This window comes from Methylobacterium sp. WL119 (assembly GCF_008039875.1).
Classification (GTDB): Bacteria; Pseudomonadota; Alphaproteobacteria; order Rhizobiales; family Beijerinckiaceae; genus Methylobacterium.
The window spans coordinates 55950-110396 of the sequence record NZ_VRUU01000003.1; the positions used below are offsets into that span (position 1 = coordinate 55950).

The 54447-nt window shown below is 70.5% G+C and carries 54 protein-coding genes, 2 tRNA genes, 1 other RNA gene and 1 pseudogene (2 of these 58 running past the window's edge); 33 read left to right on the top strand and 25 right to left on the bottom strand.

What is annotated here, in order from left to right:
• Positions 1-192, bottom strand: partial view of a leucyl aminopeptidase family protein gene (locus FV227_RS02445; RefSeq protein ID WP_147858216.1) — the 5' portion only. Its footprint begins 1206 nt before the window's first position; 192 of the gene's 1398 nt are visible here — the first part of the coding sequence; its start codon is at positions 190-192; its stop codon lies off the left edge, out of view.
• Positions 193-299: 107 nt separating this feature from the next.
• Between FV227_RS02445 and FV227_RS02450 the strand changes: the two genes are divergently transcribed.
• The gene (locus FV227_RS02450; RefSeq protein WP_147858217.1) at positions 300-1097 is read left to right on the top strand and encodes a tetratricopeptide repeat protein; all 798 of its coding nucleotides are present in this window, start codon (positions 300-302) and stop codon (positions 1095-1097) included.
• Positions 1098-1196: 99 nt separating this feature from the next.
• Here the strand turns inward: FV227_RS02450 and FV227_RS02455 are convergent, their stop codons facing one another.
• Positions 1197-1940: an RNA methyltransferase gene (locus tag FV227_RS02455; RefSeq protein WP_147725868.1), complete on the bottom strand. Its 744-nt coding sequence runs from the start codon at positions 1938-1940 to the stop codon at positions 1197-1199.
• Positions 1941-2014: 74 nt separating this feature from the next.
• Positions 2015-2563 carry a formaldehyde-activating enzyme gene (locus FV227_RS02460; protein ID WP_147725869.1) on the bottom strand — a complete coding sequence of 183 codons (549 nt, stop codon included), beginning with the start codon at positions 2561-2563 and terminating at the stop codon, positions 2015-2017.
• A 213-nt stretch (positions 2564-2776) separates the two neighbouring features.
• On the opposite strand from FV227_RS02460, the gene FV227_RS02465 reads away from it, so the two are divergent.
• On the top strand, positions 2777-3991 hold the full coding sequence (locus FV227_RS02465) for an NADP-dependent isocitrate dehydrogenase (protein ID WP_147725870.1): 1215 nt from the start codon (positions 2777-2779) through the stop codon (positions 3989-3991).
• A 146-nt stretch (positions 3992-4137) separates the two neighbouring features.
• Positions 4138-4493, top strand: a pseudogene (gene fusA, locus FV227_RS02470) (elongation factor G); the annotation flags it as partial.
• A gap of 335 nt (positions 4494-4828) precedes the next feature.
• Here fusA and FV227_RS02475 read toward each other — a convergent pair.
• Positions 4829-5503 carry an alpha/beta fold hydrolase gene (locus FV227_RS02475; protein WP_147725871.1) on the bottom strand — a complete coding sequence of 225 codons (675 nt, stop codon included), beginning with the start codon at positions 5501-5503 and terminating at the stop codon, positions 4829-4831.
• Between the two features lie 162 nt (positions 5504-5665).
• On the opposite strand from FV227_RS02475, the gene FV227_RS02480 reads away from it, so the two are divergent.
• The 8 genes from FV227_RS02480 (at position 5666) to FV227_RS02515 (ending at position 11538) form a co-directional block, all read left to right on the top strand.
• Positions 5666-6460, top strand: coding sequence for an inositol monophosphatase family protein (locus tag FV227_RS02480; RefSeq protein ID WP_147725872.1), 795 nt, complete (start codon positions 5666-5668; stop codon positions 6458-6460).
• Positions 6461-6530: 70 nt separating this feature from the next.
• Positions 6531-7073, top strand: a complete 543-nt coding sequence (locus tag FV227_RS02485) for an adenine phosphoribosyltransferase (protein ID WP_147725873.1) — start codon at positions 6531-6533, stop codon at positions 7071-7073.
• Between the two features lie 192 nt (positions 7074-7265).
• Entirely contained in the window at positions 7266-7400 is a 135-nt protein-coding gene (rpmH, locus tag FV227_RS02490) for a 50S ribosomal protein L34 (RefSeq protein ID WP_082643292.1), read from the top strand.
• Between the two features lie 73 nt (positions 7401-7473).
• The gene (gene rnpA, locus FV227_RS02495; protein WP_147725886.1) at positions 7474-8052 is read left to right on the top strand and encodes a ribonuclease P protein component; all 579 of its coding nucleotides are present in this window, start codon (positions 7474-7476) and stop codon (positions 8050-8052) included.
• Complete coding sequence (gene yidC / locus FV227_RS02500) at positions 8042-9886, top strand: membrane protein insertase YidC (protein WP_147725874.1); 1845 nt, start codon at positions 8042-8044, stop codon at positions 9884-9886. The genes rnpA and yidC overlap by 11 nt, the downstream gene beginning before the upstream one ends.
• Before the next feature lies 1 nt (position 9887).
• Positions 9888-10541, top strand: a complete 654-nt coding sequence (gene yihA / locus FV227_RS02505) for a ribosome biogenesis GTP-binding protein YihA/YsxC (protein ID WP_147725875.1) — start codon at positions 9888-9890, stop codon at positions 10539-10541.
• Positions 10541-10915: a DUF423 domain-containing protein gene (locus tag FV227_RS02510; protein ID WP_147725876.1), complete on the top strand. Its 375-nt coding sequence runs from the start codon at positions 10541-10543 to the stop codon at positions 10913-10915. Before yihA ends, FV227_RS02510 begins: the two co-directional genes overlap by 1 nt.
• 65 nt (positions 10916-10980) lie before the next feature.
• Positions 10981-11538, top strand: a complete 558-nt coding sequence (locus FV227_RS02515) for a sugar O-acetyltransferase (protein ID WP_147858218.1) — start codon at positions 10981-10983, stop codon at positions 11536-11538.
• A gap of 55 nt (positions 11539-11593) precedes the next feature.
• Here the strand turns inward: FV227_RS02515 and FV227_RS02520 are convergent, their stop codons facing one another.
• Positions 11594-12256, bottom strand: a complete 663-nt coding sequence (locus FV227_RS02520) for a metallophosphoesterase family protein (protein WP_147725878.1) — start codon at positions 12254-12256, stop codon at positions 11594-11596.
• A 225-nt stretch (positions 12257-12481) separates the two neighbouring features.
• On the opposite strand from FV227_RS02520, the gene FV227_RS02525 reads away from it, so the two are divergent.
• Positions 12482-12889 (top strand): hypothetical protein, encoded by a 408-nt coding sequence (locus FV227_RS02525; protein ID WP_147858219.1) that lies wholly within the window; start codon positions 12482-12484, stop codon positions 12887-12889.
• A 58-nt stretch (positions 12890-12947) separates the two neighbouring features.
• Here FV227_RS02525 and clpB read toward each other — a convergent pair whose 3' ends face one another.
• Complete coding sequence (gene clpB, locus FV227_RS02530; protein WP_147725880.1) at positions 12948-15578, bottom strand: ATP-dependent chaperone ClpB; 2631 nt, start codon at positions 15576-15578, stop codon at positions 12948-12950.
• Between the two features lie 203 nt (positions 15579-15781).
• Between clpB and FV227_RS02535 the strand changes: the two genes are divergently transcribed.
• Positions 15782-16552, top strand: coding sequence for an MOSC N-terminal beta barrel domain-containing protein (locus FV227_RS02535; RefSeq protein WP_147725881.1), 771 nt, complete (start codon positions 15782-15784; stop codon positions 16550-16552).
• Positions 16553-16559: 7 nt separating this feature from the next.
• Here FV227_RS02535 and FV227_RS02540 read toward each other — a convergent pair whose 3' ends face one another.
• From FV227_RS02540 to FV227_RS02570, 7 genes are all read right to left on the bottom strand, one after another.
• On the bottom strand, positions 16560-16805 hold the full coding sequence (locus FV227_RS02540) for a hypothetical protein (RefSeq protein WP_147725882.1): 246 nt from the start codon (positions 16803-16805) through the stop codon (positions 16560-16562).
• 173 nt (positions 16806-16978) lie between these two features.
• The gene (locus tag FV227_RS02545; protein ID WP_147725883.1) at positions 16979-17188 is read right to left on the bottom strand and encodes a hypothetical protein; all 210 of its coding nucleotides are present in this window, start codon (positions 17186-17188) and stop codon (positions 16979-16981) included.
• 276 nt (positions 17189-17464) lie between these two features.
• Positions 17465-18832 carry an aminotransferase class I/II-fold pyridoxal phosphate-dependent enzyme gene (locus FV227_RS02550; RefSeq protein ID WP_147725884.1) on the bottom strand — a complete coding sequence of 456 codons (1368 nt, stop codon included), beginning with the start codon at positions 18830-18832 and terminating at the stop codon, positions 17465-17467.
• Positions 18829-26250: a type I polyketide synthase gene (locus FV227_RS02555; RefSeq protein ID WP_187274657.1), complete on the bottom strand. Its 7422-nt coding sequence runs from the start codon at positions 26248-26250 to the stop codon at positions 18829-18831. Before FV227_RS02555 ends, FV227_RS02550 begins: the two co-directional genes overlap by 4 nt.
• A gap of 320 nt (positions 26251-26570) precedes the next feature.
• On the bottom strand, positions 26571-27899 hold the full coding sequence (locus FV227_RS02560; RefSeq protein WP_147726145.1) for a UDP-glucose/GDP-mannose dehydrogenase family protein: 1329 nt from the start codon (positions 27897-27899) through the stop codon (positions 26571-26573).
• Between the two features lie 165 nt (positions 27900-28064).
• Positions 28065-30173, bottom strand: a complete 2109-nt coding sequence (locus tag FV227_RS02565; RefSeq protein ID WP_147858221.1) for a glycosyltransferase family 2 protein — start codon at positions 30171-30173, stop codon at positions 28065-28067.
• 55 nt (positions 30174-30228) lie between these two features.
• Positions 30229-31275: a hypothetical protein gene (locus tag FV227_RS02570; protein ID WP_147726143.1), complete on the bottom strand. Its 1047-nt coding sequence runs from the start codon at positions 31273-31275 to the stop codon at positions 30229-30231.
• Positions 31276-31510: 235 nt separating this feature from the next.
• Here FV227_RS02570 and FV227_RS02575 point away from each other — a divergent pair.
• A tRNA-Val gene (locus FV227_RS02575) sits at positions 31511-31585 on the top strand.
• A gap of 203 nt (positions 31586-31788) precedes the next feature.
• Here FV227_RS02575 and FV227_RS02580 read toward each other — a convergent pair.
• Positions 31789-32184: a TIGR02300 family protein gene (locus FV227_RS02580; protein WP_147726142.1), complete on the bottom strand. Its 396-nt coding sequence runs from the start codon at positions 32182-32184 to the stop codon at positions 31789-31791.
• 178 nt (positions 32185-32362) lie between these two features.
• Between FV227_RS02580 and FV227_RS02585 the strand changes: the two genes are divergently transcribed.
• Complete coding sequence (locus FV227_RS02585; protein ID WP_147726141.1) at positions 32363-32551, top strand: hypothetical protein; 189 nt, start codon at positions 32363-32365, stop codon at positions 32549-32551.
• A 130-nt stretch (positions 32552-32681) separates the two neighbouring features.
• Here FV227_RS02585 and ssrA read toward each other — a convergent pair.
• Positions 32682-33053: a transfer-messenger RNA gene (ssrA, locus tag FV227_RS02590) on the bottom strand.
• A 93-nt stretch (positions 33054-33146) separates the two neighbouring features.
• Between ssrA and FV227_RS02595 the strand changes: the two genes are divergently transcribed.
• Positions 33147-33419, top strand: coding sequence for a DUF2312 domain-containing protein (locus tag FV227_RS02595; protein ID WP_147726140.1), 273 nt, complete (start codon positions 33147-33149; stop codon positions 33417-33419).
• Positions 33420-33472: 53 nt separating this feature from the next.
• On the opposite strand, the gene FV227_RS02600 is transcribed toward FV227_RS02595, so the two are convergent.
• Together FV227_RS02600 and FV227_RS02605 are read right to left on the bottom strand one after the other, a co-directional pair.
• A complete protein-coding gene (locus FV227_RS02600; protein WP_147858222.1) occupies positions 33473-35020 on the bottom strand; it encodes a GMC family oxidoreductase in 1548 nt (515 codons plus the stop codon).
• Positions 35017-36438, bottom strand: a complete 1422-nt coding sequence (locus FV227_RS02605) for an alpha/beta hydrolase (protein ID WP_147858223.1) — start codon at positions 36436-36438, stop codon at positions 35017-35019. The genes FV227_RS02600 and FV227_RS02605 overlap by 4 nt, the downstream gene beginning before the upstream one ends.
• 246 nt (positions 36439-36684) lie before the next feature.
• Between FV227_RS02605 and FV227_RS02610 the strand changes: the two genes are divergently transcribed.
• The 3 genes from FV227_RS02610 (at position 36685) to rpsI (ending at position 38440) form a co-directional block, all read left to right on the top strand.
• Positions 36685-37263 carry a CoA-binding protein gene (locus tag FV227_RS02610; protein ID WP_147727759.1) on the top strand — a complete coding sequence of 193 codons (579 nt, stop codon included), beginning with the start codon at positions 36685-36687 and terminating at the stop codon, positions 37261-37263.
• Between the two features lie 228 nt (positions 37264-37491).
• On the top strand, positions 37492-37953 hold the full coding sequence (gene rplM, locus FV227_RS02615) for a 50S ribosomal protein L13 (RefSeq protein ID WP_147727760.1): 462 nt from the start codon (positions 37492-37494) through the stop codon (positions 37951-37953).
• Between the two features lies 1 nt (position 37954).
• Positions 37955-38440, top strand: coding sequence for a 30S ribosomal protein S9 (gene rpsI / locus FV227_RS02620; RefSeq protein ID WP_147727761.1), 486 nt, complete (start codon positions 37955-37957; stop codon positions 38438-38440).
• Positions 38441-38576: 136 nt separating this feature from the next.
• Here rpsI and FV227_RS02625 read toward each other — a convergent pair whose 3' ends face one another.
• Complete coding sequence (locus tag FV227_RS02625) at positions 38577-39080, bottom strand: hypothetical protein (RefSeq protein ID WP_147858224.1); 504 nt, start codon at positions 39078-39080, stop codon at positions 38577-38579.
• A gap of 177 nt (positions 39081-39257) precedes the next feature.
• On the opposite strand from FV227_RS02625, the gene argC reads away from it, so the two are divergent.
• The 5 genes from argC (at position 39258) to FV227_RS02650 (ending at position 42950) form a co-directional block, all read left to right on the top strand.
• Positions 39258-40205: an N-acetyl-gamma-glutamyl-phosphate reductase gene (gene argC, locus FV227_RS02630; RefSeq protein WP_147727763.1), complete on the top strand. Its 948-nt coding sequence runs from the start codon at positions 39258-39260 to the stop codon at positions 40203-40205.
• Between the two features lie 75 nt (positions 40206-40280).
• Positions 40281-40751: a nuclear transport factor 2 family protein gene (locus tag FV227_RS02635; RefSeq protein ID WP_147858225.1), complete on the top strand. Its 471-nt coding sequence runs from the start codon at positions 40281-40283 to the stop codon at positions 40749-40751.
• Between the two features lie 64 nt (positions 40752-40815).
• Positions 40816-41715 (top strand): acetylglutamate kinase, encoded by a 900-nt coding sequence (argB, locus tag FV227_RS02640; RefSeq protein ID WP_187274658.1) that lies wholly within the window; start codon positions 40816-40818, stop codon positions 41713-41715.
• Between the two features lie 120 nt (positions 41716-41835).
• Positions 41836-42549, top strand: a complete 714-nt coding sequence (locus tag FV227_RS02645) for a pyrimidine 5'-nucleotidase (RefSeq protein WP_246686410.1) — start codon at positions 41836-41838, stop codon at positions 42547-42549.
• A complete protein-coding gene (locus FV227_RS02650) occupies positions 42546-42950 on the top strand; it encodes a metallopeptidase family protein (protein ID WP_147727767.1) in 405 nt (134 codons plus the stop codon). Before FV227_RS02645 ends, FV227_RS02650 begins: the two co-directional genes overlap by 4 nt.
• A gap of 4 nt (positions 42951-42954) precedes the next feature.
• Here FV227_RS02650 and FV227_RS02655 read toward each other — a convergent pair whose 3' ends face one another.
• The 4 genes from FV227_RS02655 to FV227_RS02670 all read right to left on the bottom strand — a co-directional run bounded on the left by FV227_RS02655 (position 42955) and on the right by FV227_RS02670 (position 46657).
• Positions 42955-44199, bottom strand: coding sequence for a peptide ABC transporter permease (locus FV227_RS02655; RefSeq protein WP_147842045.1), 1245 nt, complete (start codon positions 44197-44199; stop codon positions 42955-42957).
• 136 nt (positions 44200-44335) lie between these two features.
• On the bottom strand, positions 44336-44860 hold the full coding sequence (locus FV227_RS02660; protein ID WP_147858226.1) for a DUF2937 family protein: 525 nt from the start codon (positions 44858-44860) through the stop codon (positions 44336-44338).
• A gap of 71 nt (positions 44861-44931) precedes the next feature.
• Positions 44932-45933 carry a WD40 repeat domain-containing protein gene (locus tag FV227_RS02665; protein ID WP_147728007.1) on the bottom strand — a complete coding sequence of 334 codons (1002 nt, stop codon included), beginning with the start codon at positions 45931-45933 and terminating at the stop codon, positions 44932-44934.
• 49 nt (positions 45934-45982) lie between these two features.
• A complete protein-coding gene (locus FV227_RS02670) occupies positions 45983-46657 on the bottom strand; it encodes a YoaK family protein (RefSeq protein WP_147858227.1) in 675 nt (224 codons plus the stop codon).
• Between the two features lie 207 nt (positions 46658-46864).
• On the opposite strand from FV227_RS02670, the gene FV227_RS02675 reads away from it, so the two are divergent.
• Entirely contained in the window at positions 46865-47290 is a 426-nt protein-coding gene (locus FV227_RS02675) for a response regulator (RefSeq protein WP_147728008.1), read from the top strand.
• Positions 47291-47329: 39 nt separating this feature from the next.
• On the top strand, positions 47330-47695 hold the full coding sequence (locus FV227_RS02680; protein ID WP_147728009.1) for a photosystem reaction center subunit H: 366 nt from the start codon (positions 47330-47332) through the stop codon (positions 47693-47695).
• Between the two features lie 53 nt (positions 47696-47748).
• On the opposite strand, the gene FV227_RS02685 is transcribed toward FV227_RS02680, so the two are convergent.
• Positions 47749-48105, bottom strand: a complete 357-nt coding sequence (locus FV227_RS02685) for a hypothetical protein (RefSeq protein ID WP_147728010.1) — start codon at positions 48103-48105, stop codon at positions 47749-47751.
• A 4-nt stretch (positions 48106-48109) separates the two neighbouring features.
• Entirely contained in the window at positions 48110-48337 is a 228-nt protein-coding gene (locus FV227_RS02690; protein WP_147844422.1) for a hypothetical protein, read from the bottom strand.
• A 56-nt stretch (positions 48338-48393) separates the two neighbouring features.
• Here FV227_RS02690 and FV227_RS28795 point away from each other — a divergent pair, with 56 nt between their 5' ends.
• Positions 48394-48537, top strand: coding sequence for a hypothetical protein (locus tag FV227_RS28795; protein WP_187274659.1), 144 nt, complete (start codon positions 48394-48396; stop codon positions 48535-48537).
• A gap of 4 nt (positions 48538-48541) precedes the next feature.
• On the opposite strand, the gene FV227_RS02695 is transcribed toward FV227_RS28795, so the two are convergent.
• Positions 48542-49984 (bottom strand): protein adenylyltransferase SelO, encoded by a 1443-nt coding sequence (locus FV227_RS02695; protein WP_246686411.1) that lies wholly within the window; start codon positions 49982-49984, stop codon positions 48542-48544.
• A 215-nt stretch (positions 49985-50199) separates the two neighbouring features.
• Here FV227_RS02695 and FV227_RS02700 point away from each other — a divergent pair.
• The 6 genes from FV227_RS02700 to FV227_RS29630 all read left to right on the top strand — a co-directional run.
• A tRNA-Met gene (locus tag FV227_RS02700) sits at positions 50200-50276 on the top strand.
• Positions 50277-50431: 155 nt separating this feature from the next.
• The gene (locus tag FV227_RS02705) at positions 50432-51187 is read left to right on the top strand and encodes a CDP-diacylglycerol diphosphatase (protein ID WP_147858228.1); all 756 of its coding nucleotides are present in this window, start codon (positions 50432-50434) and stop codon (positions 51185-51187) included.
• Positions 51188-51406: 219 nt separating this feature from the next.
• A complete protein-coding gene (locus FV227_RS02710; protein ID WP_147726758.1) occupies positions 51407-51643 on the top strand; it encodes a hypothetical protein in 237 nt (78 codons plus the stop codon).
• A gap of 97 nt (positions 51644-51740) precedes the next feature.
• The gene (locus tag FV227_RS02715) at positions 51741-51986 is read left to right on the top strand and encodes a hypothetical protein (protein ID WP_187274660.1); all 246 of its coding nucleotides are present in this window, start codon (positions 51741-51743) and stop codon (positions 51984-51986) included.
• 949 nt (positions 51987-52935) lie between these two features.
• On the top strand, positions 52936-54183 hold the full coding sequence (locus FV227_RS02720; protein WP_147858229.1) for a nucleotide disphospho-sugar-binding domain-containing protein: 1248 nt from the start codon (positions 52936-52938) through the stop codon (positions 54181-54183).
• A 231-nt stretch (positions 54184-54414) separates the two neighbouring features.
• Positions 54415-54447 carry the start of a hypothetical protein gene (locus tag FV227_RS29630; protein WP_243949321.1) on the top strand. 387 nt of this gene lie beyond the right edge of the window, so 33 of the gene's 420 nt are visible here — the first part of the coding sequence; the start codon lies at positions 54415-54417; its stop codon lies beyond the right edge, outside the window.

A 54447-nucleotide genomic window follows, 5' to 3' on the forward strand; every position in this document is an offset into this window, starting at 1 on the left:
CCCGTCGGCGGCGGGCAGCAACGCCACCTGCCCGGGCTTGGCCGCGAAGCCGATCGCCCCCGCATAGGTCCGCTGCGCGGCGTCGAGGCCGGCTTCGATCCTCGGCCACCCGTCCTTCGCGACCAGGGAGATCGGGATGCCGGAGGTTCCGGCCGGCAACAGGGGCGGAAGGGACGGTGCGGTGTCTGTCATGCGGTCCTGGCCGGGCCGGGCGCTTAACCCCGGGTTAGGGTTAACGCTCTATCACCGTCCCGTCCGGCACGGGAAGAACCTCCTGCCGGACCTCGACGGAGCATTCCATGATCGCGGCCCTCCGGCCGAATACGGCCCCGTTCGCCCGGGGTTCGGCCCCCCGCCTGGTCGCCGCCTGCCTGGTTACCCTCGTGGCCGCCGGGTGCCAGTCGCGCTCGCCCGAGACCACCGGCTCGATCGACGCCCCGCGCATCGCGGCCGGGCAGGTCGAGTCGCTCGCCGAATCCTACGCCGCCAACCCGAACGATCTCGGCATCGCGATGCGCTACGCGCAGGCGCTTCGGGCCACCGACCAGCGTGCCCAGGCGAGCGCGGTGCTGCAGCAGGCCGCCCTGCGGAACCCGCGCAACACGGCGGTGCTCGGCGCCTACGGCAAGTCCCTGGTCGAGGTCGGGCGGCTGCAGGAGGCGCAGGACGTGCTGCAGAACGCCCATTCCCCGGCGCAGCCCGACTGGCGCATCCTGTCGGCGCAGGGCTCCGTCTCCGACCAGCTCGGCGATCACGCCCGCGCGCAGAGCTTCTACGAAGCGGCCCTCAAGATCCGCCCCGACGAGCCCTCCGTCCTGTCCAATCTCGGTTTGTCCTACGCGCTGGCGCGCCAGCTCGACCGCGCCGAGGAGACGATGCGCGTGGCGGTCTCGCGGCCCGGCGCCGACGCGCGGGTGCGCGGCAACCTCGCCCTGGTGCTCGGCCTGAAGGGCCGGTTCGACGAGGCCGAGGCGATCCTGCGGCGCGACCTGCCGCCCGCGGAGGTCGCCGCCAACCTCGCCTCGCTGCGCAGCCTCGCCGCCCAGTCGAGCCGCGCCGCGGCCGCCTCGGCCCGCAAGCCGGCCGATCGCGGCTAGAGCATCTTCAAGCGAGGTGGATCCCAGCTCGCGTGAAGACAATGCGATCTCTCGACAAGATAGAGCGTTTTTCGTGATCCGGGGATCACCAAAAATCCTCTAGGACGCGTCGTCCGGTCGGCGGTGCGCCCCGCGTTCGAGCGCCTTGAGCGCACCGCGGAAGGTGCGCACGTCCTGGTCGGTCAGGCTCATGCGGTGGAGCCGGTCGCGCATGTTGCGGGCGATGATCTCGCGCTTCTGCGGCGGGTAGAATCCGGCGCGCGCGAGCGTCGCCTCGAGGATGTCGAACAAGGAGAGCAGCGCCTCGCGGGTCGCCTGCGGCGCCCGGATCTCGCCGGTGAAGCGCGGCCGGGCGAGGCCCGCCGCGCGCCGCCACTCGTAGCCGACCAGCAGCACGGCCTGGGCGAGGTTGAGCGACGGGAATGCCTCGGCGACGGGAAAGGTGACGATGGCATCGGCCAGCGAGACCTCGTCGTTCAGGAGCCCGACGCGCTCGCGGCCGAACATCACCCCGACCTTCTCGGCGTTCGCGCCGCGCTCGGCCGCCTCCGTCATCGCGGCGTCGGGCAGCAGCACGCGCTTCATCTGCCCGCGCTCCCGCGCGGTGGTCGCGAGCAGCATGGTGAGGTCGGCGACGGCGTCTGGAAGCGTCGCGAAGACCTTGGCGGCGTCGAGCACGTGCGTCGCGCCGGAGGCGGCCTCGCGCGCGCCCTTCTTCGGCCAGCCGTTGCGCGGTGCAACGAGCCGCAGCTCCGACAGCCCGAAATTCGCCATGGCGCGGGCGGTCATGCCGATGTTCTCGGCCAGCTGCGGTTCGACGAGGATGACGACGGGGGCGCTCATGCGCGGCGCTCTCGCATGGACGTCCGCCGTGCGGAAGGGCCGCCGGCCGGACCGGAGGGTCTCGGCCGCAAGGATCAGATCTTCCCGTCGAGGCCCATCTGATAATACTTGTGCACGATCTTGTCCTGGTTCTCCAGCAGCCAGTCGATCGAGGGCTCGTTGGTCATCGCCTTGCGGATCGCCTCCGTCATGCCGCGGCGCTGGATGTCGAACAACGCCTTGTGGTCGACGGTCTCGGCCTGGATCACGCCGGGGCTGAGCCAGACCGAGCAGATGATGCCGAGGTCGTTGGCCTTCTCCTTGGGGATGTAGCCGGCGCGGACCGCGTCGAGCACGCCGTTGGCGATGGCGAATTGCACCGTGCCCATCAGGATCGAGGTGTACTTCGATTCCGTGACGCTGACCTTGGAGACGCACAGCGTCACCGGCCGCACCATGATGTCGGTGTTCAGCAGCGCGAAGACGCGGGAATGGCCGACGACCTGGTCGCCGGTCAGCGTGGCCAGCGCGGTGCCGACCGGCCCGTCGAGCTCGCCGATGATCACCTCCGGCTCGGATGCGGTGTTCGGCGGCCCGCCGGCGACCAGCGCCTCGCCGGCCCGCAGGATGATGCGCTCGCTCATGGTTGCTCCTCACGCGTGATGGATGCGCGCTGATCCCAGCCGGACGGCCGGATGTCCACCCCTAAGCGCCGCACGGCCGAGCTTGCATGACAGCCCCGGCGGCCTGTCCGCGCCCCCGGCTTTCGCCCGGGAAACGCCCGCGCTATGACCCGCCCCGCGGCCGCACGGCATTTGCATGGGGCCCGCCCGGATTACCACGGAAGGCAGCGGCTCATGGACAAGATCAAGGTGGCGAAGCCCGTCGTCGAGCTCGACGGCGACGAGATGACCCGGATCATCTGGTCCGAGATCAAGAACAAGCTGATCCACCCCTATCTCGACCTGGACCTCGACTATTACGACCTCGGCGTCGAACATCGCGATGCCACGAACGACAAGGTGACGGTCGACGCGGCCGAGGCGATCAAGCGCCACGGCGTCGGCGTGAAGTGCGCCACCATCACCCCCGACGAGCAGCGCGTCGAGGAGTTCAAGCTCAAGGAGATGTGGCGCTCGCCCAACGGCACGATCCGCAACATTCTCGGCGGCGTCATCTTCCGCGAGCCGATCATCTGCAAGAACGTGCCCCGCCTCGTGCCGGGCTGGACCCAGCCCTTCGTCATCGGCCGCCACGCCTACGGCGACCAGTACCGCGCCACCGACTTCAAGGTGCCGGGCAAGGGCCGCCTGACGATCAAGTTCGAGGGCGACGACGGCACCGTGATCGAGAAGGAGGTGTTCAAGTTCCCGGCCGCCGGCGTCGCGATGTCGATGTACAACCTCGACGACTCGATCCGCGACTTCGCCCGCGCCTCGCTGAACTACGGCCTCGCGCGCAAGTACCCGGTCTACCTGTCGACCAAGAACACCATCCTCAAGGCCTATGACGGCCGCTTCAAGGACCTGTTCCAGGAGGTGTTCGACGCCGAGTTCAAGGGCAAGTTCCAGGCGCTCGGCATCACCTACGAGCACCGGCTGATCGACGACATGGTCGCCTCGTGCCTGAAGTGGTCCGGCGGCTACGTCTGGGCCTGCAAGAACTACGACGGCGACGTGCAGTCCGACACGGCGGCGCAGGGCTTCGGCTCGCTCGGCCTGATGACCTCGGTGCTGATGACGCCGGACGGCCAGACCGTCGAGGCCGAGGCCGCGCACGGCACGGTGACGCGCCACTACCGCGAGCACCAGAAGGGCAAGGAGACCTCGACCAACTCTATCGCCTCGATCTTCGCCTGGACCCGCGGCCTCGCCCACCGGGCCAAGCTCGACGGCAACGCCGAGCTCGCCAAGTTCGCGACGACGATCGAGACCGTCTGCGTCGACACCGTCGAGGCGGGCTACATGACCAAGGATCTCGCCCTTCTGGTCGGGCCCGAGCAGAAGTGGCTCTCCACCACCGGCTTCCTCGACAAGGTCGACGAGAACCTCAAGGCGGCGATGGCGGCCTGAGGCCCTATCGTGCCGGGCGGACGGCTCCGCCCGGCATGTCGCGCAACCGATCCGGGAAGCGGCCATCGCGCAGGAAGGCGAGGGCCGCTTCCGCCACGTCGGGATGGTTCATCAGTATTCCTTACCAAGCGACGCAGCGATGGTCGCACTCGGTCCTCGGCGCCGGCATCCTCGCCGGCTTCCCGGTGGTCGACATCAAGGTCGAGCTGATCGACGGCGCCTACAACGACGTCGACTCCTCGGCGCTGGCCTTCGAGATCGCGTCCCGGGCGGCGCTGCGCGAGGCCCTGCAGAAGAGCGGCTCCGTGCTGCTCGAGCCGGTGATGAAGGTCGAGGTCGTCTCGCCGGAGGAGTATACCGGCTCGGCGATCTCAACTCCCGCCGCGGCCAGATCCAGGGCCAGGACATGCGCGGCAACGCGAACGTCATCAACGCCATGGTGCCGCTCTCTGGCATGATCGGATATGATCGACGGCTGCACTCGCTGGCTGGCGGTCGCGCTACGGTGGCCATGAGCTTCAGTCACTATGCTCCGGCATCATCGCCTGGTTGGGCTATCCCCTCCGGCGGCGCCAGCGATGGCGTTGCGAGCATAAGGCTCAATTCGAGCGGCGCACGGCGATTGCGCCCTCGTCATGACGATAATGGTCGGTGCTGATGCCGCCCGACAGCCAGACCGTCGGTCGGGGCCGACGCCGAACACGGCACCGTGACGCTTCTCCACTGCGAGCACCGGAAGGGCGAGAAGGCCTCGGCCAACGCGATCACCTCGGATCTTCGCTTGGACGGGAACCGTCGCGTACCGGGACAAGCTGGACGGCGAAGCGGCGATGGCGCTTACCGTGCCGGGCCAATGACGTCGTCCGGCAGATCATGCAGATGGTCCGGGAAGCGGCCGTCCCTCAGGAAGGCGCCCGTCGCCTCGAACACGTCCGGATGGTTCATCAGCAGCGTATGCGCGGCATCCACGACAATCCAGTCGTGCGGTCCGGCGATGCGCGTGCGGGCGAGACCGACCAAGCCGTCGTGCGGGCCAGCAATGACACGTCCCGTGAACGGCAACCAAGCCCGCGTGCCGGCGATGATCCCGATTGAACAGGGTGGGATCGGCAGCTTGTCGGGCACGCCTGATCTCAGGTCGGCGAGTGCCGGACCAAGCATCGCCCGCGCGAGACGATACTGGAACAGGTGATCGGCCACTTCGCTGCCTCTGTTCGGCGGCGCCAACATCACGATAGCCCGAGAGTCATTCGGATCCGTCGCGAGGCAGCGCGCCACGAGTCCGCCCATCGAGTGGGTGACGAACGCGATGGCTCGACCGGTACGCTGCCGGAAAGCCTCGACCACAGGCTCGAGGCCCGTCGCACACGCATGAACCCCGCGGCTCTGCGAGGGATAGCCCGGGATGAGCGTTTGATGGCCCAGCGCTTCGAGGCGCCGCGCCAGCCGGGCCATGCTCCTCGGCGTCCGCCCAAGCCCGTGAAGCAGCACGATGGGGGTCAGTGACGACATCGCATCGCCTCGATCACCGCTCCTCGATTGCCAACCCGAATTGAATGCGGCGCCGGACCGGCTCGTGCGCGGATGACAGGCATACCCCGCCCGGCCCTCGATTCTGCGCCCGAGAGCGTTTAACGCGGCGTCAAACGACGCGCGAACGCTCGAGGCTCCCCGATGATCTCCTCCCCCCTGATGACCGTGATGGTCGATGCCGTGCGCAAGGCCTCGCGGGGGCTGCGGCGCGACTACGGCGAGATCGAGAACCTTCAGGTCTCGCGAAAAGGCCCCGGCGACTTCGTCTCGGCGGCCGACCGCAAGGCCGAGGAGGTGCTGCGCGACGCGCTGACGAAGGCGCGGCCGGGCTACGGCATGGTTCTGGAGGAATCCGGCATCGTCGAGGGCACCGACAAGAGCCACGTCTGGCACGTCGATCCGCTCGACGGCACCTCGAACTTCCTGCACGGCATCCCGCACTTCGCGATCTCGGTCGGGCTCGAGCGCGAGGGCCAGGTGGTCGCCGGCGTGATCTACGATCCGGTCAAGGACGAGCTGTTCGTGGCCGAGCGCGGCAAGGGCGCCTACCTCAACAACCGGCGCCTGCGCGTCTCGGGCCGGGTCGACATGGCCGACGCGCTGAGCGCCTACGGCACGCCCTATCTCGGCCGCGGCAACCATCCCCGCCTGCTGCGCGAGGTCGCCGCGGTGATGGCGGTCTCCGGCGGCACCCGCCGGATGGGCTCGGCGGCCCTCGACCTCGCCTACGTCGCCTGCGGCCGCCTCGACCTGTACTGGGAGCGCGACCTGCAGACTTGGGACATCGCCGCCGGCATCATCCTGGTGCGCGAGGCCGGCGGCTTCGTCACCTCGGCCGACGGCGCCTCGGAGCCCCTCGCCGCGAAGTCGGTGGCCTGCGGCAACGAGGGCCTGCACCGGGAGCTCGTCGCGATCCTGCGCAAGGTCAACGGCTGAGCGCCGAACTGGCCAGGGTGCGCGCCATCTGCTCTAAGCCGTCGATCACCACGAGGAAGGCCCGCCCGGCATGGAACGCCGCCACATCGCCCTGAAGGAATCGATCCGCTCGATCCCCGACTATCCGAAGCCCGGCATCGTGTTCCGGGACATCACCACGCTGCTCAGCGACCCGCGCGCCTTCCGCCGGGCGGTGGACGCGCTGGTGCATCCGTTCGCGGGCGGGCGGATCGATCAGGTCGCCGGCATCGAGGCGCGCGGCTTCATCCTCGGCGGGGCGGTCGCGCACCAGCTCTCGGCGGGCTTCGTGCCGGTGCGCAAGAAGGGCAAGCTGCCCCACAAGACGGTGTCGATCGCCTACACCCTCGAATACGGCACCGACGAGCTGGAGATCCACGTCGACGCGATCAAGCCGGGCGACCGGGTGCTGCTCGTGGACGACCTGATCGCCACCGGCGGGACCGCGACCGCGGCGGTGAACCTGCTCCGCCAGATCGGGGCCGAGGTGGTGGCCGCCTGCTTCGTGATCGACCTGCCCGAGATCGGCGGTGCGCAGAAGCTGCGCGACCTCGACGTGCCCGTGCGGACCCTGATGGAATTCGAGGGCCACTGACGCGCGCGGCGGCATCGGATGCCCGCCAAAACGTTGACTCGGTAAATCCCATCCGCCATAAGCCGCGCAGTCGCGATGGCGCTCCGTTCGGGCGCCGTCCGCACGTGCATTCACAATTCAAAGACGCGTGAAGGTCGGGTGCGGCGTCAGCCGCCCGCGAGCGCGCCTCGACCTTTGGAGGCTTGAAGAGCCATGAAAAGAACCTACCAGCCGAGCCGCCTCGTCCGGAAGCGCCGTCACGGTTTCCGCGCCCGCATGGCGACCGCCGGCGGCCGCAAGGTCATCGCCCGTCGTCGCGCGCACGGCCGCAAGAAGCTCTCGGCCTGAGCGTGACCGTCGCGCCGCCCATCGCGGCGCGGAGGGTGCCCGAGGCGTGAGCGAGGCCGAGCTTCCCATGCCTATGACCGACTTGCCTGCGACCGACTTGCCGACGACGGATCGCGCGGCGATCGCGCGGCTGAGGCGGCGGCCGGACTTCCTGGCGGCGGCCGACGGGCGCCGCTTCCACACCGAGCGCCTGACGGCGCAGGGCCGCGTGCGCGAGGCGTGCGAGACCCGGGACGGCGAATCGATCGCCGGGCTCCATCTCGGCTTCACGATCACCAAGCGGGTCGGCCATGCCACCGAGCGCAACCGCATCCGCCGGCGCCTTCGCGCCGCGGTCGCCGAACTCGGGCCCGAGTTCGGCGCGGTCGCGGCCGACGTCGTGCTGATCGCCCGTCGCCCGGCGATCGACGCCGCGTTCGACACCCTCAAGGACGACCTGCGCCGGGCGATCCCCGCGGTGGCCAAGCCCCGCGGGCCGAGCGAGTGCGCCCGTCCGTTGCGCTCCGGCAAGCCGGGATCCGCGAAGGGCCGCGGCAAGGGGCCGGCGCCATCCCGGGAAGCGACGCCCCAAAGATCCGATCGCGCAGCGGCACCAGCCCGTGCGCCCTCAGCAACCTCGAACGCGTGCGACGGTGGCCCCGATGGGCAATGACAAGACGAATATGTTCGTGGCCATCGCCCTGTCGCTGGTCGTGCTGCTCGGGTGGAACTACTTCGTCGCCGCGCCGCGGGTCGAGCAGCAGCGCCAAGCCAACATCCAGAACCAGGCGGCCCAGCAGAGCCCCGGCGTGACGCCGGACGGCGTGCCCTCGCCGAGCCCGAAGGAGGGCGGCCCGGCCGCCCCCGTCGCCGGCACGCTGCCCAACGCCGCCACCGGCCCGATCGGCCGCACCGAGGCGCTCGCCCGCTCGCCGCGCATCAAGATCGAGACCCCGGCGCTGGCCGGGTCGATCGCGCTCAAGGGCGGCCGCATCGACGACATCGCGCTGAAGAACTACCACGAGACCGTGGACGACAAGAGCCCGGAGATCGTGCTGCTGTCGCCGGCCGGGACGGAAGCGCCGTACTACGCCGAGTTCGGCTGGGTCGGCGCCGCCGCGGGCCCGCTTCCGACCAACGACACCGTCTGGACCGCCGACGGCCAGACGCTCGGCGTGAACATGCCGGTGACGCTGTCGTGGGACAACGGCGCGGGGCTGGTGTTCAAGCGCATCCTCGCCGTCGACGACAAGTACATGTTCACGGTCCGCGACGAGGTCGAGAACAAGGGCGCGAACGCCGTCACGCTCTATCCCTACAGCCTCGTCTCGCGCTGGGGTAAGCCGCACACCCAGGGCTACTACGTGCTGCACGAGGGTATGATCGGCGTGCTCGGCGGCGACGGCCTGCAGGAATACACCTACGACCACCTCGCCAAGGAGCCGGCCTACGGCGGGGCCGCCACCAAGGGCAAGGCCTGGGCGAACGTCACCGGCGGCTTCGTCGGCATCACCGACAAGTACTGGGCCGCGGCCGCGATCCCCGACCAGACGATGTCCTATACCGGCGCGTTCACCGAGCGCACCGACGGCGCGACCAAGATCTACCAGGCGAGCGTGCGCGGCGACGGCCGCAGCATCGAGCCGGGCGCCACCGCCTCGACCACCCAGCGCCTGTTCGCCGGCGCCAAGGAGGTCAACACGATCAACGGCTACGAGAAGAACCTCGGCATCAAGCAGTTCGACCTGATGATCGACTGGGGCTGGTTCCACTTCATCACCAAGCCGATGTTCCGGGCGCTGGACTTCTTCTTCCACCTCTTCGGCAATTTCGGCGTCGCGATCCTGGTCGTGACCTTCTGCCTCAAGCTGCTGTTCCTGCCGATCGCCAACCGCTCCTACGTCTCCATGGCCAAGATGAAGGCCGTGCAGCCCGAGATGACCTCCATCCGGGAGCGGTACAAAGACGATAAGATGAAGCAGCAACAGGCGATGATGGAGCTGTACAAGAAGGAGAAGATCAACCCCGTCGCCGGCTGCTGGCCGGTGCTGGTGCAGATCCCGGTCTTCTTTGCGCTGTACAAAGTCCTGTTCATCACCATCGAGATGCGTCACGCGCCGTTCTTCGGCTGGATCCAGGACCTCGCCGCGCCCGATCCGACCAGCATCGTCAACCTGTTCGGCCTGCTGCCGTTCGCGGCGCCGGACTTCGTCCATCTCGGCATCTGGCCGATCATCATGGGCGTGACGATGTTCGTGCAGATGAAGATGAACCCCGCCCCGCCGGACCCGGTGCAGGCGCAGATCTTCACCTTCATGCCGATCGTGTTCACCTTCATGCTCGGCTCGTTCCCGGCCGGCCTGGTGATCTACTGGGCCTGGAACAACACTCTCTCGGTAACGCAGCAATACGTCATCATGCGCCGCAACGGCGTGAAGGTGGAGTTGTGGGACAACCTGCGGAACACGTTCAAGCGCGGCGGCAAGACCGCGCCTGCGAAGAGCTGACGTGACACAGCAGGAGCAGGAAGATGCGGCGCTCGCCGAGAGCGGCCGCCTGCTGTTCGCGGGTGCGGCCGACTTCGTCGCGGCGGCGCCCTCGCTCGGGACGCTGCCGGCGATGGACGGCGTCGAGATCGCCTTCGCCGGCCGCTCGAACGTCGGCAAGTCGAGCCTCGTCAACGCGCTGACCGGGCGCAACACGCTGGCCCGCACCTCGCACACGCCGGGGCGGACCCAGCAGCTCAACTTCTTCCGGATCGGCGAGCGCCTGACGCTGGTCGACATGCCGGGCTACGGCTACGCCGCGGTCGGCAAGGAGAAGGTCGAGGCCTGGACCGACCTGATCCACGCCTACCTCAAGGGCCGCGCCAACCTCGCGCGGGTCTTCATGCTGATCGATTCCCGCCATGGGCTGAAGAGCATCGACACCGACGTGCTCGACGGGCTCGACAAGGCCGCCGTGAGCTACCAGATCGTGCTGACCAAGGGCGACGCCCTGAAGAAGCCCGAGATCGACGCGCGCATCGCCGGCATCCAGGCCGCGCTCGCCCGGCGTCCGGCGGCCTATCCGCAGATCCTGCTGACCTCAAGCCGCGACGACCGCGGCGTGCCCGAGCTGCGCGCCGCCGTGGCCCGGCTGATGGCCGAGCGCGGCGCCTGATGCTTGCCGTCAGGGATCGTGCCCTCGTCGCCCTGGCGTGCCTCGCCGGCGGGCTCGGCGTCGCGGCCAGCGCCGCGGCCGCCCACATCCCGGGGGCGGACAGCCTCAAGACCGCGGCGCAGTTCCTGCTGTTCCATGCCCCCGCGATCCTGGCCCTCGCCGGACTCGCCGCCGCCGGCCTGACCCATGCGATCGCCACCCGGATCGCCGCCTGGGCGCTTGTGCTGGGCCTCGCGCTGTTCTCCGGTGACCTCGCGCTTCGCGCGCTTGCTGGGCAGCCGCTGTTTCCGATGGCCGCGCCGTCGGGCGGCATCCTGTTGATGGCGGGCTGGACCCTGGGGGCGATCGCGGCGTTCATCCCGGCCAGGCGTTGAGCCCCTGCCGGGACAGGCGCGGCTTCGACGACCGCTCTCTACGCCAACGGTGACGACGAGGCCCGATGTCGGGATCCGAGAAACAGAAGATGCTCGCGGGCGAGCTCTACCGCGCGGGCGATCCCGAGCTTCGACGGGATGCCGCCGCCAACATGGTATGGCTCGCGCACTACAACACCACGCTGGCGCTGCCGTCGGCCGAGCGGCACGCGCTGCTGGCCGCCCATCTCGGCGGCGTCGGCCCGAAGGCGGTGATCCGGCCGCCATTCCATTGCGACTACGGCTACAACATCACGCTCGGCCCGGAGGCGTTCCTCAACTTCGGCTGCGTGATCCTCGACGTGGTCGCGGTGACGATCGGTGCGTGCACGCAGATCGGGCCGGGCGTCCAGATCCTCACCGCGGACCACCCGCGCGATCCCGAGGCGCGCCGGTCCGGCCTCGAGTTCGGTCGCCCGATCGCGATCGGCGCCAACGTCTGGATCGGCGGGGCCGCCCTGATCCTGCCGGGCGTGACGGTGGGCGACGACGCGATCATCGGTGCCGGCGCCGTCGTGACGCGGGACGTGCCGGCCGGCGCGACGGCGGTCGGCAACCCGGCGCGGGTCGTGACTCTCCGATGATCGGGGGTTTGGGACGACTCGGCCGATCGCTTCGCATGGCGCAGGTCGGAGCCGGTCAGTCCGCCCGGACCTGCAAAAACCTCAGCGCCGGCCCCTGCGCATCCGAGAACACGCCCGCGGTCAACGCTCCGCCATAGACGGCGCCCGTGTCGAGGTTGGTCCGGAACGGGCGAACCTCCGGGTTGCCGCCGGTCTGCGGCGTGTGGCCGTGGACGACGTGGCGGCCGAAATCGTGATCCTCGGCGAGGAACGGCTCGCGGATCCAGAGGCGGTCCTGCACCTCGGCGGTCTCCGGGTCGGACCCCGGCCTGAAGCCGGCATGGACGAACCAGCGGCGGGCATCCGCGTGGACGGTCTGCAGCCCTTCGATCCAGTCGAGCACGTCGCCGGGGATCGCGGCCGCCTCGTCCACGCCGAACGAGGCCAGCGTCTCCGCGCCGCCGTTGCGCAGCCACAGCGCGTCGGCCCCCGGGGTCGTCAGTGCGGAGAGCAGCATCGCCTCGTGGTTGCCCATCAGGCAGGCGACGCGCCCGGGATCGCTCCAGTGCAGGCGGCTGACCGTCTGCAGCACCCGCGCGCTGTCCGGGCCACGGTCGATGTAGTCGCCCAGGAAGACGAGGCGATAGGGCTCGCCCGCCGCATGGGCCTCGATGCGGGCGAGCAGGGCGTCGAGCAGGTCGGCGCAGCCGTGGATGTCGCCGATGGCGTAGGTCAGCATGTCAGCCGGATCGTTCCGTCGGTAGAAGGCCAGAAGCGCCGCGGACGGCGCGCGCGTCGCCGACGGCCAGAATGCACGGTTTGCCGCCCCGCACCACTCCGCCTGCCGGCGTCGCATTTCTCTCTACGCTGAGATCGCGGATGCCACGAAGCTCCCGATGTCATGGGCTTTCCAATAATCATGATGTCGTGCGAAGTGATTGCGGTTTCGATTCGGAGACTCAAGATGAAACGCGTAATTGCATTTCTTCTGGCGACTTTTTACCTTGGCGTGTCTTCACATATCGCCTACGCACAATTCCTGACTGACCAGGAGCGCGTCGTCACGTCCGGCCAGAGCCAGAAGATCGCTTGGCGCATTTACCTCGATCCGGCCTGCCACTCGATGGGCGCCGGGTCGCTCGGCCTCATCGATCCGCCGCGGCTCGGCAGCGTCACGGTCCGTCAGGGCCGGGAATATCCGAGCTTCGGCTTCTACAATCCGCGATCGCTGTGCAACACGCGGAAGGTGCCGGCGACGCAGCTGATCTACAGCACCGCCCCGGGAACGGTCGGTGAGGACAGCTTCACGGTCGAGTACATCGGGCCGCTCGGCAATCCGTTGCGGCAGCGATACCACGTCGTCGTGCGCTGAGCGCAGCGTTTCACGAGAACTGCGGCGCACCGGTTCGAAACCGATGCGCCGCGCGAGGTCAGTTCAGCGTCACGTTGGCCGGCCGCCGCCGCGGCGCTGTCGCGGTGCCGGCGATGACGAGGCCGTCCGGCCCCACCGCCACCGGCACGCTCTCGCCGTCGTGGATCTTGCCCGACAGCAGCAGCTCCGCCAGCGGGTCCTGCACCGTCTTCTGGATCACCCGCTTCAACGGCCGCGCCCCGTAGGCCGGGTCGTAGCCGCGGTCGGCGAGCCAGGCGCGCGCCTCGGCGTCGACGTCGAGGACGATCTTGCGCTCCTCCAGCAGCTTCTGGAGGCGGACGAGCTGGATGTCGACGATGGCGCCCATCTCCGCCCGCTTGAGCCGGTGGAACAGGATGATCTCGTCGATCCGGTTCAGGAACTCCGGCCGGAAGTGGCTTCGCACCACGCCCATCACGTCGTCCCGCACCGCGTCGGTGTCCTCGCCCTCGCTCTGCGCCACCAGATACTCGGCCCCGAGGTTCGAGGTCATGATCAGCAGCGTGTTGCGGAAGTCGACCGTCCGCCCCTGCCCGTCGGTCAGGCGCCCGTCGTCGAGAACCTGCAGCAGGACGTTGAACACGTCCGGATGCGCCTTCTCGATCTCGTCGAACAGCACGACCTGATACGGCCGGCGCCGCACCGCCTCGGTCAGCGCGCCGCCCTCCTCGTAGCCGACATAGCCGGGGGGCGCGCCGATCAGCCGGGCCACGGAGTGCTTCTCCATGTATTCCGACATGTCGATGCGCACCAACGCGGTGTCGTCATCGAACAGGAAGCTGGCGAGCGCCTTTGTCAGCTCGGTCTTGCCGACGCCGGTCGGCCCGAGGAACATGAACGAGCCGATCGGCCGGTTCGGGTCCTGCAGGCCGGCGCGCGCGCGGCGCACCGCGGTCGAGACCGCTTCCACCGCTTCGCGCTGGCCGACGACGCGCCTGCCGATCGCGTCCTCCATCGCGAGCAGCTTGTCGCGCTCGCCCTCCAGCATCTTGTCCACCGGCACGCCGGTCCAGCGCGAGACCACGCCCGCGATGTGGGCCGGCGTCACCGCCTCCTCGACCATGCCGTCGCGCGCGACCGCGCTCTCGGCCGCGGCCTCGATCTCGGCGAGCCGCTTCTCCAGCCCCGGGATCACGCCGTAGGCAAGCTCGCCCGCGCGCTGGTACTGACCCTGGCGCTGGGCGGAGGCCAGCTCGTTGCGCGCCTCGTCGAGCTTCTTCTTGAGCTCGGCGGCGGCGCCGAGCTTGTCCTTCTCCGCCTTCCAGCGCGAGGTAATGGTGGCGGACTGCTCCTCGAGGTCGGCAAGCTCCTTCTCGAGCCGGGCCAGACGGTCGCGGGAGGCCGAATCGGTTTCCTTCTTCAGCGCCTCGCCCTCGATCTTCAGGCGCACGATCTCGCGGTCGAGGTTGTCCAGCTCCTCGGGCTTCGAATCGACCTGCATGCGCAGGCGCGAGCCGGCCTCGTCCATGAGGTCGATCGCCTTGTCGGGCAGGAAGCGGTCGGTGATGTAGCGGTTCGACAGCGTCGCGGCCGCGACCAAGGCGGAATCCTGGATGCGGACGCCGTGGTGCTGCTCGTACTTCTCCTTGATCCCGCGCAGGATCGAGACCGTATCTTCCACGGTGGGCTCCGAGACGAAGACCGGCTGGAAGCGGCGGGCCAGCGCGGCGTCCTTCTCGACATGCTTGCGGTACTCGTCGAGCGTGGTCGCCCCGACGCAGTGCAGCTCGCCGCGGGCCAGCGCCGGCTTCAGCAGGTTCGAGGCGTCCATCGCCCCGTCGGCCTTTCCGGCGCCGACCAGGGTATGCATCTCGTCGATGAACAGGATGATGCCGCCCGCGGCCGCGGTGACCTCGGAAAGCACGGCCTTCAGCCGCTCCTCGAACTCGCCGCGGAACTTCGCCCCGGCGATGAGCGCGCCGAGGTCGAGGGCGAGAAGGCTCTTCTCCTTCAGGCTCTCGGGCACGTCGCCGTTGACGATGCGCAGGGCCAGCCCCTCGACGATCGCCGTCTTGCCGACGCCGGGCTCGCCGATGAGGACCGGATTGTTCTTGGTGCGCCGGGACAGGACCTGGATCGTGCGGCGGATCTCCTCGTCGCGGCCGATCACCGGGTCGAGCTTGCCCTCGCGCGCGGCTTCGGTGAGGTCGCGGGCGTACTTCTTCAGGGCGTCGTAGGCGTTCTCGGCCGAAGCGTTGTCGGCCGTCCGGCCCTTGCGCAGGGCGTTGATCGCGCCGTTGAGCGAAGCCGGCGTCACGCCGGCGGAGACGAGCGCCTTGCCGGCCTCGGTGTCCTTCTCGACGGCGAGCGCGAGCAGGAGGCGCTCCACGGTGACGTAGGAATCGCCGGCCTTCTCGGCAGCCTTCTCGGCGGTGTCGAACAGGCGCATCAGGTCGCGGGTCGCCTGCGGCTGGCTCGCGTTGCCCGAGACCTTCGGCTGCTTGGCGAGCCACGCCTCGATCTGCGCCAGGGCGACGCGCGACTGGCCGCCGGCCCGGTCGATCAGGCCTGCGCACAGGCCCTCGGGATCGTCGAGCAGCACCTTGAGCAGGTGGCCCGGCTGCAATTGGGGATGGCCCTCGCGCATCGCGAGGTTCTGCGCAGCCTGGACGAAGCCGCGGGCGCGCTCGGTGTATTTTTCGAAGTTCATGCGTTCTTGTTTCCTACCGCTTCGGCCTCCGCCGCCCTGGAAGGCGCGGTGTTGGCCCGAGACGTCGCCTCCCGACGAGGAACCGCCGCGGAAGGCCCCGGCGCCGATGGCCGCCGGTACCGAGGATGTGGTGTTGCAATTGCGCACCACAAGAGGGGGCAGACCCCTTGCATCGATGTGAAGATCCGGGTCACGGTGCCGGCATGACCGCGACGCTCTCCGCCCTCTACCGCTACCCCGTGAAGGGGTGCAGCCCCGAGCCGCTGGAACGGGCGGACCTCGAGACGTCGGGCTACTTCCCGGGCGATCGGCTCTACGCGGTCGAGAACGGCGATTCGGGCTTCGATCCGAACGCACCGCGTCATCAGCCCAAGACGAAGTACCTGATGCTGATGCGCGACGAGGCGCTGACGCGCCTGCGCACCCGCTACGACGACGCCACCGCGACGCTCACCGTCGAGGCCGAAGGCGAGACCGTCAAGGCCAAGCTCGACACCGAAGAGGGCCGGGCGACGCTTGAGGACCTGTTGCGGCGCCTGCTGCCCCACGCCCTGCGCGGCGCGCCGCGGGTGCTGGCGGCGGCGGCGCAGACCGGATACCGCTTCACCGATTCCAGGATCGGCTTCGTCTCGCTGATCAACCTCGCCAGCGTGCGCGCGATCGAGGATTACGTCGGCGCGCCCGTCGATCCGCTGCGCTTTCGCAGCAACCTCTTCGTCGAGGGGCTCGCCCCCTGGGCCGAGTTGGAGATGGTCGGCCGCGTGCTCGAGGCGCCGAGCGGGCTGCGCCTCAAGTTGACCCAGCGCACCGTGCGCTGCGCGGCGACCAACGTCGACCCGGTCAGCGGCGTGCGCGACCTCGACATCCCCTGGGCGATCGATGCGCGTCTCGGCCACCGCGATTGCGGCGTCTATGCCGAGGTGATCGCCGGCGGGACCCTCGCGGTCGGCGACACCCTGACGGCGGTCGGCTGAGCCGCGCTCAGGACGCCCGGCGCACGACGACCACCGGGTCGGCTTCGGTACGCCGGTGCTCGCACGAGACCTTGAGGTAGCGATGGTCGCCGCCGGGGAGCCCGGCCGCGGCGGCCATGGTCTGGGCGTGCATGATGCACTCCATCGGCGTGCGCGCCGGCGAGACGATCACGTCGAGCGCGGTCTCGCGGGAGCAATCCTGGGCCAGCAGCGTCCCGGCGCAGACGAGGGCAACGGACAACAATTCGGACATGACGGACCCCGTGTTCGAGCGATCGACAGGTCCGCGGGGTGCTCAGGCGTTCGAGCCACCGCGTGTTTCTTGTCCGGGCGTTCCTCGTCGTGACGTTTCTCTTGATGACGCTGTGGGGTTTGCAGATGTCGTGCCAGCTCGGCGAGGCCAGCCGCACCTGTGATCTTGCTGCATCAGCCCCGCGCGGCGAGCCAGACCGGCTCGGGCTCGGGGATCGGCATCAGCGCCGCGACCGCGTCGAGATCGACGATGTAGTTGTCGGTCAGCAGACGCCACATCTCGGCCGGAGAGGCGGCCTCACCCTTCAGGCCATCGACCGCCCGCGCGAGCAGGCCGGTATGGGTGAGGGTGGGGCGGGTCAGGAGCGGGTCGGAATGGAGCATCGTCGGCGGTCCCTGGAAGACCTCGTCAACGTTGCAGGTTGTGGTTAAAGGACCGTAAAGCCGACAATCCTCGAATGCTCGGCACAGCGGATCGGCATCGCGTTCGCCGAGGTTCGGAAGCACTCTTCGTCACCGAAAACCGATCGCCCAATCCTAGACTTGTTGATCGACGATCTACAGTCGCTCGATTCAGATCGCGTTGCTTGTATCGATCACTGAAACGGAAAACGCCCGGGCTTCGAACCCGGGCGTCATCGGTCTCGATCGATCGGATCGTCAGCTGCGCTTGGCCAGGAGCTGCTCGATCAGCGAGCCGCCCTTCTCGATGGCGGCGAGCTCCTCGGCGACCGCGGTGACCGTCTCGCGGATCTGCTCGGGCGTGTGCTCCGAGGTCATGAAGAAGCGCAGGCGCGAGGCGCGCTCGGGCACGGCCGGGTGGATGATCGGCTGCACGTTGATCCCGCGCTTGTACAGCCGATCGGACAACGTCACCGACTTCAGCGAATCGCCGACGATCACCGGGATCACCGCGAGCCCCATGCTGGTCCCGGTATCGAGCCCGCGCTTCTTCGCGCAGGCGAGGAACAGGGCGCCGTTCTGGCGCAGGCGCTCGACCCGCTCCGGCTCGTCGTGCATCACCGCGAGCGCGGCCTCGGCGGCGGCCGCGAGCGGCGGGGACATGCCGACGCTGTAGACGAAGCCGCCGGCCGTGCACTTCAGGTACTCGATCAGCGTCGAGGCGCCGCAGATGTAGCCGCCGCAGGCCGAGAGCGTCTTCGAGAAGGTGCCCATCCAGATGTCGACCCGCTTCGGGTCGATGCCGGCATGCTCGAACAGCCCGGCGCCGGTGCGGCCGAGCACGCCGAGCCCGTGGGCGTCGTCGACCATCAGCCAGGCGTTGTAGCGCTCCTTGAGGGCGATGAAGCCGGCGAGGTCCGGCGCGTCGCCGTCCATGCTGTAGAGGCCCTCGATCACGATCAGGGCCCGGCGGTGCTCGTGCCGGGTCGCCTGAAGCAGGGTTTCGAGCGCGTCGAGGTCGTTGTGGGCGAAGGAGCGGCGCTGGGCGCCGGACAGCTGCGCGCCGGTGACGATGCTGTTGTGGATCAGGTTGTCGTGGAAGATCACGTCGCCCGGCTCGAGCAGCGCCCCGATCGTCGTGACGTTGGTGGCGTGCCCGCTCACCATCACCACGCAGGCCTCGGTCTGGTAATGCGCGGCCAGCGCCTTCTCCAGGCTGAGGTGGCCCGGCCGCTCGCCGGCCACGACGCGGCTCGCCGACGACGAGGTGCCGAACTCGGCGATCGCCGCGCGGGCGGCATCCGAGATGCGCGGGTGGCCGTTGAGGCCGAGGTAGTCATAGGACGAGAAGTTGACGAAGGACCGCCCGGCGATGCGGGTGGTCGCGCCGGCCTTGGTCTCGTGGACGTGGAAGAACGGGTTGTCGAGACCGATCAGCTCGGCGGCCGAGCGCTGCAGCCGCAGCTCGCGGTAGCCGGGCAGGCTCGCGAAATCCTGCACCGAGGGATCGCCGACCTTCTCCGGCGCGCGGAGCGCGGTCGGCCGGGGCGCGTTGCGTCCCAGCCGGTTCGTCACGAAGCCCGCGAGCGCGGCGCGCCCCCCATCCGGCCGTGGCGATTGCGTCATGACAGGATCTCTTTGCTCTCGAGGCTCTTCTTCTCGACGAGATCCTGGAACGGCTGGAGCACCGCCGCATCGACCTCGCTGCCGACGTGCCTCGAAGCGAGGCTCAGGGCGACCCCGGCGGCCTCGTCCATCGGCGCCGAAACCGCCTGAATTAAGGACTCCGACAGCTCGTTGACGGTCATCCCAGAGGACAGGCCCGCCGGCGGCGAATCGAGGCCGAAGCGCTCCTGCAGGCTGGCGCCGAGCTCGACGCCCATCAGCGAGTCGAGGCCGATCTCGGAGAGCTGGCGCACGCGGCTGATGTCGTCCTTCGGCAGGCGCAGGATGCGGGCGATGTCCTCGACGATCGCGTCGGACACGGTCTTGCGCACCGCGTCGATGTCGTGGCCCTTGAGCAGCGTGCCGATGCTGATCGCGGCGACAGCGCCGGCCTCCATCTGCTGGTCGGAGCCGAGGTCGTCGTAGCTCGGCGAGCGCATGGTCGCGAGGCGCTCGCGCGTCTTGCCCCAATGCATCGAGGCGATGGCGAGCACCGCGTCGTCGGGCGCCGAGCCCTGGGCGCCCAGCGCATCGGCCATGAGGTCGAGGCAGCGGCGGGCCTCCATCGGCGTCACGCCGACGCGGCCGGCGAGCCCTTCCATCACCGTCTTGTTGCGGGCGAGCATGCCGACGTCGCCGATCGCGCCCCAGGCGACGGCCAGCGCCGGCAGCCCCCGGCGGCGGCGCTGGCGGGCCAGCCCCTCCATGAAGCCGTTGGCCGCGACGTAGGCGCCCTGGCCGGGATTGCCGATGAAGGTCGTGGCCGAGGAGAACACCACGAAGTAGTCGAGCGCACGGTCGCGCGTCGCGGCGTCGAGGTTCTGGGCGCCGATCACCTTGGGGCCGATCACCGCGTCGAGCGCGGCGGCGTCCAGGTTGGCGATCAGGCCGTCCTGCAGCACGGCGGCCGCATGGATCACGCCGGCGAGCTTGCGGCCCGACGCCTCGATCCCGGCGAGCAATGCATCCACCGCGACGCGGTTGGTGATGTCGCACGGCGTGGCCGCGACCGTCACGCCGCGGGCGGTCAGGTCGGCGACGACGGCCTTGGCCTCGTCGGACTCGGCGCCCTTGCGGCCGACGAGGAGGAGGTTCTTCGCGCCGCGTTCGGCGAGCCAGCGGGCCGCCACGCCACCGAAGCCGCCGAGGCCGCCGGTGATCAGGTGGACGCCGTCGGTCGAGACCGTGAAGGGCGTGTTGCGGGCGGTGAGCACGCGGCCGGGCTTCGGTGGCGCGATCACGATCTTCCCGACGTGTCCCGATTGCTGCATCAGCCGGAACGCATCCGAGGTCTCGTCGGCGGTGAACGGCTGGTAGGGCAGGGGCTTGAGGCCGCCGTCGTTGAACAGGGCCATCACCTCGCGGAACATCCGTGCGCCGTCGTCGCCCTGGTGCTGCAGCACCTGGTCGAGGTCGACGCCGAAGTAGCTCAGGTTCCGCCGGAACGGACGCAGGCCGATATGGGTGTTGGCGACGTAGTCGCGCTTGCCCAGCTCGATGAACCGGCCGAACGGCTTCAGCGCGTTGAGCGAGCGCTCCATCGCCTCGCCGAACAGGCTGTTCAGGACCACGTCGACGCCGGTGCCGGTGAGCGCGCGGATATCGTCGACGAAGGCGAGCGAGCGCGAGTCGAGCACGTGCTCGGCGCCGAGCGCCTTCACCAGCGCACGCTTCTCGCGCGAGCCGGCGGTGGCGATGACGCGGGCGCCCTTGAGCTTGGCGATCTGCAGGGCGGCGAGGCCGACGCCGCCGGCACCGCCGTGGACCAGCACCCATTCGCCGCGGCGCAGCCGGGCGCAGGAGACCAGCCCGTAATAGGCGGTGAGGAAGGCGACCGGCACGGTCGCCGCCGCCATCGGATCGAGGCCGGCGGGCGAAGGCGCGACGACCAGCTCGGGCACGACGATGTGGGTCGAGAAGCCGGACTGCGCGAAGGCCACGACCGGATCGCCGACCTTGAAGGCCTGGACGCCGGCACCGACCGCGACGACGCGGCCGGCGCATTCGAGGCCGAGGCGGGGGCCGGCGAAGCCGTCCTCCAGGATCTCCTCGGGCAGCATCGAGAGCGCCCAGAGCACGTCGCGGAAGTTCAGGCCGGTCGCCTCGACGGCGATCTCGACCTCGCCGGCACCCGGCGCGCGGCGGATCGCCGGCCCCCAGACCATCTCGTTGAGGCCGCCGGTGTTGCTGCGCTCCAGGCGGGCGGCCTCGGCCGGCACCGCCTCGGGATCGATCCGCCGGAGCGTGTGACCGGGACGGAAGCGGATCACCCGGGTGCGGTCGTCGTCCAGGACGATCTCGGTCTCTTGCGTGCCCGAGAGGATCAGGTCGCGCAGGCGCTCGGCCGCGCGCTTCGAGCCGATCTCGGGGGCGAGGTCGATGCGGCGCACGTCGAGCGTCGCGATCTCGTTGGCCAGCGTGCGCGAGAACGCCCAGACCCCGGCCTCGACGGACGCGGCCTGCCCGCCGCCGTCGCGGGTCGCGCCGGGCGAGACCACCCAGAGCTTGGTCTGGCGCGCGCCGAGATGCTCGGTGCAGCGCTTCAGGCTAAGGCAGCGTTCGCGCAACCGCGCCGCGGCATCGCCGCCGCGGGTGAAGGCGCCGGCCAGGAACACCACCGTGTCCGGGGTCTCGCGCTCCAGCTCCAGCAGCGAGGCCTCGGAGTCGAGGATGATCGAGACGTGCACGCCGGCGGCGACGAGCAGGGTCGCGAGCGACGAGGCGGTCTCGGCGGCGAACTCGTCGTCCGAGCCGATGACGAAGGCGAAGGTCTGCGCGGCGGCCTTGCCGGGCCGGGGCGGCGCTTCGGCGACGAGCAGGAGGTCGTCGCCGTTGACCGAGGCGGCGCGGTCGACCGCGACGCTGACGAGGCCGGTGGCGCTGAGGGTGCGCTGCCAGCCCGGGATGTCGTCGAGGCGGCCGACCGGCATGTCGCCGAGCCCGGCCTCGAACCAGCCGGGGATCAGGCCGAAGACGAGGTCGCGGAACAGCGAGGCGCCGGGCTCGACCGCGAGCAGCAGGCCGCCGGTGGCGAGCGCGTTGGCCAGCCGCTGCGGCAGGTCGCGTTCGCCGCGATGCAACGCGCCGCTGGCTAGGATCAGGTCGAAGCCGGCCGCCGGAAGGTCCTCGGCGGCCTCGATCACCGCGACGCCGCGGGGGAGGGCGAGGCGGGCGCGCTCCGCAAGGCGCCGGTCGGTGTCGAACACCGTGAGGCGCGCCTCGGCGGATTCGGCGAAGGCCGCGACCTGGGCGGACAACGGCCCGAAGCCGACCTGGAGCAGGCGGAGCGCCCGGTCCTTCGGCAGCATGCCGCCGCAGGCCTCGGCGATCCCGGCGACGACGTCGGCCGAGGCGCGGGCGGTGGCGCTGCGCAGGGTGAACGCGTCGAGCGCGTTCTGCGGCAGGCTCGGAGCCTCGGTGAGGGTGCCGGCGAGCAGGCGGTCGACCAGGGCGCCGACATCGGCCAGCAGGACCAGCTCGGCCGACAGCTCGGGATGGTCGGCCGCGATCCAGCGCATGATCTCGGTCGGCGCCGGCAGCGCGTCGCCGTCGCCGAGACGCCAGACGTCGCCATCCTGCTCGGCGAGCCCGCTGCTTTCGAGGGCGTAGAGCGCGTTGACGAGCCACGGGCGCATCTCGTCCGGGACGCGCGCGTCGATCGCGACGGTGGCGCCCTGCTTCAGGCCGGAGGCGAGGCGGTAGGCGAGCGAGGTCGCCCAGCCCTCGAGCAGGAGATGCCCGGGCGAGAGCGGGGCGCCGGATGCGGCGCGGGCAGCCTTGGCGGCCGGCTTCAACAGCGCGGCGATGCTCGACCGGCGGTCCATCGCGATCGCGGTCGGCTCGGTCGCGAGTTCCGCCGCTTGCGTGATCGCGTAGGCGGCGAGGTCGCCGCCGCCCTTGGCGCGCAGCGCCTGGAAGCGGCCCTCGCGGATGGTGGCGACGACCTCGCCCTCGGCGTCGAGGATGGTGAAGTCGGCCAGGATCGAGCGCTCGTTGCAGCGCCGGGTCCGGATGACGGCCCGCGCGATCGTGGCGCCGGGGCGCAGCAGCCGGACCTCGCCGAAGCGCACCGGGATGTAGGCCTTGCCGGCATTCTCGCCGAGCAGGTCGGCGAACAGCAGGATCAGCCCGTGGAAGCAGGCGTCGAGGCGGGCCGGCACGAGGCCGTAGCGCGGGTCGGCCTCGGCGGGAACGAGGTCGGAGACGATGGTGACGTCGTCGATCCGGGCGCTCGCCGCGACCTGGCGGAAGCTCGGGCCGAAGCCGAGACCGGCCGCCTCGGCGCGCAGGTAGAGCTCGTCGCCGGTGAGCACGTCCTCGGACGGCATCTCGACGTCGGGCCGCACCGGCGGCGCGAAGGTGCCTTCGACGATCTTGGCCGAGGCATGCAGCTGCCACGGCGACGGGGTGAGCCGCGGGCGGCTCAGGACCTGAACCGCGTTGCCGGAGCCCGACATCCGCACCGCGACCTCGCGCAGGGCCTCCTCGCCGAACACCATCGGGGAGTGGATCTCGAACTCGGCGAGCACGACGTGGTCGCTGCGCAGGGCCTCGCGCACGGCGGCCAGGGCCATCTCGACGAAGCCGGCGCCCGGCATGATCGCCTGGCCCTCGATGCGGTGGTCGTCGAGCTCGGGGATCGTGGCGATGTCGGCGAAGCCGTGCCATTCCAGGCCGTCGACCTGGACGCGCGAGCCGATGAGCGGGTGGTACACGCGCGGGGTCGCCGCACCCAGGCTTTCGGTGGTGTCGCCGAGGCGGAAGGGGCGGCGCTGCCAGGGATAGGCCGGCAGGTTCAGGGCGCCGGCCGGCGCGTCGCCGAAGACGGTCCGCTCGTCCACGGCCGCGCCCTGGACCAGGGCGGCCGCCAGCGCGCGGGCGATCGGATCGCCGCCGCTGGCCTTCTTGTGCATCACGCCGACGGTGGCGTTGTCGATGCCGAGCGGCTCGATCGCGTCGCCGATATGCGACATCAGCGTCGCGCGCGGGCCGACCTCGACGAAGATGCGGGCGCCCTGGCGGGTCGCCTCCTGCACCGCCTCGCAGAAGCGCACCGGCTCGCGGATGTTGCGCCACCAGTAGGTGCCGCCGAACTGGCCGCCGTCGAGCACCGCGCCGGTCACCGTCGAGACCATCGCGGTGGTTCCGGGCGACGGCTTCAGGCCGGCGAGGTCGCGCAGCAGCGGCTTCTCGGTCGGGTCCATGAACCGGCCGTGGAAGGCGTAGTCGAGGTCGAGCTTGCGCCCGCGCCGGCGCTTGCGCGACAGCGCCTTGAGCGCGGCGTCGATCGCGGCGACGGGCCCGGCCACGGTGACGGCCTTGGGGCTGTTGTAGGCGGCGATGTCGAGGGTCGGGTAATCCTCGAGGAAGCCCTCGACCTCCTCGGCCGGCATCAGCAGCACCGCCATGGTGCCCTGGCCGCGCGTCGTCTCTTGATGATGGCTGCGGTAGAAGATGACCCTCACCGCCTGCTCGAGGCTGAGGATCCCGGCAGCCTCCGCCGCGGCGATCTCGCCGACGCTGTGCCCGAGCACGAATTTCGGCGCGAGGCCGGCCGCGCGGAGGGCGGTGGTCGAGGCGCTCTGGATCGCGAAGATCAGCGGCTGCGAGACGCTGGTCAGTGCCAGGCGCTCGTCGAGGTCCTCGGCGTCCAAAGCCGCCTTGAGCGACCATTTCGAGTAGGCGGCGAACAGCGTGTCGATCCGGTCGAAGGCCGCGCGGAACACCGCGTTCTCGGCATAGGCCTCGCGGCCCATCCCGGCCCACTGGCTGCCGTTGCCGGAATAGACGAAGGCGACGTCGGCCGCCCGGTCGATCGCGGTGCCGGTGAGCGCGACGGCCGAGTCCTCGGCCTCGCCGATGGCACGGAGCTCGGCGGCGATGTCGGCCTTGCCGTCGAGGGTGATCGCGAGGCGGGACGGCAGGCGCTCCCGACGATGCGCGGCGCCGGCCGCGATCCGATCGGCCTCGGCAGGGCCCGCGGCGTCGAAGCGATCGGCATAGTCGAGGGCGAGCTCGTTGAGGGCGGCGCGGCTCTGGGCCGAGAGCAGCAGCACCTCGGGCGCGCGGGCCGCGGAGGCCGGCGTGGCCACCGGGGCCGGATCGGTCAGCACGACGTGGGCGTTGGTGCCGCCGAAGCCGAAGGAGTTCACGCCGGCGAAGCGCTGACGCGCGCCGCGCGGAATCGCCAGCGCCGTCTGCACCACGTGCAGGTTCATCTCGGCGAAGGGGATGTCGGGGTTGAGCTCGGCCGAGTGCAGCGACGGCGGCACCAGGTCGTGCTCGAGGGCGAGGCTCGCCTTGAGCAGGCCGGCGAGGCCGGAGACCGGCTCGGTGTGCCCGATGTTGGTCTTGATCGAGCCGATCGGCAGCGGGCTTTTGCGGCCCTTGCCGATCTTGCCGCCGATGGCGGAGGCCTCGATCGGGTCGCCCACCGGCGTGCCGGTGCCGTGGGCCTCCATGAAGGCCATATCGTCGAGGTCGATCTCGGCCTCGCGGTAGACCTGCTCCAGCAGCGCGCCCTGCGCGTAGCCCGACGGCAGCGAGATGCCGGTGGTGCGCCCGTCCGAGTTGACGCCGGACGCGGCGATCACGCCGCGCACGGTCGAGCCCCCGCGCCGCGCGGCCTCTGCCGATTGCAGCACGAGCACCACGCCGCCCTCCGAGCGGACGTAGCCGTCGGCGGAGGCCGAGAAGGCCTGGCACAGCCCGGTGCGCGACAGCATCTGCGCATTGGAGAAGCAGATGAAGTTGAAGGGGCTCGCCAGCACGTTGACGCCGGCCACGACCGCGGTGTCGACGCGGCCGGACCGGATCGCGGCGACCGCGTTGTCGAGGGCGACCAGGGAGGACGAGCAGGCGGTGTCGACGGTGAAGCTCGGACCCTTGAGGTCGAAGATGTACGAGATCCGGTTCGACAGGATCGAGAGCGTGTTGCCGGTCGCCGCGTAGGCGTCGCCCGACGGCACGTCGAGGATGCGCAGGTTGCCGTAATCGAGCGACGAGGCGCCGACGTACACTCCGATCGGGCTGCCGGCGACGCTCGAGGGGCGCATGCCCGCATCTTCCAGCGCTTCCCAAGTCAGCTCGAGCAGGAGCCGCTGCTGCGGATCCATCTGCTCGGCCTCGCGCGGCGAGATGCCGAACACCGCCGGGTCGAACGACCAGATGTCGTCGAGGACGCCGGCGGCCCAGGTGTAGCTCTTGCCGCGCTCCTGCGCCCGCGGATGCCCGAAGCGGTCCAGGGACCAGCGGTCCCCGGGAATGCGGCCGACGGCGCAGCGCGCCTCCGTCAGGAGCTGCCAGAGACCGTCGACGCTCGGCGCGCCGGGGAGCCGGCAGGCGCGACCGACGATCGCGATGTCAGTACGTTGTGTCACGTTTGATTCGCACACGCTCGTTAACGGAAAACGGTTCAGTCGCCGGCAAGACAGCCCCCGGGCCGATGCTTAGTATGGCGCTAAATCGCTGTCCAACCTGAGGAAGGGACGACGGCATCGAAGTGGCCGATTTGCGGTCGGCTGTGGCGAACGTTCATCAACCTAAGCTTTGCCGCACACTGATATCACCCCGCATCTGAGCCGATGAAACCGGGTGAATTTGTGTTGAGACCGCTGCATGATTGCCGCACGTCGCAACGACGTGCCGCCTGTCCCCAGGTCGGCGATGCGATCGCCATCGCGGGACGCGGATTGCCGGCTCAATCCAGCCGCGCTCGGCGATCGAACGCACGCCCCACGCCGGCGTAGCGGAAGCCGAGGCGCTCGACGTCCTGCACGCGATAGACGTTGCGAAGGTCGACGAGGACCGGCTCGGCCATGGTGGCGCGCAGGCGTTCGAGATCGAGCGCCCGGAACGCGTTCCACTCGGTCACCAGCACCAGGGCGTCGGCGCCCTCCGCGCAAGAATAGGGATCCTCGGCGTAGGCGATGTCGGGCAGGAGCCGGCGGGCCTGTTCCATCCCCTCGGGATCGTAGGCGCGCACGGTGGCGCCGGCATCCTGCAACCCCGCGACGATGGCGAGCGAGGGCGCATCGCGCATGTCGTCGGTGTTCGGCTTGAAGGTGAGGCCGAGCAGCGCGATCGTCTTGCCCCGCACCGAGCCACCGCAGGCCTGGATCACCTTGCGCGCCATCGCGCGCTTCCGCTGGTCGTTGACCGCGACCACGGTCTCGACGATCCGCATCGGCGTCCCGGCATCCTGCGCGGTCTTCACCAGGGCCAGCGTGTCCTTGGGGAAGCACGAGCCGCCGTAGCCCGGCCCGGCATGGAGGAACTTCGCGCCGATGCGGTTGTCGAGGCCGATCCCGCGGGCGACCTCCTGCACGTCGGCACCGACCCGCTCGCACAGGTCGGCGATCTCGTTGATGAAGGTGATCTTGGTGGCGAGGAACGCGTTGGCGGCGTACTTGGTCAGCTCGGCCGTGCGCCGTCCGGTGACCAGGATCGGCGCGGCGTTGAGGTAGAGCGGGCGGTAGACCTCGCGCATCACGCCCTCGGCGCGCGCGTCGTCGGTGCCGATGACGATGCGGTCCGGCCGCTTGAAGTCGTCGATCGCCGCTCCCTCGCGCAGGAACTCGGGGTTGGACACGACCCCGAAGGCGGCATCGGGCCGCGCCTCGCGGATGATGCGCTCGACCTCGTCGCCGGTGCCGACCGGCACCGTCGATTTGGTGACGATCACCGTGTAGCCGGTGAGCGCGGCGGCGATCTCGCGGGCGGCCGCGTAGACGTAGCTCAGGTCGGCGAACCCATCACCGCGGCGCGACGGCGTGCCGACCGCGATGAACACCGCATCCGCCTCGGCCACCGCCGCGGCGAGGTCCAGCCCGAAGCCGAGCCGGCCGCTGCGCACGTTCTCGGCGACCAGCGCCTCGAGGCCCGGCTCGTAGATCGGCATGCGACCGGCGCGCAGCGCCTCGATCTTGGCCGGGTCCTTGTCCAGGCACACCACCTCGTGCCCGAAATCGGCAAAGCAGGTCCCGGAGACGAGGCCGACATACCCCGACCCGACCATGACGATTCGCATGCAACCTCCGTCGTCGGCTCGGGTGCGATCGCCGATTGCACTGCAGCATTACCCCGGATCGGACGTCCAGGGAACAGGCCGGAGAGCGCCCGCATCGGAACGCGTGCCGGGGAAGGCCGCAGACCTGCGTCGTCTTCTCGCACGGCCCACGATCCCGGCCACGGCTCAGAGCCGGTAATGCCCGGAAATCCGTGACAGATTGATGTTGTAGTAGGGATCGGCGCGCAGTCGCGCGCCCCAGCGCGCCTGCATCACCGCCGTCTCGCGCTCGAACCGCGTCCACTTCTCCGGAGTGTCCTCCGGACCGCGACTCTTCGACTCGTGGTGGACGAGGGCGGCGAAGGGCGTCCACACGATCCGGTAGCCGGCCGCGCGCACGCGCAGGCAGAGGTCGACATCGTTGAAGGCGACCTTGAGATCCTCGGCGTCGAAGCCGCCGAGGGCGGCGAAGACGTCGGCGCGCATTGCGAGGCACGCCCCCGTGACCGCCGAAACCTCGTGCGCCATCGTCATCCGCCCGAAATAGCCGGGCTCGGTACCGTCGAGCCCGAGATGGCTGTGACCGGCGACGCCCCCGATCCCGAGGATCACGCCGCCGTGCTGCAGCGTCCCGTCCGGGTAGAGCAGCTTGGCGCCGACCGCGCCGATGTCGGGCGCGAGCGCGATCGACACCAGCTCCCGGAGCCAGCCCGGCTCGATCACCTCGACGTCGTTGTTGAGGAAGAGCAGCACCGAACCCGTCGCGGCCGCCGCCCCGCGGTTCGACAGGTCCGAGAAGTTGAACGCGCCGGGAACCGGGAGGACACGCAGGCGCGGATCGTCCCGGTATCGTGTGAACAGGGCGTGGGTTTCGGGCTCCCGGCTGTCGTTGTCGACGACGATGACCTCGATCGCCGGATAAGCGGTCCGACCGAACAGGCCGTCGAGGGTCACGCGCAGCAACTCGGCACGGTCCCGCGTCGGGATGATCACCGAGACACGGGGTACAGGATCGGGGAGGGGGCGCACCAGCCGGTTGAAGCCTGCGGACCCACGCTCGGCCCGGCCGCCCCAAGGGGCGACGACCTCGGCGAGCGCCTGGAGGCGGGCCGCCTCGGCGCGGGCGAGCGCCCGGTCAGAGAAGGTGCCAGAACCGCCCGCCGCCCGCCAGTGATACAGCACCGCCGGGATGTGCCGGATCCGGGCGGGATCGAGCCCGTCGGTGAGGCGAAGGAGCAGGTCGTGATCCTGGCTGCCCTCGAAGCCGGGGCGCAGGCCCCCGACGGCGCGCAGGGCCTCGGTGCGGATCACGGTCAGGTGGTTGATGTAGTTCTGCCCGTACAGCAGCTCGCGATCGAAGTCGGCCTTGAAGTGCGGGTCGAAGCGGCTGCCGCGGCGATCGATCTTGTCCTCGTCGCTGTAGATCAGAACGAGGTCGGGATCGATGCGGATCGCCCGGACAACCTCGTAGAGGGCATGGGCGGGGAGCGCATCGTCGTGGTCGAGGAAGGCGCAGAACGGGCCCTGCGCCGCCGCCAGCGCGTCGTTGGTCGCGCGGGCGATGTGCCCGTTCTCCGACCGGCACGCCACGCGGATCCGGGGATCGGAAGCGGCGAACCGTTCGAGCAGCCTCGGGACCGCTGGGTCGGTCGAGGCGTCGTCTACGACGCAGAGCTCCCAATGCGGATAGAGCTGGGCCTGGACCGAAAGCAGCGCCGTGCGCAAGACCTTCGGAGCCGGATCGTAGACCGGCATCAGGATCGAGATCAGCGGCGGCGTTTCCCAGGCCGAGACCTCCGCCCGGATGCGGCGGCGCTCGGCCGGGTCCAGGGTGTCGGCTCGCCGGATCCAAGCGGCATAGCCGCTCTCGGTCCGGTGCCGCAGCGCCCGATCGAGGAACCCGCGCCCGCGCACCCGTTTTCCGAGGCTGCGCCAGTACACGGCCTGCACCGCGAGCCCAGGAGCACGCGCGAAGGCGCGGGCGACCAGGGCCGGACGCGTGCGGCGTCGAACGGTGATCCGGCTCGGATGCGGCGGCCTGCCGTCGGCGAGGTTCGCTATCCGTAGGGCGCGGATCGCGGCCGGGACCTGGCCGGTCCAGGTGGATACGCCGCCGCCGATGGCTTCGTCGGCGAGCGGCACGCCGGGCCGGGCATCGTCGGTGACGACGAGGCTCATCAGCGGGCGTGCCTCGCGGGGGGCGGCCGGGTCGTCGTACAGCGTGATGGTCACCCAGGCCCCGTCGAGGCCTAACCCTGCAAGGTCGAGGCGCAGCCCGTCCGCGTCGCGTTGCATCGCGAGCGTCCGCGTCGGTCCGCGTCCGAGGACGGTAGCCTCGATCTCCGCCACCTCAGTGATTCCAGCTCTTAGCGAGGGACATCAGCACCGCGTCCGACATGGCGATGTCGAACACCAGCATGTCGGCGACCGCCTTCACTGCGCGGAGGCGGTCGGCCAAGGCCAGCGCCTCGTTCGAGATCGGAACCGGCGCCGGCATCGGCACAATGCCCTCCAGCCCGATCTGGTCGAACAGGGTGGAGGCAAAGGCCTCGAAGTAGGTCCTGTGCCCGACGATGCCGAGGCGCGCGAGGATCTCGATCGCGACGATGGAATTGCCGGGGTGCAGACGGTCGTCGGGTAGGCGCGTGCCGAGCTGGCGGGACAGGGGATTGTAGAGGAGGTGATAGGCCGGCTCCGGGAGCATCCGGAAGAAGCGCTTCAGGCTCTTCGGGTCGGCGTAGTCGTACGCGTCGACGAACAGGGCCGCCTCGGCGTAGCGGCCGATCCGCCAACCGGCATCCTCCTCGACCGCGGTCCGCGCCTTCAGCCACAGCATGCGCGTCGCCATCTCGACGTACGGGTCCTGGACCAGGATCGCCGACAGCATGCGCTCGGGTGGGAAGTACTGCTCGTAGCGCGGCACCACCAGCGCGCCGGACAGGAGCTGAGACGTCGGCGTCATGTTTCCCAGAACGCTGCTCACGATCTCGTCGGACAGCTTGTGGATGCCGAAGTAGGATTGCTGGAAGTACGGGAACAGCGCGTTCTGCAGGCCGACTTCGGCGTGGATGCCGGTGTTGATCAGGAGCACCCGCCGGTCGATCAGGCGCTCGCGCGGCACGCGCCGGTGGACCAGCACGTTGGTGTCGGCGTCGTAGAGTTCAAGGACCGGCATCGTCGAGAGGCCCGGCACCTCGGCGTCCCGCAGCTCGAAGACGCATTGCCCGGTCGAGTGCCAGCCGTTGTGCTGGAAGGCAGGCTCGGTGATCGTGGCCGCGACCTCAGCCAACCGCCGGCCCTCGACGGAGACCACGACTCGGCTCACCGCCAGAGGGTTGTCCGGGACGATCCAGCCGCGGATCACGTCGCCGTTGTCGTAGTCGATCAAGAACCGCATGTTCCATCGCTGCCGCGCCCGTGCTCCGGGCCCAGTCCTGAGCGAGGCGTCGCGCGCCGCCCGGGACCGCGCCATAGCGCATTTCCGTGGTCGTTGCAGCGCCGCCAGACCGGGCGAGCGGACAGGCGGCCGTCTCAGGTGGCAGGCTTCGCGGCCTCAATCGTCCAATGCGGCTTGCGCCGCCCCACGGCGGAGGCTATAGGCCCCCCACACCGAAGCGAAACGGCTTCGGCGAGGGCGCGTAGCTCAGCGGGAGAGCACTTCCTTGACATGGAAGGGGTCACAGGTTCGATCCCTGTCGCGCCCACCATTCCGCTTTCGTGGAATGATCGACGAACGAAGCGAGGGCTCCGCAGGGGGCCCTTTTTTCTTGGCCGAGGCGTCGTTTCGGACACGTTCCTAGGAGGACGCCGACGATCGCTCATCCCGACATGCGATCGGCTCGACGCACCGGGGGTGCATCGAGCCGGATCCTATCGCGGGGATCGAGCCGACCCGACCCGTCACGAACGCTCAATCGTCGTCGTCTTCCTCGACGTCGACGAGATCGGTGGTGTCGTCGTCCTCGTCGTCGACCACGAGGGTATCGTCGTCGGCGGTTTCGCCGTCGGCATCCGGCTCGATGACGTCGTCGACCTCGGTGTCCGTGTCGGTATCCTTCTCGGTCTCCTCGGCCTCGACCTCGTCGAGGGAGACCAGTTCCGGACCGGCGGCATCGGCCTCGTCGTCGTCGGCGACCGGATCCTTGCGGGCGGCGATCGGCGCGGACCGGCTGGCGAAGGGGGTGAGGGCGGCGGTCGGGACGACCTCGCCGGAATAGGGGGAAACCACCGGATCACGACCGAGGTCGTAGAACTTCCTGCCGGTCGTCGGGCAGATCCGTTTGGTACCGAGTTCGGGACGAGCCACGTGCGCCTTCCTGTGTCAGTGCGATCAAGCCCCGTGATGTCGCGGGTTTTCGCGCGGTGTCAATTCATGTCGCTCGATGCGCGCATGGCGGCCCTGCATCGAAGACCGGAAAAAAGCAGTCCGGAACGCTGTCGGCGTCCCGCTCGTTCGGTCTCCACATCCAAGGAGGCCAACGCTCATGAAGATCGCCAACCTCGCCGGCCTGCTCGCCCTCGGCGCGCTCGCCCAATCCGCACCGGCCGAGGCCAAGGGCTGCATCAAGGGTGCCATCGTCGGCGGCGTCGCGGGCCATATGGCCGGCCACGGCAAGATGGGTGCGGCCGCGGGCTGCGCCATCGGGCACCACAACGCCAACAAGAAGCGCTGAGGGCTTCGCAGCGCTCGGCCCCGCCGTTTCTCGCGACGGCGGGGCTGCGAGCGCACATGCCGGGCCGGTTGGCCTGACGCATCGAGCACGTGAACGCCGACGAGAAGGGAAAGGTGGGTCCCAGGGCCGAAGCCCCGGGTTCTGTTTCGACGGTTACCCTACCGCAAGATGCTTACGCCGCGAGGCGGGCATCCATGACAACGTTATCGTTGGCATTTAGGATTTGGTCAGGTGCCCGAAACGGGGGTTGCCCGCGTCGAACCGGTCGAGTCCCTACCGACAGTCGCATCGTACCTCACCGGAGTGAAGCTGAACTCGCGATCCCTTTACCGCCCAGTCGAACCTATTTCGCCCCCATCAGAAACGCAGCTCGGTCAGGCGTCGCCCACTGCGTTCGTGGTGGAGGCGCCGGAGTACTGCCCTCCGGGTCCTGAAACGTTATTACGAACCGGTCATCAACCGCACCTCTGATATAGCCGGTCCCCGGCCGAAAATCCAGATCCCTCGTGCGGCGGTGTGCGGTCTCGCCTTAACCGTTCGCTCACCCCGATGCGCGACGAGCCGGCCGTGGCTTCTCGCGAACAGAGGTTCTTGGATGACCGACACGATTGGGATCGCCGGCGACCGCATCCGCTCCATCATCGAGCGGGTCGAGCAGGTCGACGAGGAGATCAAGGCGCTGATGGAGGCGAAGAAGGAGATCTTCGCCGAGGCCAAGGGTGAGGGCCTCGACGTGAAGATCCTCAAGGAGATCATCCGCCTGCGCAAGCTCGACCAGGATGCGCGCGACGAGCACGAGACGCTGCTCGACGTCTATATGCGGGCCATGGACGCTCCCGCCCCGAAGCCCGAGGCGATCGCAGCCTGACGTCGCGCGATCGGTCGCTCCGACGGGGCCCGCCGCTGGCGCGCCCCGTCGGATCAGGCCCCGCTCAGCACCTTCTCGGCACTGCGCAGGCTGAGCGCCATGATGGTCAGGGCCGGGTTCGCCGCGAGCGAGCTCGGGAAGGTGGAGCCGTCGCAGATCCACAGGTTCGGGACCTCGAAGGATTTTCCGAACGGGTCCACGACGGCCTCGTCGCCGTCATGCCCCATGCGGCAGGTGCCGATGGTGTGGGCGACCCGGTCGAGCGCCCAGATGTCGCGGGCGCCGGCCCGCGTCCACAGGTCGATCATCAGCTTCGTCGCGTGGGCGTTCAGCCGCTCCTCGTTGTGGCCGTAGCCGAAATCGATCGTCGCCTTGCCCATGCCCAGGGCGTCGGTCTCGTCGGAGAGCGTCAGCCGGTTGGCATCGCACGGCAGGGTCTCGCCGTTGATGCCGATGCCGGCGACGTGGTTGTAGTCCGCCAGGTAGTCGCCGAGCGCCTTGCCCCAGAGCTTGCGGCCGCGGGCCACCGAGTTGGCGAAGGTCAGCGGCGCGACGCCGAGGCTCTGGACGAGGTAGCCGCCGACGAAGTCGGCGTCCTTCGGCCGGATCATGTCCTCAGTGATCAGCGACGACGGGTAGCCCCGGTTGGGCCGCGTCTCGGCGTCGAACGTGCCCCAGACCTGGGTCGCGACGTGACCCATGTAGTTGCGCCCGACCTGCCCGCTGCCGTTGGCCAGCCCCGTATGCAGCAGCAGCCGCGCGGTCTCGACTGAGCCGGCGCAGAGGAACACCTGCGCGCAACGCTGGCGGCGGTCGACGCCGCCCTGCCGGTAGACCACCGCGGTGATCCGGCCGTCGCGATCGCGCTCGAACCCGTGGGCCCGCGCCTCGGACCGGATCTCGGCACCGTGGGCCACCGCCAGGGGCAGGTAGGTCACGTCCATGCTGGTCTTGGCGCCGTTGCGGCAGCCCTGGTGGCAGTAGCCGCAATTGATGCAGGCCGGGCGCAAGCCCCCGCCCTCCTGCGCGAAGTCGCGGGAGACCACGGCCGCGGGCGCATCGGTCGCGCGGATGCCCGCACCCTCGCAGGCCTGCGCCATGATCTGCGCCGACGCATTGCGGGGCACCGGCGCGAGGGGGTAGCGACGGCTCGCGTCCCACGGATAGCTCTGCGGGCCGGAGACGCCGATGAAGGCCTCGACGCGCTCGTAGAACGGCAGCAGCTCGTCGTAGCTCACGGGCCAGTCGACGCCCTCGCCGGTCTCGGTGCGGATCATCAAATCGCGCTGGTCGGCGCGCGGGCAGAACGCGCCCCAGTGCAGGGTCGAGCCGCCGACGCCCGTGCCGCTGTTGTTGCCGCCGAAGGCTTCCGGGGTCGAGCCGCCGCTCAGGCGCTCGTCGGTCCAGTAGATCTCGTCGGCGAGCGTCTCGTCGAAGGCGAAGCCCTTGGGGTCGAAGTTCGGGCCGGCCTCGAGGGCGACGACGCGCGATCCGGCGGCGGCGAGGCGCGCCATCAGCGGCGCGCCGCCGGCACCGGTGCCGATCACCACCGCATCGACGACCTCGTCGGTCGCGTAGCGCGTCATGGAATCGAGGTTCATCGTCCGTCCCCACCCTGCGCGACGGGCTCCCAGCCCTCGCGCTCGCCCAATCCGATCTTGGTGAAGCCCACCGGCCGGGCCCCGTCGCCGCCCGCACCGATGCCGGAGAACCCGATCCAGGCGAGCGCCGCCGGATGGGCGAGCCAAGTGCGCACCACGTCGGCGCGCAGGTCCTCGAACCAGACGGTCAGCTGCTCCGGCGCGAAGCCGAGCGCCGATCCGTCCGGCAGGACGCCCTTCTCGATCGCCCGGAGCAGGTCGTCCTGCGCCGCGCCGTCGAGGGCGAGGAAGCGCCGACCGTCGGCGCCCGCCGCAGCGTCGAGGCTGCGAAGCGCGGTCCTGTAGGCCGAGGCGTCCGGCGGCAGGGCGGAGAACCGCCAGCCGTCGCCCCGGCCGCTCGCGAGCCGCGCGTCGATGCGGGCGGCGAGGTCGATCCCGGCGGCCTGCGGCAGGACGCGATCGACGAGGGCGCGCAGGATCGCGAGCTCGATCGCGTCGAGGGCCCGCGGCCGATAGCCGGGATCGTCGGGCTCGGCCCGCGCGCGCAAGGCGTCGCGCAGGCGGCTGTTGACCCGGTCCGACGCGATGAGTCTCGCATACGCCGCGTCGATCACAGGTGCCTCGGCAAACGTCGTGTCGGGTGCGGCCGCGTGGGCGCGGATCAGGTCGGCGACCGCGTCGGGCCGCTCGATCGGCAGCAGATGGCCGGCGCCGTCGAGGGTGACACGGCGCGATGAACCGAGATGCGGCGCCATCAGCGCGGCCTGCGCCTCCGGCCCGAGGTCGCCGTCCTCGCCCCCGGCGAGGATCAGGGCCGGGGTGCGCAGGATGCCGATGCGCTCGCACCAATCTTCGCGGCTTCCATCGCTGAGCCAGGCCCGCCAGGCCGCGGGCGCGGCGCGCAGCACGTCGGCGACCGCGGCTTCGGCGCGTTCGGCGGGGAGGGGAGAGCCGACGTTGCTCTCGATGAAGGCCCGGGCTTCCGCCTGCCGGGTCGCCGCGTCGGCTCCGATCCAGGCGATCATCGTCTCGCGGCGCGCCTCTTCCATCGGCTCGGGGCTCGGCGGCGATCCCGCGAGCAGCACGAGGCCGGAGAGACCGTACAGCCCCGCCTCGCCGTCCTCGGCGCGGCGGGCCAGCGCGAGCGCCACCTTGGCGCCCATGCTGTGCCCGGCGATCAGCCAGCGCGCCGGGGCCGCCGCACGGATCCTGCCCGCGACGTGATCGGCCATCGCCGCGACGTCGTAGCCCGGCACGTCGACGGCGTCGCCGAAGCCGGGGAGGTCGATCGGGACGCACGCGACCGCGGCGCCGAGGCGATCGGCGACCTGCACCCATTCCCGTGCGCTGCCGCCGAGGAAGTGCAGGCAGAACAAGGTCGGCGGCGGGGAGGGGGCGGACGGGACGTTCGGGCTCATGCCAGCAAAGTTGCGCGGGACGCCCGGCAATCAAGCGACCTAATTGCCGCGCTTGGCGCCGAATGCGGCGCGCGATGCCCCGCGCGACGTGGACCCGTGGCGCGGGGCCCGCCGCCGCCGGCACGGCGATGGCCGACACCCGGGGGATCGACCGCCGGAACGACCCGAGACCGTGCACCGGGTCGACCCGATCCGCGCGCAGCCGTAAGCAGAGCGGGCTGCGATCCGAAGAAGAAGCCAAGCCCGATGATCCCGACCCTCGACCAGGTTCCCGACGGCCTCGCCACTCGCCACGACCGCTACGCAGACGCGCATATCCGCGCCACGCTGCGGGCGACGCGCACCATCGCCCTGGTCGGCGCCTCGGCCAATCCGGCGCGTCCGAGCTGGATCGTGCTGAAGTACCTGCTCGATCGCGGCTACGCGGTGACGCCGGTCAATCCGGGGCTCGCCGGGCAGACGCTGCTCGGGCGCCCGGTGGCCGCGTCCATCGCCGAGATCGGCGAACCGATCGACATGGTCGAGATCTTCCGCAACTCCGCCGCCGCCGGCGGCCTCGCCGACGAGGCCTTGGCCCTGGACCCGCTGCCGAAGACGATCTGGATGCAGCTCGGCGTGCGCGACGACGCGGCCGCCGCCCGCGCCGAGGCGCGCGGCGTCACCGTGATCATGAACCGCTGCCCGAAGATCGAGTACGGCCGCCTGTCCGGCGAGATCGGCTGGACCGGCGTCAACTCGCGGATCATCAGCGCGAAGAAGCCGGTGCTCGCGGCCAAGGGCGTGCAGAAGTTCACCATCGCCCCGCGCGGCGGCGGAACGGATTGAAACGCTGCGTCCGCAGCCGGCGTAACAGCACCGGTTCCCGCATTGCGGTATCCTAATACCACCAGGCCGAACCCCTTCCAGAACTTCGCTTTTCGGACGATGCGCGCCCGTGAAACGGCTTGACCTCGACCCTCGGCCCGTCTATCCAGCGCCCAACGCCGCCGCGTCCCCCGACGCGGCGGCGGCTCGTTTTTCGATACACCACCGAGCGCCAACGGAATTCGGCTTATGAAAACCTTTTCGCTGAAGCCCGCCGACGTCGACAAGAAGTGGATCGTGATCGACGCGGAGGGCCTCGTCGTCGGCCGTCTGGCTTCGATCATCGCCCTGCGTCTGCGCGGCAAGCACAAGCCCTCCTACACCCCCCACGTCGATTGCGGCGACAACGTCATCGTCATCAACGCCGACAAGGTGAAGTTCACCGGGCGCAAATACGTCCAGAAGGTGTACTACCACCACACCGGCTTCCCCGGCGGCATCAAGGAGCGGTCGGCCAAGTTCATCCTCGAAGGGCGCTTCCCCGAGCGCGTCGTGGAGAAGGCCGTCGAGCGCATGCTGCCCCGCGGCCCGCTGTTCCGCCAGATCATGGGCAACCTCCGGGTCTACAAGGGCACCAGCCACCCGCACGAGGCCCAGCAGCCGCAGACGTTCGACGTCGGCGTCCTCAACCGCAAGAACGTGAGCGCTTAAGATGGCGACGCTTCAGTCCCTCTCCGACCTCAACCGGTCGAACGCCGGCGGCCTCGACAACGAGAACGCCGCCCCCGTCCACGTCCAGAAGCTCGACGCCCAGGGCCGCGCCTACGCCACCGGCAAGCGCAAGGACGCGGTCGCCCGCGTCTGGATCCGCCCCGGCACCGGCAAGGTTGTCATCAACAAGCGCGCGGTCGAGGTGTACTTCGCCCGCCCCGTCCTGCGGATGATCCTGCGCCAGCCGCTCACGGTGGCCAACCGCGTCGACCAGTACGACATCACCGTCACGGTCGCCGGCGGCGGCCTCTCGGGCCAAGCCGGCGCGGTGCGCCACGGCCTCTCGAAGGCGCTGACCTACTACGAGCCGGAGCTGCGCGCGCCGCTGAAGCGCGAGGGCTTCCTCACCCGCGACAGCCGCGTGGTCGAGCGCAAGAAGTACGGCCGCAAGAAGGCCCGCCGCAGCTTCCAGTTCTCGAAGCGCTGATCGGCCCGGTCGGACAAAGGAAAAGGCGGCTCCTCGCGGAGCCGCCTTTTTTCTTGGTTTGGTCGAACCGCCGGCTCGCTTCTCGCGCGGCGCTTCGAAGGGCGTCCGATGGAGCAGGCCGTCGAACCACTCCGTTTCAGGCGTGGACGGCCTTCTCCAGCTCGGCCTTGGACATCTTCGAGCGCCCGGCGACCTTCTGCGCCTTGGCCTTCTTCATCAGGTCGGCCTTGGTCTCGCTGGAGGCGGACTTGCGCGCCGCGGCGGCCTTCTTCGCCACGTCCTTCGGCTGCTTCGAGAACTGCTTGCCCTTGGCCGTGTCGCTGCGCTTCTTCTCGGTCGAGCGGTCGTACTGCTCGTCGGAGACCGCCTCGCGCGCCTTCTTCGGGAGGTAGCGTTCCCCGGTCTTGCCGCTCTCCTTGCCGGACTTCGTGTCCCACGCCTCGTCGGTCCACTGCTTGAGATGGTTGTCGTCGGTCTTCTTGCCGGCATAGCCGCCGCCGGCCTTCTTGTATTCCTGGGTCGCGAGCTGAGCCTTGCGGGCCGACCATTGGCCGGCCTTTCCGCCCTTGTCGCTCTTCGTGACTTTGTCCTTGGTCTTCTCCCAAAGCTTGGGGTCGGTCTTCTTCGCGGTCTCGGACATCGCTCGATCACCCGTCGTCGTGGATTTTGCCAACAACGAGAGCACGCCGGCCCCGTTCCGGCGGTGATGCGATGGCCTGTTGATGACGCCCGGCATTGACAGGCCGGCACGCACCGGCCACCTCCCGCACCGCGACACGACGCGCCGGCGGCGGCCGGATTCGGGGGTGCGACGACGATGGCGGGCGAGAACCACAAGCCGACGGTGTTCATCGACGGCGAGGCCGGCACCACCGGGCTCGGCATCCGCGAGCGCCTGGAGCGCGACGGCAAGGTGATCCTGCGCAGCATCGCGCATGCCGACCGCAAGGATGCCGGCGTGAAGCGGGCGCTGCTCGCCGAGGTCGACCTCGTGGTGCTCTGCCTGCCGGACGACGCCGCCCGCGAGACGGTGGCGCTCTGCGACGCGCTGCCCGGCGGCGGCCCCCGCGTGCTCGATGCCAGCACCGCCCACCGCGTCGCGGCGGGCTGGACCTACGGCTTCGCCGAGATGGCCCCGGGGCAGGCGGAAGCGATCGCCGCCGCGCGCCGGGTCGCCAACCCCGGCTGCTATCCCACCGGCGCGATCGCGCTGCTGCGGCCCCTGGTCGAGGGCGGCCTGATCCCGTCCGACTCCCCCGTCAGCATCAACGCGGTCAGCGGCTACAGCGGCGGCGGCAAGAGCATGATCGAGGCCTACGAGGCCGGCTCCGCGGCCCCGTTCATGCTCTACGGCCTCGGCTTCGCGCACAAGCACCTGCCGGAGACGCAGGCCTATTCCCGGCTCACCGCCCGGCCGATCTTCATCCCGTCCGTCGGCGCGTTCCGGCAGGGCATGCTGGTCTCGATCCCGCTCCATCTCGACGCGTTGCCGGGCCGTCCGTCCGCCGGCGATCTCGAGGACGCGCTCGCGCGCTGGTACGCGGGGCAGGCGCTGGTGCAGGTGGTGATCGGCGCCACCACCGGCGCGCACAAGGAGCAGATCGAGCCGGAGGCGTTGAACGACACCGACCGCCTCGAGTTGCGGGTGTTCGGCTCGGCCGAGCACCGTCAGGCGGTGCTGGTCGCGCGCCTCGACAACCTCGGCAAGGGCGCCTCCGGGGCGGCGGTGCAGAACATCGGCCTGATGCTCGGGCTCGGCGCCTGAGCCGCCATCCGGCGCATTGACGTGGCCCGACGGCCCGCGAACAATCGGGCATCGGCAACAGGAGACCGTTCCAGCATGACCGAGACGCGCCCACCGCTGCCGCCGTTCGACGCCTTGTCCGCGGCGAAGAAGGCGCGCGGCGCCGAGGATGCCTGGAACACCCGCGATCCCGAGCGGGTGTCGCTCGCCTACACCCCCGACAGCTGGTGGCGGAACCGTTCCGAGTTCCTGACCGGGCGGCCGGCGATCGTCGCGTTCCTGACGCGCAAGTGGGAGCGCGAGCGCGAGTACCGCCTGATCAAGGAGGTCTGGGCCTTCCACGAGAACCGGATCGCGGCGCGCTTCGCCTACGAATGGCACGACGCGTCCGGGCAGTGGTTCCGCTCGCACGGCAACGAGCAGTGGGAATTCACCGAAACGGGCCTGATGCGCCGCCGCGAGGCCAGCATCAACGACGTCGCGATCGACGCGTCCGAGCGCAAGTTCCACTGGCCGCAAGGACCGCGCCCGGCCGACCATCCGGGCCTGAGCGACCTCGGCCTGTGACCGCGTTTCGCGGTTCGCCCGCGTTCCTGTAGAAGCCCGCGCGTCGCGATGCCGGCGCGAAAGGATGCCGATGACCGAACTGCCCAACGTGCACGTCCGTGCCGAAGTCCTGGCCCAGGCGCTGCCCCACATGCAGCGCTACGACCAAGAGATCGTGGTCATCAAGTATGGCGGGCATGCCATGGGCGACGCTTCGGCGGCCGAGGACTTCGCCGAGGACATCGTGCTGCTCGAGCAGTCGGGCGTGAAGCCGATCGTCGTCCACGGCGGCGGCCCGCAGATCGGCCGGATGCTCGACCGGCTCGGCATCCAGTCCGAGTTCCGCGGCGGCCTTCGCGTCACCGACGAGGCCACCGTCGAGGTGGTCGAGATGGTTTTGGCCGGGTCGATCAACAAGCAGATCGTCGGCTGGATCTCGGCCGAGGGCGGCCGGGCGATCGGCCTGTGCGGCAAGGACGGGAACATGGTCCGCGCCAAGCGGGCGTCGAAGACCGTGATGGACCCCGAGAGCCGGGAGATGCAGACGGTGGACCTCGGCCTCGTCGGCGAGCCCGAGCATGTCGAGCGCGGCGTCCTCGACGCGGTGCTGAAGGCGGAGCTGATCCCGGTCCTGGCGCCGGTGGCGTACGGTGCCGACGGCAAGACCTATAACGTCAACGCCGACACCTTCTCCGGCGCCATCGCCGGCGCGCTGCGGGCCAAGCGCCTGCTGCTGCTCACCGACGTGCCGGGGGTGCTCGACAAGGACAAGAACCTGATCCCGGAGCTGACGGTCGAGGATTGCCGGCGGTTGATCGCCGACGGCACCATCACCGGCGGCATGATCCCGAAGATCGAGACCTGCATCTACGCGATCGACCAGGGCGTCGAGGCGGTCGTCATCCTCGACGGCAAGGTCAACCACGCGGTGCTGCTCGAGCTCTTCACCGATTACGGCGCCGGCACCCTGATCCGCCGAAGCTGACGGACGAACGCACCATCGAAAGCGCCCGGGTCGTGCTTCGGCCCGGGCGACCGCATCGCGCCCCGCGGTCATTTTCGGAGACCGGACATCTCGAACAGAACCATACCCGGCGAGAGCCACGTGACGGCCCCGGATGCGCGCGGCTTCGAGGCCGTCGACACCTGGGTGTTCGACCTCGACAACACCCTTTACCCGAGCGACGCCATGGTGTGGCCGCAGGTGGACGAGCGCATCACGCTGTTCGTGATGCAGCTCTACGGCCTCGACGGGCTCTCGGCGCGTGCGCTGCAGAAGTATTTCTACCACCGCTACGGCACGACGCTGAAGGCGCTGATGGTCGAGGAGAACGTCGACCCGCACGCCTTCCTCGACTTCGCCCACGACATCGACCACGCGACGATCCGGCTCGACCCGGCTCTGGGCGACGCGATCGAGCGGCTGCCCGGGCGCAAGCTGATCCTCACGAACGGCTCCCGCAGGCACGCCGAGAACGTCGCGAAGAGCCTCGGCATCCTCGACCATTTCGAGGACGTGTTCGACATCGCCGCCGCCGACTTCGTGCCCAAGCCCGAGCGCGCGACCTACGAGCGTTTCCTCGCGCAGCATGCGGTCGACCCGACGCGGGCGGCCCTGTTCGAGGACATCGCCCGCAACCTCGCGGTGCCCCACCAGATGGGGATGGCCACCGTCCTGGTGGTTCCGGCCGCGATCGACCCCTACCGCGAGGCGTTCGAGCAGGAGGCGGTGCGGGAGGTGCATATCGACCACATCACCAACGACCTCGCCGGCTTCCTGCGCAGCTGCGTCCTCCCGGTGGCGAAGGACGCCGCGTGAGCCTCGCCGCCGCCAAGGCGCCGAGCCTCGCCGAGATCGAGGATCTGGCCCAGGCGGCCTTCGCCGCGCTGCCGGCGGAATTCCGGGCTCTGGCGAAGGACGTCCGCATCGTCGTCGACGATTTTCCCGACGACGATACGCTGACCGAAATGGCGTGCGACTCGGAGTTCGACCTGCTCGGCCTGTTCCGCGGCATCGGGCTGGCCCAGGCGGGCGAGACCGTGACGGGCCAGATGCCGAACACGGTCTGGCTCTATCGCCGGCCGCTGCTGGATTACTGGGCCGAGCACGACGAGACGCTCGGCCACCTCGTCGCCCACGTCCTGATCCACGAGATCGGCCACCATGTCGGGCTCTCGGACGCCGACATGGCCGGCATCGAGGCGGCGGCCGACCTCTGACCCGTCAGGCGCGCGGCGGCTCGCCCGGCGTCGGCAGCTTAAGGCGGCTGACCTTCGGGCGCCGCGTGCGGAACTGGCCGCGCTCGATCGCGACGAAGACCAGGATGGTGATGGCGAGCGTCGTCAGCCACCACACCACCGTGAGCCCGACGCCGATGCAGGCGATGGTGAAGGCGGCGGCGAAGCCCGCCATCGCCCCGGGAACCAGCAGCGGCACGTCGCGGCCCGCCCGGCGGATCGAGGCGTAGAGGGCGAAGGCGGCGGCGAGCGCCCCGACGACGCCGAGCTCGTACCACATGGCGAACAGCGCCGTGCTCGGGGCGTTCACCGGGATCAACCCGAAGACCCGGCCGCGCAGCGCCGTCTCGAAGCCGTGGCCGGTGATCAGCCGGACCGGCTCGGTGGTCACGATCCGCTGCCAGCTCTTCAGCGTCAGCACGCCGGGGCTGAGCGGCCCGAACAGGGCGGCGCCGATCGGTCGCGCCAGGAACGGCAGCAGCGGCGCCACGGCGAGCAGGCCGGCGGCCAGGCCCGCGGTGAGGCCGACGCCGAGGCGCGGCCGGAAGCTCGTCACGGCGAAGGCGAGGGCGCCGATCGCCAGGGCCGCGATCTGCCCGACGTTCGGGGAGACCGCCAGCGCCACGGCGACCACCACGGCGAGGCCCAGCGCCTCGCGGTCGCGCCGGCGCGAGCGCAGCCACGCCACCGAGGGCCAGAGCAGCAAGGCCAGGAGGGTGAGGCCGCGATCGAGCGCGTTGTCGTCGTCGGGCACGCCGCGCATCAGGGTGTCGCCGAACAGGCCGAGCACGATGGCGACGATCGCCGCCGCGGTGACGCCGAGCGGCAGCAGGTAGAGGTTGGCCGAGCGCATCCGGTCCGGCAGCGCCATGTAGCCGGCGAGCGTCAGCAGGATCGTCGCGACGAGGTTGGCGAAGCGCTCGGAGGCGGCGCCGGGGAACGGCGTCCAGACCAGCGACAGCGCCATCCACACCAGCACGAGCAGGCCGGCGAGGAAGGCCGGCGCGCGCAGCAGCCGGGCGCTGCCCGACAGCAGCGGGCGCTGGCGCCCGTCGATGGCGCTGGCGATGATCAGCAGCGCGACCGCGATCGGGGCGAGGATCACCGTGGCGCGGCGCGCCACCTGCGCCACCACCGGCACGATCACGAACAGCCCGAAGAACCCGACGCGGCGCAGGAGCGCGGCCGCATCGAGCGCCGGGTCGATCGTCTGGGTGGATGGGCGCGCCATGGTGCGACTCGAAACCAGCGTGACGGCGACGTGCCCGGGAAACCCGGCCTCGCCCGTCCTTGCCTTCCCGCTTAAGCAAGCCGCGCGCTAGGGGCTGTAGACGCCCGGCCACACAGGGGCGCCGACGTCGCCCGCCTCAGGCGGTCGTGACCTCCGTCTGCGGCCGGCGGCGGACCACGCGGCGACCGACGTCGGACAGCACGCGCCAGCCGCCCCAGGCGGCGAGGAACCCGAGCAGCCCGGCCACCACCCCGTCCGTCGTGGTCGGCAGCGCCGGTTCGTAATCCTGGTAGGTGGCGCGGGCGAGCGGCACGTCCGGGTCGCGGATCACGGCGGCGAGCCGCCCGAGCGGGCTCATGGCCGAGGCCAGCGCCTGCTGCTGCGCCGAAAGCCGGGCGAGCCGCTCGATGTCGTAGCGCGCCGCCTCGCCCCGCCGCGCGATCAGGGTGTCGGGGTTGGTGCGAAGCCGGTCGACCGCCCCGTCGCGGGTGTTGCCGGTGGCCTTGGCGTCGGAATCGAGCGTCGCGATCTCGCGCTTCAGCTCGTCGAGGGCGCCGCCGAGGCGCTGGGCGTATTGCTGGGCGAATTCGGGGCCCTGCGCCGCCAGCCCGCCGCCGAGGAGGCCGAGCGCCAGACCGAGGGTGCGGAAGACACGAAACACGGCATCGCCTCGTCGAAATGGTCGTTGCAGAAGAGCACGGCGACGGCGGCAGTTCCAGAACCCGGTCGGATTCAGGCCGGCAGGGTCAGCAGGCCCGCCGCGCCGTCGACGCATCCGAAGGCCAGCCGCCCGCCCTTCGCGTCCCAGGCGAGCGCCGAGATCGCGCTGCCCTTCACCGCCGGGCGGACCAGCAGCTCCGAGGCGTCGGTGAAGCGCACGAGCAGGATGCAGCCGTCCTCGTAGCCCATCGCCAGCACCAGGGCCTTGGGGTGGAACGCGACGCGCGAGACGCGGGCCGGGCGCACCCCGCACTCCCGCGGGGCCTTGCCGGTCGGGCCCTCCTTCGAATCGAACGGCCAGACGATCGCGGCCTCCGCGCCGCTGGTGGCGAGCCAGTGCCCGTCCGACGACCACGACACCGAGCGCACCTTGGCCGGGTAGCCGGACATCCGCATGTGGCCGCGGTCCGGCTGCAGGCGCCAGCCGTGCAGCGCGTTCTCCTGCATGGTCGAGACGACGAAGCGCCCGTCGGGCGACCACGTCACGTCGATGTGCGAGCCCTTCCACTCGACCATCTCGGCCGGGGTCTCGTGGTTCGGGTACCAGAGCGAGACGCCGTTGTAGTGCGACGCCGCGAGCCGGTAGCCCTTCGGGGCGAAGGCGAGGCCGCGGGCGGTGGAGGGGGCGGTGAGGGTCCGCTCGCGCCCCTTGGCGTCGCGGGCGACCACGCTGCGCCCGGCGGCGTAGGCGACCGACCCGTCGGGGTGCAGCGCCAGCGCATCGATCCAGGCGCCGCCCTTGGCGGTGGCGACCTCGGACAGGGTGCCGTCGGCCCCGATCGCCACGACGCGCCCGTCGTCGCCGCCGGTGACGAGGCGGTTAGCATCGCCGGCGGCAGCGAGGATGCCGGCCTCGGGATGGGCGGCGAGGCGGCTCGAGGTGCCGTCGCGGCTCAGGACGATCGTGCCGTCGCCGAGCGCCAGCAGCAGCGCGTCCTTCACGAAGTGCGCGGCGACGACGTGGGCGCCCGCCTCGATCGGCGCGACGTGGGTGGTCAGCGAGGTGTTGCTCATCGGGCGACTCGATCGGAACGAAGGCGGACAGGACGGGTGCGGAACGGGATCAGGCGGCGGGCGGCTCGGGCATCATCGCGCGGTGGCGGAGCGCGAAGATCGCGGCGACCAGCGCGAGAACGCCCGATATCGCCGCCGGGATCACCAGGGCATAGAGGTCGAGGCGGGCATAGGCCACGGCGCCGGCGAGGGCGCCGACTAGGAGGGCGGCCCAGACCGCCCCGTCCCCGACCCAGCCGAAGGGCGGCCCGGTGCGGGTGAGCGCCTGCGCGATCTTCTGCCCGAGGCTGAACAGCGCCCCGGTGACGAAGGTGGTGCCGGCGCGAAACCCCTTCACCTGCGCCAGCACGGCGTTCTGCGAGCCCATCGCCACCGCCATGAAGAACGAGGCGATGCCGAGCTCCGGGATCGCGAGGCCGACGCCGAGGGCGGCCAGGATCAGCAAGGCCTCGTAGCCGAGCACCGCCGGCGTCGCCCAGGGGAAGGGGACCAGGATCGACAGCCCGCTGCCAAGGACCGCGCCGGCGAGGAACCCGCCGATCAGGACCGCCGGCAGCACCACGTGCGCGAAGTCGGCGTGCCCGAGGAAGACCGAGAGCTGCGTGGTGTTGCCGCTCATAAACGAGGTGTAGAGGCCGCCGAGGCGCACGAAGCCGAGGGCGTCGACGTATCCAGCGAGCGCCGTCAGCACGAGGCCGGTGCCGAGCTGCCAGGACCGGCTCACGAAACCCGATCCGGTGCGCGTTCCGTCAACACTCGGTTAACCATTCCCAGCGCCTCGTCCAGGGGCGGGCGGGCAGGGTTAAGGCTTCGCTCACCAAACCTCGGCAATTCGATGCAATCACGGCGAACGCCGGAGCACAGGGCCCCGTTGGTCTTGCGATCCGGCTGCGGGACCTTCGTTCCGCGCCGGGTGAGTTGGAGTTGCGTCATGATGTCCTTCGCCTGCGCCGCCATCGGCCTGCCGAGCTACCTCGACCGCGCGCCCACCACCGTCCTGGTGGTGGAGGACGAGCCGTTCGTCTGCGAACTGGCGGCGGAGGCGCTGCTCGACGAGGGCTACCGCGTCCTGACCGCCGCGGATGCCTGGGAAGCCGAGGCGATCCTCGCCCGGGAGACCGTCGATCTGCTCTTCACCGATATCGATCTCGCCCGCAACACGAACGGGATCACGCTGGCGCGGGCCGCCCGGGCGCATTGCCCCTCGCTCCCGGTGGTCTACACCTCCGGCGGCCGCGCCTGCCTCTCGCAGGGCGAGGCCGTCCCCGAATCGATCTTCGTGCCGAAACCCTATCGACCGAGCCAGCTGGTCGCGCTCACGAACGACATCCTGCGCAGCCACGCCCACCACGCCTGATCCCGATCCCTCGACGCACGACGCCCGGAACCCTGACGCATGCGCCTCGCTCACGCCGCCCTCCTGATGCTCGCCGCCGGCCTCGCCACGCCGGTCGAAGCCGCCTGCGACGTGAAGGGCGCCAAGATCGAGGAGACGATCGCCCGGAAGAGCGAGCTGCAGGAAGCCGCCAACAAGCAGACGGTGCGCGACCTGCGCACGCTGCGCGACGCGGCGATCGTGCTCGAAACCTATTCCTACGTCACCGAGTGCGAGCGCGTTCTGGAGATCGTGAAGACCCTGGCCGCCGACCCAGAAAAGACGATCGAGAAGGGCGACACCGACGAGGAGAAGGCCGAGGACCTGCAGGAGGCGCGCAAGCCCAAGCCCGCCTTGGAGCCGGCCGCGCCGGCCAAGCCCAAATGACTAAGCCCAAATGATCACGCCCACATGATGGGGAAGCCCGGGTCGGTCCGCCTCTACCAGCCGAACCGCGCGATCCGGGCGAGCTGCGCCTTGCCGGCGGCCTCGTCCCGGCCGAGGAGCGCGACCCGCTCGGACAAGCCGTAGGCGGTCGGCGAGAACGGCAGCGACAGCAGCACGACGCCCTCGGTCCGCGATCGGTTCACCGAGGCGATCAGGCAGGCGATCACGGGATCGTCCTCGGGCGCGCCGACGCAGTCGGCCCGCGGGCTGCCGAACAGCGGCCGGTTCGGCAGCGTCAGCTGGATCGTGGTGCCGCCGCGCCGGTCGGGGGCCGGCGGCAGGCTGTAGCTGCGCACGAACAGGGCCGGGACCAGCACCAGCAGCGCCAGGACGACGAGAGCCTTGCGCATGGCCTCAGCCCGGCTCGTCGAAGCGGCTGCGGAAGAACACCTCGCGCCCGGCGCCGTCGATCACCCGGACCGCCTCCGCCGGCCCGCCCGAACGCTGCGGGACGCGGGCGCGGGCGAACAGGCGCAAGGCGCGTTCCTGCGCGCCCTCGAGCCCGGCGCTGCGCACCGAGATCCGCGTCTGGACGTCGCCCGGCTCGGGGCCGAGGACTTCGATGTGAAAGGTCTCGCGCACCGCCGTGCCTCTGCCCTAACTCGGACGCATCGTCCACCGTCGCGAGACCTTAGCCCGTGAGCCCACTCAAGATCGCCGCCGCGGTCGCCGTCTGCGCCCTGCTGTTCTGGCTCGGCCTGCGCATCACCCGTGTGATGGTCGACCTCGGCATCCGCGCCGGGCATGCCGAGGCGCGCCGGCGCGAGGAGGAGGAGCGCTGAGCCCCTATCCGACGGGCAGCGGCGCAGTGCCGTAGGCCTCCGCCATGCGCGCGATCGCCGCGAGCTTGTCCGAGAGCACCGACCAGTCGTCGGACGACGCGATCGGCGCCCAGAGCGCCTCGACCTCGTCGATCAGCAGCGTGCACGGCCGCGCCTGCGCGAAGTAGGGGTGGGCGAGGTTCGCCCCGGCGGCCGGCGCCATGCCCTGCAGCGCCGCGCGCACCGGCGCGAAGCTCTCGCCGGCATAGAGCGCGGCGGACGGGCTCGCCGCGGCACGGTCCGCGCTGGCCGTGCCGCCGTACCAGTCGAAGAACGTCTGCTCGAACGGGGCGCCGCTCTCGGCTAGGAAGCGCCAGAACGCCCCGACCAGGCGATCGGTCTCGTCTTGGCCCGCCTTGGCGAGCCCGAGCCGCGCGAGCAACGCGTCCGCGAACCCCTCCTGCAGGGCCGGGCCGAAGCCCTTGAGGACGGCTTCGAGATCCGCCTGCGGCGCCAGCGTCAGCAGGCAATCCGCCAGCCGGGCGAGGTTCCAGTACAGCGCCTCCGGCTGCCGGCCGAAGCTGTAGAGCTCTTGCGTGTCGAAGTAGGCCGCGGTGAAGTTCGGGTCGTAGGCCGGCAGCCAGCGCCACGGGCCGTAATCGAAGCTCTCGCCGGTGACGTTGATGTTGTCGGTGTTGAGCACGCCGTGGACGAAGCCGGCCGCCGCCCATTGCGCGCCCATCCGGGCGACGCGCCGCGTGACCTCACCGAGGAACGCGACGGCCCGCTCGGCCACCGACTCGCGCCAGAGATCGGGCATGTGGGTGGCGATCGTGTGATCGAGCAGCCGCGCGACGTTGCCCGGCTCGTCGAGCGCCAGGAAGCGCTGGAAGCTGCCGATGCGGATGTGGCCGTGGCTCAGGCGCACCAGCACGGCCGAGCGGGTGGGGGAGGGCTCGTCGCCGCGCTCCAAAGCCTCGCCGGTCTCGATCAGGCTGAAGCTCTTGGAGGTGTTCACGCCCTGCGCTTCGAGGAGCGCGGTGGCCAGCACCTCGCGCACGCCCCCCTTCAAGGTCAGGCGCCCGTCGCCGGCCCGCGACCACGGCGTCGTGCCGCTGCCCTTGGTGGCGAGATCGAGCAGGCGCCCGTCGCGTAGGTCGTGCAGCTGCGCAAAGAGGAAGCCGCGCCCGTCGCCGAGATCGGGGTTGTACGAGCGGAACTGATGGCCGTGATAGCGCAGGGCCAGCGGCGCCGGGAACGAGCCGGGCAGCGGCTCGAACCGGCCGAACCGCGCGATCCACTCGGCGTCCGACAGCCCGTCGAGGCCGACGCGCGCGGCCCAGGGCTGGTTGCGGACGCGCAGGATGGTCTCGGGAAAGCGCGCGGCCTCGACCACGTCGAAGAAGTCGCCGCCGAGGTCGGCATGGCGGCGGGAGGGCCGCGCCGCGTGGGATGGGAGGTCTGACAAGGAAACGGCCCTCGCTGGGTTCCGGCATTCGAACGACACGCAGTGCGATAAGCCGCCCCGGCCCGATCCGTTGCGGCCCGGCGGAAGCGACGCAAACCGGTCCCGAAAAAACCCGGGCTCCATCCCGAAACAGGGCGTTGACACCGCAAGCCGCCGTTCCCTATACCGCCGATCTCCGAACCGGCCGCCTGCCCGAGCAGACGGCCGCGGGCTGGGGCGGGGTAGCTCAGCTGGTTAGAGCAGAGGAATCATAATCCTCGTGTCGGGGGTTCGAGTCCCTCTCCCGCTACCATTTCTTCAACCCGCCCAGTCTCGACGTGGCGGGTTTTTTCATGCCCGCAGGGCACTCCGAAGCCGTGCTGCAAAGCGCGATCGCCGATGCGACGCGGCGGGGGTGATCGCGGCCGCCTCGGGCGGACGGCGCGTCGGGGATCCGGGAGGGACGTCATGCGCTGGATCGTGCCGACCGCGATCGTTCTCGCCGCGCTTCCGGCGGCCGCCTGCGCCGCCGGCGATCCGAGCCGGGACGTGCTCTGGGCGGCGCTGAAGACCTGCGTCCTCGCCAAGAGGCTCGCCGACCGGACCTTTCCCTGCCTCGACGTCGATCTCGGCGACAAGGACCGGCCTGGAACGGCGGTGCTGCGCGCGCCGGGCGAGCCGACCCACGTCGTCGTGATGCCGACGGACACGGTCGCCGGGCTCGAGGCGCCGGTGCTGCGCGGGGCGCGGGGGATCGCCTACTGGCGCGCCGCCCTCGCGGCCCGGCGCTTCGCATCCGCCCCGCTGAAGGGCCGCGTGCCGGTGGAGGAGGTCGGCCTCGCGGTTAACTCGGCCCGGGGCCGAAGCCAGGACCAGCTCCACATCCATCTCGACTGCATCAAGCCGCGGGTGCTGGCCGCCCTGCGGACGCACGGCCACGGCATCCGCGCCACCTGGGCACCGTTCCCGGTTCCCCTCGCGGGCGACCGCTACCTCGCCCTGCGGGTGACGGCTGCCGAGGCGGAGCGCTTCAACCCGTTCGCGGCGCTCGTCCGCCTGCCGGGGCGTTGGGACCTGCGGCAGACCAGCCTCGCGGCGGTCGCGACCCCGGCCGCCGATCTGGATCCCGGCTACTACGTGCTGGCCTACCGGGCGCCGCGGGCGAGCGCCGAGGATTTGATGGATCACACCTGCGGGGCGGCTACCGGAGCCGCGACGCCGTAGGCCGCGTGCCGCCGGCGTCGACGGTCATCCACAGGTCGCTCCGTGCCGTCGAGCCGAACCGGATCGGGGCCGACGAGGCGAAGCGTCATCACGCGCGAGCGCCTTCGCGCGACAACCGGTTGCCTCGACAAGGCGATGCCGGCGCTTATCCTTCACCGATGCGCTTTCCCAAAGCCAGCCGTCACCACGTCCAAGGCGGCCTGCCGCGCGATCGTCCGGATGCCTGAGACGTCGGACCGATCGCCGCGCTGCGTCCACTACGTCGGCTTCAAGGACGATCGCTACTGGAACGCCGTCCGGATCTTCGGCGGTCCCCGGGTGATCCACCGCCGCTGGGATTGGTTCGCGGTCCACGATGTCGGGCCCGACGACGTGGTCGTGTTCGCCGAGGGCGATGCCAGCCAGCCGATGGCGGCGTGGAACGCGACCGACATCGACGAACGCTGGCTCACCTGAGCCGCCGGCCCGCCGTACGCCGGACCATGATCGGGCTGCGGCACTCGAGGCAGCGCGAGCGTGCGAACCGAACCCGGATGGCGACCGTTGATGCGCCATGACCGATCCGACATCCGCCCCAGCGTCCGACGCGATCATCGACGCCCGCCGCCGCGAGATGGCGGTCGAGCACCTGCTGTTCGGCACGATCCGCTTCGTCGCGCAGCGCCATCCGGAGCTCCTCGACGAGCTCGACGGCAGCCTCGACCACCTGTGGGACAAGGCCCACGGCGAGGCCCGCGACGACGAGGCGGTGCGCGAGATCGCGCGGCGCTTCATCAAGAGCCTGCACGCCGAGAGCTAGCAGCCGCACGGCCACCCGCGACCTCTCGGGTTCGATGTCCCACAGGGCCGCCTTCGAGGCGGGCGGTGCCGCAGGCGGCCGGCACCGCCAGCCGCGGACCGATGCGGCCGGTGGAGAACGCATCCTCGCGCAACGGCCGCTGTTCATGCCGGTGCCGTCGGCCTCGGCGCGTGGGCGGCGCCTTCGCATAGCCCGCCGAGGTCCGGCCCCAGCAAGCGCGAGGACCGAAACCCGCACTTAATTTTTGCTTTGGGAGTGCCGGCGCGTCCGCCAGCCGACCGGCACCTTGCAGCGCGGGTGCAGCGCGAAACTTCAGGACGTGCGGCACCGCGCAGGCGCCGTGGATCGCGTCGATCAGGTCGATCGCAACAACCCGCCTCTGCAGGTCGAGCGCCGTGTCGAGAAGCGGCCCGAACGCGCCCGCGCCGACCTTACCGACCCGGACGTCGATCCGACCGAACGGCCGCAAGGGGCTCGGCTGCGATGGCCGCCACCGCCTCGGGACCGGTCGCGTCGGTTGGGGTCGCGACCACCTCGTCGTTGCCGACCCGGAACTCACGACCGCGTGGCATCGGGCCCACCGATACGGTGCGCGGCCGGAACGACGCAGCCCGCGCGCGCCATGAACGCCCCAGCGGCCGCATGGGCGATACCGCTCGATGCGCCGGTCAGGACGACGGTCACCATTGGAGTTCGGACATGCTCGCGCTCCGTCGCGACGTGCTTCGCGAGGCGAGCAGGTCCGGGTTCGCGTCCTGCGCGCGACCCTTACGACATAGGCGTTTGCCGGGTTGGGGTGCCACGGCCCGATCGTGCAGGCGAGAAGAAGCTTGACCGCGGCAACTAGTACGAACACATTATACTAGGAAATCCAGCCTATGACTTATGTCATATGTGCATTCTTAAGTTTGTTGGAGTCAAAGTCCGGAATTTATCGTAATAGAGCGCAATGCAGGTGCATCTCGTTACGCTCGGCTCACACGGCGACGTTCTGCCGTTCCTTGCGCTCGCCTCCGCCCTCAAGCGGCGCGGTCATGCCGTCGCCCTGGCGGCGCCGGCGCCGTTCGGCGGGCTGGCGAAGCGGGCCGGGGTCGATTTCCACGCTCTCGGCACGCAGGCGGATTACGAGCGCACCATCCGGCACCCGGATCTCTGGCATCCGCGGCGCGGGGTCGCACCGCTTCTGCAGACCCTGTCCTCGGCGACCGAGCCGGTGTTCGACTGGCTGCGCACACGGTGGTCGGCCGAGGGCGGTGTCGTCGTGGCGTCGCCCAACAGCCTCGGCGCCCGCGTCGCGCAGGACAAGCTCGGCCTGCCCCTGGTGACGCTCCACGTCGCGCCGTTCCTGATCGAGAGCCGCCGCGACGCCCCCGTTCTTCCGGGCCTGCCGCTGGCGCACCTCCTGCCGTCGCGCACGCGGCATTGGCTCGGGCGGGGCGGGGATCGCTACGTCGTCGACCCGGCGGTGCTGCCCGGCCTGAACGCGTTTCGGGCGACCCTCGGCCTGCCGCCGGTCCGCCGGCTGCGCCACTGGTGGAACAGCCCGACGCGGATGGTGCTCACCTGCCCGGACTGGTTCGCCGAGCCGCAGCCCGATTGGCCCGAGCAGGCCGTGCAGGTCGGCTTTCCGCTCTCGGATCGCTTCGGTGACCGGGACGGGCTCGACCCGGAGGTGGCGGCTTTCCTCGACGCGGGCGCGCCGCCCATCGCCTTCACCTACGGCTCGGGAATGCGCCAGGGTCGGGCGTTCTTCCGCACCGCGACCGCCCTGTGCCGGCGCATGGGCCGCCGCGGCATCCTGCTGGCGCCGCAGGCCGATCAGGTCTCCGACACCCTGCCGCCGGAGATCCGGCACGTGGCCTACGCGCCGTTCAGCGCGCTGCTGCCGCACTGTGCCGCCCTGGTCCATCACGGCGGCATCGGCACCGTGGCGCAGGCGCTCACCGCCGGCATCCCGCAGCTCGTCGTTCCGGTGGCGTTCGATCACTTCGACGAAGCCGCCCGCCTGAGGAAGCTCGGCGTGGGGGCGACGCTGAGCCGTCGCCGGTTCACGCCGTCACGCGGCGCGCGCGTCATGGATCGGCTCCTGACCTCCCCGACCGTGGCGCACGCCTGCCGCGAGGCCGCGCAGCGAGTCGCGCACGAAGACGGGCTCGGCGCGACCTGCGATGCCGTCGAGCAGGCGATGGCGGCGTGAGCCCCGGCATGACCACGAAACGTCGGTCGCACCCGGTGACGGGCGACGGCCCGGCCGATTGAGCGGTCGCGACCGTCGGGTTGGCCGCCTGAGTGAGGTCAGGCTCGCGACCGCGACCTCCGCGGCACCTGACCACAGGCTCCGAACCGGGTGGCGAACGGACGGTTGGCCTCGCGACCATGGGTGGCATGGGCGGGCCTGCCCGGCATGTCGCGACGAAGGAGGTTCCGGGTGCCGTTTTCACCGAACAAGGCGATCTGCGTT

What these genes read in the sequence shown, in the direction of transcription:
- FV227_RS02450 (WP_147858217.1), top strand. Translation starts at nt 300, where the DNA reads ATGATCGCGGCCCTCCGGCCGAATACGGCCCCGTTCGCCCGGGGTTCG.
- FV227_RS02455 (WP_147725868.1), bottom strand. Translation starts at nt 1,940, where the DNA reads ATGAGCGCCCCCGTCGTCATCCTCGTCGAACCGCAGCTGGCCGAGAAC.
- FV227_RS02460 (WP_147725869.1), bottom strand. Translation starts at nt 2,563, where the DNA reads ATGAGCGAGCGCATCATCCTGCGGGCCGGCGAGGCGCTGGTCGCCGGC.
- FV227_RS02465 (WP_147725870.1), top strand. Translation starts at nt 2,777, where the DNA reads ATGGACAAGATCAAGGTGGCGAAGCCCGTCGTCGAGCTCGACGGCGAC.
- FV227_RS02475 (WP_147725871.1), bottom strand. Translation starts at nt 5,503, where the DNA reads ATGTCGTCACTGACCCCCATCGTGCTGCTTCACGGGCTTGGGCGGACG.
- FV227_RS02480 (WP_147725872.1), top strand. Translation starts at nt 5,666, where the DNA reads ATGATCTCCTCCCCCCTGATGACCGTGATGGTCGATGCCGTGCGCAAG.
- FV227_RS02485 (WP_147725873.1), top strand. Translation starts at nt 6,531, where the DNA reads ATGGAACGCCGCCACATCGCCCTGAAGGAATCGATCCGCTCGATCCCC.
- rpmH (WP_082643292.1), top strand. Translation starts at nt 7,266, where the DNA reads ATGAAAAGAACCTACCAGCCGAGCCGCCTCGTCCGGAAGCGCCGTCAC.
- rnpA (WP_147725886.1), top strand. Translation starts at nt 7,474, where the DNA reads ATGACCGACTTGCCTGCGACCGACTTGCCGACGACGGATCGCGCGGCG.
- yidC (WP_147725874.1), top strand. Translation starts at nt 8,042, where the DNA reads ATGGGCAATGACAAGACGAATATGTTCGTGGCCATCGCCCTGTCGCTG.
- FV227_RS02510 (WP_147725876.1), top strand. Translation starts at nt 10,541, where the DNA reads ATGCTTGCCGTCAGGGATCGTGCCCTCGTCGCCCTGGCGTGCCTCGCC.
- FV227_RS02515 (WP_147858218.1), top strand. Translation starts at nt 10,981, where the DNA reads ATGTCGGGATCCGAGAAACAGAAGATGCTCGCGGGCGAGCTCTACCGC.
- FV227_RS02520 (WP_147725878.1), bottom strand. Translation starts at nt 12,256, where the DNA reads ATGCTGACCTACGCCATCGGCGACATCCACGGCTGCGCCGACCTGCTC.
- FV227_RS02525 (WP_147858219.1), top strand. Translation starts at nt 12,482, where the DNA reads ATGAAACGCGTAATTGCATTTCTTCTGGCGACTTTTTACCTTGGCGTG.
- clpB (WP_147725880.1), bottom strand. Translation starts at nt 15,578, where the DNA reads ATGAACTTCGAAAAATACACCGAGCGCGCCCGCGGCTTCGTCCAGGCT.
- FV227_RS02535 (WP_147725881.1), top strand. Translation starts at nt 15,782, where the DNA reads ATGACCGCGACGCTCTCCGCCCTCTACCGCTACCCCGTGAAGGGGTGC.
- FV227_RS02540 (WP_147725882.1), bottom strand. Translation starts at nt 16,805, where the DNA reads ATGTCCGAATTGTTGTCCGTTGCCCTCGTCTGCGCCGGGACGCTGCTG.
- FV227_RS02545 (WP_147725883.1), bottom strand. Translation starts at nt 17,188, where the DNA reads ATGCTCCATTCCGACCCGCTCCTGACCCGCCCCACCCTCACCCATACC.
- FV227_RS02550 (WP_147725884.1), bottom strand. Translation starts at nt 18,832, where the DNA reads ATGACGCAATCGCCACGGCCGGATGGGGGGCGCGCCGCGCTCGCGGGC.
- FV227_RS02560 (WP_147726145.1), bottom strand. Translation starts at nt 27,899, where the DNA reads ATGCGAATCGTCATGGTCGGGTCGGGGTATGTCGGCCTCGTCTCCGGG.
- FV227_RS02565 (WP_147858221.1), bottom strand. Translation starts at nt 30,173, where the DNA reads ATGCAACGCGACGCGGACGGGCTGCGCCTCGACCTTGCAGGGTTAGGC.
- FV227_RS02570 (WP_147726143.1), bottom strand. Translation starts at nt 31,275, where the DNA reads ATGCGGTTCTTGATCGACTACGACAACGGCGACGTGATCCGCGGCTGG.
- FV227_RS02585 (WP_147726141.1), top strand. Translation starts at nt 32,363, where the DNA reads ATGAAGATCGCCAACCTCGCCGGCCTGCTCGCCCTCGGCGCGCTCGCC.
- FV227_RS02595 (WP_147726140.1), top strand. Translation starts at nt 33,147, where the DNA reads ATGACCGACACGATTGGGATCGCCGGCGACCGCATCCGCTCCATCATC.
- FV227_RS02600 (WP_147858222.1), bottom strand. Translation starts at nt 35,020, where the DNA reads ATGAACCTCGATTCCATGACGCGCTACGCGACCGACGAGGTCGTCGAT.
- FV227_RS02605 (WP_147858223.1), bottom strand. Translation starts at nt 36,438, where the DNA reads ATGAGCCCGAACGTCCCGTCCGCCCCCTCCCCGCCGCCGACCTTGTTC.
- FV227_RS02610 (WP_147727759.1), top strand. Translation starts at nt 36,685, where the DNA reads ATGATCCCGACCCTCGACCAGGTTCCCGACGGCCTCGCCACTCGCCAC.
- rplM (WP_147727760.1), top strand. Translation starts at nt 37,492, where the DNA reads ATGAAAACCTTTTCGCTGAAGCCCGCCGACGTCGACAAGAAGTGGATC.
- rpsI (WP_147727761.1), top strand. Translation starts at nt 37,955, where the DNA reads ATGGCGACGCTTCAGTCCCTCTCCGACCTCAACCGGTCGAACGCCGGC.
- FV227_RS02625 (WP_147858224.1), bottom strand. Translation starts at nt 39,080, where the DNA reads ATGTCCGAGACCGCGAAGAAGACCGACCCCAAGCTTTGGGAGAAGACC.
- argC (WP_147727763.1), top strand. Translation starts at nt 39,258, where the DNA reads ATGGCGGGCGAGAACCACAAGCCGACGGTGTTCATCGACGGCGAGGCC.
- FV227_RS02635 (WP_147858225.1), top strand. Translation starts at nt 40,281, where the DNA reads ATGACCGAGACGCGCCCACCGCTGCCGCCGTTCGACGCCTTGTCCGCG.
- argB (WP_187274658.1), top strand. Translation starts at nt 40,816, where the DNA reads ATGCCGATGACCGAACTGCCCAACGTGCACGTCCGTGCCGAAGTCCTG.
- FV227_RS02655 (WP_147842045.1), bottom strand. Translation starts at nt 44,199, where the DNA reads ATGGCGCGCCCATCCACCCAGACGATCGACCCGGCGCTCGATGCGGCC.
- FV227_RS02665 (WP_147728007.1), bottom strand. Translation starts at nt 45,933, where the DNA reads ATGAGCAACACCTCGCTGACCACCCACGTCGCGCCGATCGAGGCGGGC.
- FV227_RS02675 (WP_147728008.1), top strand. Translation starts at nt 46,865, where the DNA reads ATGATGTCCTTCGCCTGCGCCGCCATCGGCCTGCCGAGCTACCTCGAC.
- FV227_RS02680 (WP_147728009.1), top strand. Translation starts at nt 47,330, where the DNA reads ATGCGCCTCGCTCACGCCGCCCTCCTGATGCTCGCCGCCGGCCTCGCC.
- FV227_RS02685 (WP_147728010.1), bottom strand. Translation starts at nt 48,105, where the DNA reads ATGCGCAAGGCTCTCGTCGTCCTGGCGCTGCTGGTGCTGGTCCCGGCC.
- FV227_RS02705 (WP_147858228.1), top strand. Translation starts at nt 50,432, where the DNA reads ATGCGCTGGATCGTGCCGACCGCGATCGTTCTCGCCGCGCTTCCGGCG.
- FV227_RS02710 (WP_147726758.1), top strand. Translation starts at nt 51,407, where the DNA reads ATGCCTGAGACGTCGGACCGATCGCCGCGCTGCGTCCACTACGTCGGC.
- FV227_RS02715 (WP_187274660.1), top strand. Translation starts at nt 51,741, where the DNA reads ATGACCGATCCGACATCCGCCCCAGCGTCCGACGCGATCATCGACGCC.
- FV227_RS02720 (WP_147858229.1), top strand. Translation starts at nt 52,936, where the DNA reads ATGCAGGTGCATCTCGTTACGCTCGGCTCACACGGCGACGTTCTGCCG.